Genomic DNA, 57,671 nt, shown 5'->3' with positions numbered 1-57,671 from the left:
CCATTGGCCTGATTAGGACCGTGATATGGATCCTGACCTATAATAACTACTTTGGCTTCTTCTAAGCTGCAATGGTTAAAGGCCGCAAAAATATCGCTCTCCCTAGGATAGCATTTCCCCTTGCCGTATTCCTGTTCAACAAATACCATAAGGGCTTCAAAATAAGGCTTTTTAAATTCCTCTAGCAGAAGCTTGTGCCAACTATTGTGTACGCTATAGGTCACTTATGATTTCTTTATATACTTGTTAAACATATTATAGGTGCCCTTTTGCATGGGATAACACCAAAAATAGCTAAAAAACAAAAATAATAATCTATAAAAGGTGCTAAGCTAAAAAATATGGTAGTAGTTAAACTTGTTTACCTTTGCCATTGAATACAATAAAATATGAACTATAAATAAACCTTTTTCGATTTTTATAGTCCTATAATGGAACTTAAGTCCAAAATATTGATTGCGGAAGAAACTTTAGTAATACAATTAAAGCAAAAGGACCATCAGGCCAAGGCTTTTGAGATACTGGTAAATACTTACAAGGAGCGTTTGTATTGGCATATAAGAAGAATTGTATTAAACCATGATGACGCCGATGATGTGCTGCAAAATACCTTTATAAAAGTTTTTAGGAATATCGACAGCTTTAAGGGTGATAGTAAGCTATACTCCTGGATGTACAGGATAGCTACCAATGAATCCTTGTCGTTCTTAAAATCCAAATCGCACAAACTTAAGATCAATAACGAAAAGTTAATGACCAAGGCTGTGGAAGATTTGAGGGCCGATGTCTATTTTGAAGGGGATGAGATTCAACATAAATTGCAAATGGCCATTGCAACGCTTCCTGAAAAACAAAAATTGATCTTTAATATGAAATATTTTCAGGAAATGAAGTATGAGGAAATTTCTGAAATTTTAGATACCACTGTGGGCGGATTGAAAGCTTCCTATCATTTGGCATCAAAAAAGATCGAAGCTTTTTTAAAAGAGAATTAAACCTTTTATATTGTTCAAGGTCAAACTATTGAAATGGATAAATTAAATAAAAATAACAGCTTTAAGGTTCCGGAGGGGTATTTCGATACCCTGTCCAACGATCTCATGAAAAAGATAGCCAAGGAGGATATTTCTACGCCCCTAAATGAAGGATTCAAAGTTCCGGAGGGATATTTTGAGAATATAAACAGCAAGATTCTGGGGCAATTGGAAAACACCCCGGTAGAGCCTAAGGTAATTCCATTAAAATCCTATAAAAAACACTATTATACTGCCGCTTCCATAGCTGCGGTTATACTTTTGTTCCTTAGCGTTAGATTTAATAGCGTTAAAACGCCGTCCTATTCGGATTTGGCCAACTCGGACATAGAACATTATTTTGAATTTAACGATTTGGAACTTTCTTCCTATGATTTGGCGGAAATACTTCCTATCCATGATCTGGACTTAAACGATATTCTGGAAAGTAGACTGGATAATAACAATATCATAGATTATCTGGATTCCCATATTGACGATTTTGAAGAATTAAACATGCACAATGATGATTAGAAATATAAAAATACTCGCCCCGCTTTTTTTCCTTGTGGCTACATTATCCCTAAGCTCACAGGAAAGAAAGGATTGGGATAAAATAAAATCCCTAAAAGTAGCTTTCATTACGGAAAGATTGGACCTCACCTCCAAAGAAGCCCAAAGTTTTTGGCCTATTTACAACGAGCATCAAGCCAAGAGGGAAGGTTTGTTTAAAGAGGAGCGCATAGAAATAGGTTCCGAGATAAAAAATCTGGATGCCCTATCGGACGCTCGGGCCAATGAACTTTTGGTACATATGCAAAGATTGGAGGAAGAAAAATATAAGTTGGAAAAATCCTATATCGAAAAAATATCCAAGACAATTTCAGCCAAGAAGACCATTTTATTGATGCGTTCGGAAGAGGATTTTAAACGTCAACTAATCAAACAATATCGACAAAAAAAGGGAGGTCGGTAATAGTTGCCCAGAATCCAAGCCAAAGGGCATTGATCGAAGCTCTGCAACCGATAGCTTCCAGGACACTCAGCGAAAAATAAGTTTCGCTATCCTGCCCTTTCCTGCAGCATACGCAGTAGTGTCGTTCATAAACCTAAGGGTGTAAAAAGATTCATCGGAAAGTTGTTTCCAACTTTTACCAGTATCATGGGAATAAGCAATACCCTCAAAGCCAACGGCGATTAAGGACTTCCCCATGGCCCCCGGAACAAATTGCACACAGCTTCTAAAATTCGGAAGTTTACCATCGGCGATCAATTTCCAGGTTTTACCACCGTCGGTAGTCAATGCTTTATTGCCTTTATTTATTACAGGGTCTGTATAATCACCTCCAAAAACAACGCCCAAGTCTTCATCGTAAAAATCAATGGAAAAAATACCTTGGGTCGGTTCTTCACTTATTATTGGCGTTTTTATAACTTCCCATGTAAATCCCTTATCCCTAGTGCAATAAACGTTTCCGCTAGTAGTTGCTATCCAAGCCTTGGAACCCAGCACTTTTATGTTGGTATTACTGGCTGCAAAGGCCCCTTCCCCGGGTTCTGACTTTGGCAAGGAAGTGCATGGCAATTTTTTCCAGGTATTGCCGCCATCCCTAGTAATGATTATGGACAGACAGCCATCCATACTATCCCCTACGGCAATTCCCTCCTGATCGTTCCAAAAGGTCATGGCATCATAGAATACCTTTTCTCCCACTTCCGTGTAAACCAATTCCATATTGCCCTTGTCCCCCGTTTTGTACAACAAGGCCGGATTAGCTATCGAAAGCATAAAGAAATCGGTGGAGTTTTGGGCTACAGCCCTAAATTCAGGAAGTATACTATCAAATTTCTGTGTATTTAACCTCACTTTGTTGGACTTAAGGTCTACCAGACCAAAAGCGCCCTTGTTGGCAGCAAAAGCCATATTGCCCCCATCCATAATCTCGATTGCCCTAAAACTCAACGAATCGGTATAGATCGTCTCTATTTTTACAGAGTTGAACGTTCTCCTTTCGTCCGTTTCGGAACACGAGGCCAAAATAAAAAGAATGAGAAACACCAAATAATTGCGCATGCTTATAATTTTCCCCAAAAATAAGAGGAATAGCTTCTAATACAATACCTTTGCAATCTTAATTTTTAAAAATGCGATTACATAGAAATCTAGTGTTTGCGGTTGTTGATGCGTTGAATTTTATATTTAATGAAGGGGAATATGCAGATAAGGTAGTAGAAAAAGTACTAAAATATGACAAACGCTGGGGTTCCAGGGACAGGGGTTTTATTGCAGAAACCACCTACGAAATGGTCCGTTGGAAGCGATTGTATGCGGAAATAGCCGATGTAAAGGCTCCCTATAGCAGACAAAACCTATTTAGGATGTTCGCTGTTTGGGCCGTTCTTAAAGGCATTAAATTACCAGACTGGAAGCAAATTGAACCTACACCGGAAAGAAGGATCAAAGGAAAATTTGATGAACTGTCCAAAATAAGGAAATATAGGGAATCTGTACCGGATTGGATGGACGAACTTTGTGCAAAAGCCTTGGGCGAAGCCTTGTGGACCAAAGAATTACACGCACTGAATGAGCAGGCTGAAGTAATTTTAAGGGTAAATACCTTAAAAACTACCAAGGATAATTTAAGCAGTGTCCTCCACGAAGCCGGGGTTGAAACCGAATCCATAAAAGGCTATCCTGACGCCTTAAGGCTAAAGGAGCGTTCCAATGTGTTTATTACCGAGGCCTTTAAAAATGGCTGGTTCGAAGTACAAGATGCCTCTTCCCAATTGGTGGCTCCTTTTTTGGATGTTAAACCGGGTCAACGCGTAGTCGATACCTGTGCAGGAGCTGGGGGTAAAACACTTCATTTGGCGGCACTGATGGAAAACAAAGGACAACTGATCGCATTGGATATTTATGGCAACAAACTAAAGGAATTAAAAAGAAGGGCCAAGCGCGATGGAGCCCATAATGTGGAGACCAGAGCCATAGATACCACCAAGGTAATTAAAAAACTGTACGATACGGCAGATAGGGTCTTAATTGATGCTCCCTGTACAGGATTAGGGGTACTAAAAAGAAATCCCGACGCCAAGTGGAAATTACAACCCGAATTCTTGGAAAAAATAATGGTTACACAGCAACAGATCCTTCAGGATTACAGCAGGATCGTTAAACCCGGAGGTAAATTGGTCTATGCTACCTGTTCCATACTACCACAGGAGAATATACAGCAAGTAAAAAAATTCCTAGGTTCCGAAGCCGGTAAGGACTTTAGCCTAATCAAGGATAGCAATATATATGCCTGCAAAACCGGATTTGACGGATTCTATATGGCCTTATTGGAAAAAAAACCTGCTTAAAAGAAGAAATCGATTAAAAAAAAGAGGCTGCCCATGTTTATGAACAGCCTCTTTTTAGTTGCTGTTTCCTAAAGTCCTATCCTAACACTAGGTGTGCTTATCCCTACTCCCGTGCGGATAGTTGTCCCTTTGGAATGGGATCCATAGCGATAAGGTTCGTTGTGGTAATAATAGAAACTGGCATGTGTATGGTAATGGTCACTGTGATGACAATGGTCGTCACAATGATTGCGATGTACCGCATAAGCGTCCCTCTTAGCTTTCATATATGCCTTATAAGCCTTTTTATCCCTCTTCTTCAATCGGCCCTCATACTCCTTTTGTGATTCCCAGAATTCTTCCTCCTCCCTTTCTGTCAATTCTTGGGATTGCTCAAATTGGGCATCTTCCCTGGCCCTCTGCTCATAGTAAGTAAGCTTTTCCTGTTCGGTGGTTACTACTTCCTGGGCTATTGATCCCTCAATAGAAAAAAGTAGAATCGCTAAAATTAAAAATTGTAATCCCTTCATAGCTACATTGTTTTATATAAACTGTGATTTTATTTCTCTCACTGTTTGTATATAAAACAACCTACTGGAAAATTACCCTACTTGGTTTCATAAAAAATGATTGTCAAAAAACCTCCTTTTTGGTATTTATGGTAAGTTCATCCGGGTGTATCAACGATTCCGCCAAACTACTGGTCTTTGGCAACTCATACTTAAAATAGAATTTCATTGTATGGATTTTACTGAGGTAGAACTCCTTGGAGTGGCTTTGGTCCCCGTCCTGGATATTTCGCTCCGCATTTACCGCAATATCCAACCATAGCCAGCCTATAACGACATGACTTAAGAATTCCATAAACAAGTTGGCATCGGACAAATAACGTTCGTAATTGCCCTTTTTGGCAAAAGGCATTAAAAAATCCAAAACCTCCCTTGCCAATTTAATCTTGTCTGCCAGGCTTTTGGCCGATGAACGCAACCCATTGAACTCCATGGCAGCGGTTATGGTATGCAATATTTCATTTAACAATAATTCCAAGGCCTTGCCATTTTCCATGGGGACCTTACGTCCCAATAAATCTTGGGATTGTATCCCAGTGGTTCCTTCATAAATACTGAATATACGTATGTCCCTATAGTATTGTTGAAGAATAAAATCCGAACAGAATCCATATCCGCCCAATACCTGCATCCCATTGCTCACAGACAAGGTACCGGCCTCGGTTGGATACGTTTTTACAATGGGAATGATCATTTCCAATAATAGACGGTACTTTTCCTTGATGTCCTGGTTTTTGGTGGATTGAATGATATCGTAATATTTGGCCGCCAATAGAACCAAACTCAAAGAACCTTCGGCAATCGATTTTTGTAACAATAACATGCGCCTTACATCTGGATGTTCAATTATCAGGCACGGTTTTTCATTGGGATCTTTTTTTCCATCGCTGGCAAGTTTTCGCCCTTGGGGCCGTTCATTGGCATACTCCAATGACGCTTGATACGCTGCCATACTAATGGCTGCACCCCCTCGCCCAACACTTATCCTGGCACTATTCATCATCAGGAACATATACTTAAGGCCTTTATGTGCCTCACCTACCAGCCAGCCATGGCAATCGCCCTTGTCACCAAAACCTAAATGGGTCGTAGCATATCCCCGTTGGCCCATTTTCTGAAAATCGGCCACTGTCATCACATCGTTACTTATTAAAAGTCCATCCTTATCCATCCTAAGCTTAGGTACCACAAATAAGGATATACCCTTGGTTCCGGACGGGGCACCTTCCAATCTTGCCAACAATAGATGTACTACATTTTCTGCGTATTGATGATCGCCACCTGAAATAAAAATTTTTTGTCCGGATATCTTATAATAATCTTGCCCGGTAGGGGTTGCCTTGGTAGTTATATCGGACAAGGAACTTCCTGCCTGGGGTTCTGTAAGGCACATGGTACCGCCCCAATCGCCGGAAAGCATTTTGGGAACATAGGTTTTCTTAAGGTTTTCATTGGCAAAATGAACAATCAGCTCCGCAGCGCCTTGGGTCAATCCTATATATCCCGGCAGATGATTGTTTGCTGCCTCCTGAATATAGGCCGAAGCGGTATGGATTGTAAATGGCAACTGCAATCCCCCATCCCCATAATCAAAAGGCCCCGAAATAATCCCCATTTCGCCCCCCTTCTTCATCATTACATCAACCTGCTTATGCACCATTATGGTTCCATTTTTATACGTAGCCGGCGTTTCATCCATTTCCTTGAAGTACGGAAATAATTCACGATCGGAAAATTCCTTGATCGCATTTAAAAACAGATCCAAGGAGTCCTTGTCATAATCTTGGAACCTTTCTGCCGATAACAAATCCTCCACCCCATGTACATGGTATAACAAATATTTTAATGTTGCGATATCTACGTATTCCTTGGCCATGCTATTATTTGGTGTTTAATGTTATTACATTCCCAAGATACAATTTACTCCTCAAATAGAAGCACCTACAAAAAAAATGAAGTTATTTGGAAAGTTCAGGCACTAACAAAACAAACGGAAACCTGCCAAACTGGTATATATACATTAGAAACAGGCATAAGTTTCTTACCTTTAACCTTCCATTGGGTTTAGGAAAGGAATGAACAACGAGCACTCAGCTATAAAGACCACTTATTTCAGCATAGCTGGCAACATTGTTCTGGCCATAATTAAAGCTTTGGCCGGTTTTTTCGGCAATTCCTACGCTTTAATCGCCGATGCCATTGAATCCACCACCGATATTTTTTCCTCACTCTTGGTATTGTTTGGACTTAAATATGCTAAAAGACCAGCGGACAAGAATCACCCTTACGGCCATGGTAGGATAGAGCCCCTAATTACCTTTTTGGTAGTAGGTTTTTTAATCACCTCGGCTACCATTATTGCCTATGAAAGCATCATGAACATTTTAACCCCGCACAAAACGCCTAAATCCTGGACCTTATTGGTTTTGGGGGTCATTATTTTGTGGAAGGAGATTTCATATAGGGTGGTCTTAAAAAAAAGTATCATGACCAACAGTTCTTCCTTAAAGGCCGATGCCTGGCACCATAGAAGCGATGCCATCACCTCTATTATGGCTTTTATTGGAATAACCATTGCTTTAATATTTGGAAAAGGTTATGAAACAGCTGATGATTGGGCAGCCTTGGCCGCCTCATTTTTTATTTTTTACAATGGTTATCTGATTTTTAGACCTGCCCTTGGGGAAATAATGGACGAGCATTTATATGATGACCTTATCGCTGAAATTCGACAAGTTTCATTAACCGTTGATGGCATATTGGGAACTGAAAAATGTTTTATCCGAAAAGCAGGTACAAAATATCATATAGACCTGCATGCCCAGGTAAACGGGAGTATTAGCGTAAAAGAAGGGCACAGCTTATCGCATAAACTCAAGGACAGACTACGGAAGGATATCCCCAATATTGGGCATGTCCTAATACATATTGAACCCAATTAAAATATATTGCGGACTGTGTTTTATATTAGACCCCATACAGAAATTAACAATTGTTGTCCAAAACTGTTAACTATTCTAATGAAAAATTACACATTAAAACCGTAAATTTGCAGCTTTCTCAACCATACAATTTACATATTAGATGATTCATTTCTTCGGAGACCTTAGCACTAAGATATTTGCGGTACAAACCAAAAACGACCTGACCCAAGAAGATAGCGTAAAACTCACATGGTTGTTCGGCAACCAACCCAAGATAAACGCGGCGTCATTGGACGCCTTTTTTGTTGGTCCAAGGGCAGCCATGATAACCCCATGGAGCACTAATGCTACAGAGATAACACAAAATATGGGGGTTACAGGTATTATTAGAATTGAGGAGTTTATTGTGGTAGACCAGGATGAAAATGGGTTCGACCCCATGCTTTCCCAAAAATACCATGGCCTTACGCAAGATATTTTTAAGGTCGATGTAATGCCCGCCCCTATTCAGGAAATAGTGGATATTGCCCAATATAATGAGCAGGAGGGATTGGCTTTGAGCGAAGAAGAAGTTACTTATTTAAAGCAGGTCTCCGAGAAAATTGGCCGCAGTCTTACGGATTCAGAAGTTTTTGGCTTTAGTCAAGTGAATTCAGAACATTGTAGGCATAAAATTTTTAATGGAACTTTTGTTATCGACGGAGTAGAAAAGCCATCTTCGCTTTTTAAACTCATCAAAAAAACATCACAGGAACATCCTGGGGATATAGTCTCGGCATATAAGGACAATGTGGCCTTTCTAAAAGGGCCTAAAGTGGTGCAATTTGCCCCCAAATCTGCTGACAAGCCAGATTTTTACCAAGAAAAACCCTTTGAATCGGTTATTTCCTTAAAGGCCGAAACCCATAACTTCCCAACCACCGTAGAGCCTTTTAATGGTGCTGCTACTGGAGCCGGTGGAGAAATCAGGGACCGTTTGGCCGGAGGAAAAGGCTCCTTGCCCTTGGCAGGAACCGCGGTGTACATGACGGCCTATTCCCGTTTGGAAGAAAACAGGCCTTGGGAAAAGGGAATGACGGAAAGGAATTGGCTTTACCAAACCCCTATGGATATTTTAATTAAAGCATCCAATGGAGCTTCTGATTTTGGAAATAAATTTGGACAACCGTTAATTGCCGGGTCCGTACTTACTTTTGAACATGATGAAGCCGTTGAACCAACGGCAGGCGAACAAGCTAGAAAATTGGGTTATGACAAGGTGATTATGCAGGCCGGGGGAATTGGTTATGGCAAGGCGGAGCAAGCGTTAAAAGACATACCCAAAACAGGGGATAAAATTGTAATCCTTGGAGGTGACAACTATCGCATTGGGATGGGGGGCGCCGCAGTATCCAGTGCCGATACGGGAGAATTTGGGGCTACCATAGAACTCAATGCCATCCAGAGATCCAATCCCGAGATGCAAAAAAGGGCCGCAAACGCCATTCGGGGAATGGTAGAGAGCGACCATAACCCCATTGTTTCCATTCACGATCACGGTGCCGGAGGTCATTTAAATTGTTTGTCCGAATTAGTGGAAGAAACAGGTGGCAAAATAGATATGGACAAACTGCCCATTGGAGACCCTACCCTATCGGCCAAAGAAACCATTGGGAACGAATCCCAAGAACGTATGGGCTTGGTAATTGGAAAAAAAGATGTAGACATACTGCACCGAATCGCCGATCGGGAACGATCACCCATGTATGAAGTTGGTGATGTTACGGGAGACAAGAGGTTTACCTTCAAATCTGCAACCACGGGAGAAAGTCCAATGGATCTGGATCTATCGGATATGTTCGGGAGCTCCCCCAAAACAGTCATGAACGATTCCGCAATAACAAGAAAATATTCCGCCCCGACCTATTCCCTGGAACACTTTCACGATTATTTGGATCAAGTATTGCAATTGGAAGCTGTTGCCTCCAAAGACTGGCTCACGAATAAAGTGGACCGTTGTGTAGGGGGAAAGGTAGCCAAGCAACAATGTGCAGGACCTTTGCAGTTGCCCTTGAACAATTGCGGTGTAATGGCACTGGATTATAAAGGGAAGGAAGGAATAGCCACTTCTATAGGCCACTCCCCTATTTCTGGATTGATAGACCCTTCAGCAGGTAGTAAGAACAGTATAGCAGAAGCTTTGACCAATATTGTCTGGGCCCCCTTAAAAGACGGCTTGGACTCGGTTTCGCTCTCCGCCAACTGGATGTGGCCCTGCAAAAATCCTGGAGAAGACGCACGATTGTACGAGGCGGTACAGGCCATTTCGGATTTTGCCATAGAACTGGGAATAAATGTCCCCACCGGAAAAGACTCCTTGTCCATGAAGCAACGCTACAAGGACCAAGAAGTTATAGCCCCGGGAACGGTTATCATTTCGGCCGCAGGTAACTGTAACGATATTACCAAGGTGGTAGAACCGGTCTTACAAAAAAATGGTGGAGACATATATTACATCAACCTATCCAATGATGCGTTTAAATTGGGAGGATCATCCTTTGCCCAAATTTTAAATGCCATTGGTGATGCAGCACCTACCATTAATGATGCCGTTAATTTTAAGACCGTATTCAACACACTCCAAGGTCTGATCCTTGACGGAAAGATACTGGCCGGGCATGATGTAGCTTCAGGGGGACTGATTACCACTCTTTTGGAACTCTGCTTTGCCGACCTGGATTTGGGTGCCAGCTTGGATTTGACGCCTATAGGTGAGGCCGATTCCATTAAATTATTGTTTTCGGAAAATGCGGGAATCGTTTTTCAGGCCAAGGACAGCTCAATTGAAAATGAGTTGGCCGATGCAGGCATTGAGTATTTCAATATTGGATCGGTCAGCACAAAAGCTACCCTCACCATAAAAAATCAAGGAATGGAAATGGGATTGAATATCAATTCCCTTCGTGATACATGGTTCAAGACATCCTATCTCTTAGACAGAAGGCAAACCGCCAACAACTTGGCCAAAGAGCGTTATACCAATTACAAAAACCAGCCATTAGAATATATCTTCCCGGCCCAATTTAGTGGCAAGTTGCCCAATGATGCCAAAGAAAGACCCAAAGCGGCCATCTTACGGGAAAAAGGCAGTAACTCGGAGCGAGAAATGGCCAATGCCATGTACCTGGCCGGTTTTGATGTGAAGGATGTTCATATGACCGATCTGATATCCGGAAGGGAAACCCTGGAAGATATCCAATTTATAGGTGCCGTGGGAGGATTCTCAAACTCGGATGTGTTGGGAAGTGCCAAAGGTTGGGCAGGAGCCTTTAAGTACAACGAAAAGGCCAATACAGCACTAAAGAATTTCTTCGCCAGACCCGATACACTTTCCATAGGTATTTGTAATGGTTGCCAGTTATTTATGGAATTGGAATTGATTAATCCAGAACATAGGGAACACGGTAAAATGACCTATAATGATTCCCATAAACACGAAAGCGGATTTACCTCCGTAATGATCCAAAAAAATAATTCCATAATGCTTTCCAGCTTGGAAGGAGCCAAATTAGGAGTTTGGATATCCCATGGTGAAGGGAAGTTTAAACTACCTCTGGCCAAAGAAAATTATAATATAGTGGCCAATTATGGTTACGAGGCTTATCCGGCAAATCCCAATGGCAGTGATTTCAATACCGCAATGTTATGTGATACCACGGGCCGACACCTAGTGACAATGCCACACATAGAACGGTCTATTTTTCAATGGAACTGGGCAAATTATCCCGCAGGAAGAAAAGATGAGGTTACACCCTGGCTGGAAGCATTTGTAAATGCCAGAAAATGGCTGGAAGCCAACAATGGTTAATTCCCATGGTCTTTAGGAAAGCTACCAAGGAAGACTTGCCGGCAATTATAGAAATGATTGCCAATGACACCTTGGGCCGATTGCGGGAGAGGTATGGGGATCCGCTTCCTAAAGAGTACTATAATGCCTTTGAAAGAATTGATGGGGATGAAAATCAAGAACTAATCGTTATGGAGAATTCCAAAAAAGAAGTCGTGGCCTCTTTTCAATTGAGTTTTCTCCAATATTTAACCTATGTAGGAGGTATTCGCTGTCTTGTAGAAAATGTACATGTAAGGGAAGATTTAACAGGCAAGGGAATAGGCAGGCAAATGTTTCAATGGATTATTGAAAGGGCAGAAGAAAAAGGAGTCCATATGGTACAGTTGACCTCCAACAAACTACGCCCCAATGCTATTCGATTTTACGAAGCCATCGGATTCACGGCTACCCACGAAGGATTTAAACTGCATCTATAATCCCACAAATTAAAATCCCTTGTATAGAAGTTGGAAAAATATGCCTGTTCAGCACAAAAGTCCATCTTCTATTCAAGGGATATTTGCTAACTAATTACAATCTCCTTAAAGGAAGCCCATTATACTTTTACTTCTTGGAGTAATCGGCATGGATTGCCTTATCAAAGGCCTCCCAATGCTCTGGCTTCATTCTTTCGGGGGTAAAAAGACATATTCCTGTAGCTCCATTCTCCATGGAAGTTCTAATGGCCGTCTCAATTTCAGATGGTAATAGCCCATGATTTTCGGGGTCGTTTTCCTTTGTTTTGTTTTCCGGGTTTGGACATATGAAAAGCCCACTGAAGATAGGCTTTTCCCCGTTGACGGATGCCACTTCTTCCTTGGTTATTTCTCCAACCCATTCCGGACTCTTTAAATAGAAATCGTTATAATTCATTGGATAAAAAGCATCCAAATCCCATTTGTTCCATTCCTGTCTCACCATTTTCATAGCATTGCTAGGGCCTGGAAAAACTGCGGCATTTATTTTTTTGCCTTTTTCATGTACTACCTTGGCCAGGCGATTTACAATGTTCGTGATTAAATCGTATCTAAACTGTTTCCACTCCTGAACTTTGGACGGATCTTCAACCTCTTTTATATCTATGCCCGATTTTTCTTTAAAATCGGATACACATTTATCACAATAACAATAATCGGCTATGGGATATTCCTCGTTCATCACCAGTCCGTATTTATCCCAAAGGCCTTCTGCCAATATTACATCGGGAAAACGGATATAATCCAAATGTATCCCATCCACTTCCTCCACAGCTGCTATATTCCCGTATAATTCGGACAAAAAAGTAAAAGAGCCCTCCTTGTTGGGGCAAAGAAATTTATAATATGATACATAGGCAGGTTTATCATATGCCGATTCGCCATTGCGATTTATTGCATAAAGATCCTGGGGTAATTTAGGGTTGTCACCCTGCACCATTGTAGGTACCCAAGTATGGAATTCCATACCAGCGTCCTTTACCAATTTACCTACCCTCTTATAGGTTTCAGGGTCTTGACCGCCATTGTACATCAGTCCATCGATCCCCTTTTCCTTATAGTCCTTAAAAGTTGCCATCAACTCTTGATCGGTAGCCTCCCCAGGACCACCCGTCCATGCATATACAGGAATTTTAGATTTTTCTGTGCAGGAAATCAAGGTAAAAATAGCTGCTGCCGTTACAAAAAGCTTTTTCATTGGTTTAGTTTATTTATTAATAAAAGTTACTTACACGCTTCAAATGCCATCAAAAAAAAAATGCGGAAACGCTTATTTTGGAATATGGCCCATTAATGACTGAACTTAATAATTTTGTAGCTTCCAAGTTCTAAATCTTAGCTAAGTAACCTCGGAAATAATACAAACAACACTATTATGACATAGTATTGGTACTTCCTGCGGAAATAAAAACAAGGGCACATATATTCCTTTATTTATGTAATCCGGTGCAAAAATGGGCAAAAATCCTATTTAAACCGAAACCATTCAAACATTAAACAACTAATTTAAACCATCCGTTTACAACTCTCCAGACCATAAAAACCAAGCTAAAGATGTACAAATTTTAATAGACAAAATGAAGACTCCATAATTATTTTACATTATTTATACGAATGTGATTTTAAAATACCGTTCCCTTTTCTTAATTTGCGATTACGAATAGCAAATTAAATATGCAAGAGATCACCCGACTTTTTGATTTTCCCTATTATCAATTAGAGAAATTCAACTTAAAACAATCACTGGTTACCAAGTACAATGGAGAATGGGTTGCAACATCTACCCAAGAGTATATAGACAAAGCAAATGCGATAAGCAGGGCTTTGTTGAGACTGGGAGTAAAACCCAATGATAAAATTGCCCTAATTTCCATGACCAACAGAACGGAATGGAATATAATGGACATTGGAATACTGCAGTTAGGTGCACAAAATGTACCTATTTACCCTACCATATCACAAGAAGACTACGAATATGTCCTAAACCATTCAGAGGCCAAATATGTTTTTGTATCCTGTACGGAAGTTTATGACAAGGTTAATGCCGTAAAAAAGAATACCCCACATTTAAAGGATATTTACTCTTTTGATGTGCTTGATAACTGCAAAAATTGGAGCGAAATTTTAGAACTGGGTGCGGATACCTCCAATCAAAATGAGGTTGAAAAGCTCAAAGACAAGGTTAAACCAGATGATTTGGCCACCTTGATCTATACATCAGGGACCACAGGCCGACCTAAAGGTGTGATGCTTACCCATAAAAATGTAGTGTGCAATGCCATAGAAAGTTCCAAACGGCTGCCTATAGATTATGGCAATACCAAATGTTTAAGCTTTTTGCCAGTCTGCCATATCTATGAAAGAATGATGGTGTATCTATATCAATACGCGGGAGTCACCATTTATTTTGCCGAGTCCATGGACAAAATAAGTGAAAATTTAAAAGAATGCGCTCCCCATGTTATGACCGCTGTTCCAAGATTATTGGAAAAAGTATACGATAAAATCATCGCTAAGGGAACGGCACTTACAGGTATTAAAAGAAAATTATTTTTCTGGGCCGTTGAAGTCGGACTAAAATATGAACCATACGGTCAAAACGGTTGGTGGTACGAACAAAAACTTGCGCTAGCCAGAAAATTAATTTTTAGTAAATGGAAGGAGGGCTTGGGAGGTAATCTTTCCCTAATATCCTCAGGTAGCGCCGCATTGCAACCAAGGTTGGCACGTATTTTCAATGCTGCAGAGTTTGGGGTCATGGAGGGTTACGGACTTACTGAAACCTCACCAGTAGTTTCGGTGAACGATATGAGGAATAGTGGATTTAAAATTGGAACCGTAGGGAAATTATTGGATAATACCGAGGTGAAAATTGCCGAAGACGGGGAAATATGTGTTAAAGGTCCCCAAGTAATGTTAGGTTATTACAAGGATCCCGAAAAAACGGCTGAAGTTATTAAGGATGGGTATTTCCATACCGGGGACATTGGTGAAATCGATGCCGATGGATTTCTTAAGATCACGGACCGAAAGAAAGAGATGTTCAAAACCTCGGGCGGTAAATATGTGGCTCCACAACTATTGGAGAACCGCTTTAAACAATCCAGGTTTATAGAACAAATAATGGTTATCGGTGAAGGTGAAAAAATGCCCGCAGCCCTGATACAACCAGATTTTGAATTTTTACGGAATTGGGCCAAAATACACAACGTAGAGGTTGGCGACAATAATAAAATGGTCCTCAATGAAAAGGTAATCGCCAGGTACCAAGAGGAAGTGGATGCTGCGAATGAAAGTTTTGCCAAATGGGAAAAAGTGAAACAATTTAGACTCACACCTGATATATGGAGTATAGAGGAAGGGCATCTTACCCCTACAATGAAATTAAAACGAAAAATAGTTAAGGAGAAATACCTGGATCTCTACAATGACATTTACGAGCATTAGTGGATAGACCAACGTTTAAATTTATAACAGCTTCCGTAACAGGAAGCTTTTATATTTTATAGGTCCTCTAATTTTTTTTAAAATATATTATGCATGCATAATATATTTTCATATATTTGGAGTAACCAACAAAACAGCATGCAAGACATAACAATAGATTACGCGCTCCGAGCTACTTGGCAAGCGGTAACAAAGATGTATAACGAAGAGGCAAGGAAATTTAATAGTACCATGGCCGTAGGTTTTACATTATTGAGCATAGACCCCAAAACGGGCACCCCTTCAACAGCCCTTGGGCCAAAGATGGGTATGGAGGCTACAAGTCTCTCGCGAATATTGAAAAGTATGGAGGAAAAGGGCCTTATAGAACGTAGGCCCAACCCCAATGATGGTAGGGGTGTTCTAATACACCTCACAGCTTTTGGTCTGGAAAAGAGGAAGGATTCAAAAGATGTTGTACTTCGTTTCAACGATGTGGTGAAGGCACATGTACCTGCAGAAAGTCTAAATGCTTTTTTTGAGGTAACGGAGATCATTAACAAATTAATTGCGGAAAAGAAAATTTATTAATAACGTTAAAAAACTAGTTAACACCTTTTTATTGATGAACAAACACATTAAAAAAGTAGCAGTTATTGGTTCGGGTATTATGGGGAGCGGCATAGCTTGTCATTTTGCCAATATAGGCGTGGAGGTATTGCTTTTGGATATTATACCACGGGAACTTAATGATAAAGAAAAAGCCAAGGGCCTTACCTTAGAGGATAAGGTAGTTAGAAATAGATTGGTGAACGATTCCTTGGCCGCAGCATTAAAATCCAAGCCCTCCCCTATTTATCATCAAAAATTTGCCCAGAGAATTTCAACTGGAAATCTCGAGGATGACATTTCCAAGGTTGGCCAGGTAGATTGGATCATTGAAGTGGTGGTAGAACGTCTGGATATTAAAAAAATAGTTTTTGAAAAACTGGACAAACACAGGAAACCAGGTACTTTAATAACTTCCAACACTTCTGGCATACCTATAAAATATATGAGTGAGGGAAGAAGTGAGGATTTTCAAAAACATTTCTGTGGAACCCACTTTTTTAATCCAGCCCGATATTTAAAACTTTTTGAAATAATCCCTGGACCAAAGACTTCTCCCGAAGTTTTAGATTTCCTAAATGGCTATGGGGAGCAGTTTTTGGGCAAGACCTCGGTGATTGCCAAAGACACTCCTGCATTTATTGGCAATAGAATAGGGACCTTCAGTATAATGAGCTTGTTCCATGCCGTAAAGGAAATGGACCTTACCGTAGAAGAAATTGACAAACTTTCAGGACCGGTAATAGGCAGGCCAAAATCGGCCACCTTCCGAACAGTGGATGTGGTGGGCTTGGACACTTTGGTGCATGTGGCCAATGGCGTTGCCGAAAACTGTAAGGAAGATGAGAGACGGGAGCAATTTATACTTCCTGATTTCATCGGTAAAATGATGGAAAATAAATGGTTCGGAAGTAAAACAGGGCAAGGTTTTTATAAAAAGGAAGGTCGGGAAATTTTGGCCCTGGACCTAAATACCATGGAGTACAGGCCCAGTAAAAAGGCTAGTTTTGCCACTCTTGAACTCACCAAATCCATAGAGAATGTAATAGACCGATTTAAGGTATTGGTGACGGGTAAGGATAAGGCAGGTGCCTTTTACAGAAAAAGTTTTTCTTCATTATTTGAATACGCTTCCAATAGGATTCCAGAAATAACCGGGGAATTATATAAGATAGATGACGCCATGAAAGCAGGTTTCGCCTGGGGACATGGCCCCTTTCAAATTTGGGATGCCATAGGTGTTGAAAAAGGGATCGAAATGATGAAGGCAGAAGGCTTTCAACCGGCCGCCTGGGTTACCGAAATGATATCCACAGGAAATAAATCCTTCTATACCATAAATGACGGGGCCAGTTATTATTACGACATTCCTAAAAAGGCAATGGAAAAAATTCCAGGGCAGGATTCCTTTATCATTTTGGACAATATTAGAAAATCCAATGAGGTATGGAAAAACTCAGGTGTTGTAGTAGAGGATTTGGGGGATGGTATATTAAATGTGGAATTCCAATCCAAAATGAACACTATAGGAGGTGATGTTTTGGCCGGCTTAAATAAGGCCATCGATTTGGCAGAAAAGGATTTCCAAGGGCTGGTTGTGGGCAATCAGGCCCCCAACTTCTCCGTTGGTGCCAATATTGGGATGATATTTATGATGGCCGTAGAACAGGAATATGATGAATTGAACATGGCCATTAAGATGTTCCAGGACACGATGATGCGTATGCGCTATTCATCCATACCTACAATTTCCGCCCCACATGGAATGACCTTGGGCGGTGGTTGCGAATTGTCCCTACATGCCGATAAGGTAGTTGCTGCAGCTGAAACCTATATGGGATTGGTAGAATTTGGTGTTGGGGTAATACCTGGGGGCGGTGGCTCCAAAGAAATGACCTTAAGGGCATCGGATACTTTTAGAAAGAATGATGTTGAACTCAATGTCCTTCAAGAATACTTCCTCACTATTGGAATGGCCAAAGTTTCTACATCCGCCTATGAAGCCTTTGATATGGGGGTACTTGAAAAAGGGAAGGATATAGTGGTCGTAAACAAGGATAGACAAATTGCCACAGCAAAAGGCTATGCCAAGCTAATGGCAGAACAAGGCTACACACAACCTCCAAAAAGAAAAGACGTGAAGGTTCTTGGGAAACAGGCCCTAGGAATGTTTTTGGTTGGAACGGATGCCATGGAAGATAGTAATTATATAAGCGAACACGATCATAAAATAGCCAACAAATTAGCCTATGTAATGGCCGGGGGGGACCTATCCGAGCCGACCTTGGTCACTGAGCAATATCTTTTGGATCTGGAACGGGAAGCCTTCCTTTCCCTATGCACGGAAAGAAAAACCTTGGAACGTATACAGCATATGTTAAAGACAGGGAAGCCGTTACGAAATTAATGCCACTATTATTGAGATTTGAGTATCTAGCAGTTAGAGACCAATGCATATTATTGAGGATTTGAAAATTTGGAAGAAGTCTATGGAAATGACAAAATCTGTTTATCAACTTGTCTCTGAATTGCCGTTAGAAGAGAAATTTGGACTTATTTCCCAAATTAAAAAGGAGTTCAATCCCAATTCCTTCAAACATTGCTGAAGGTACTGGAAGAAATTCAAATAAAGAATTTAAACATTTTTTGAGCATTGCAAATGGTTCGTTATATGAACTGCAAACACAATTAATTTTATTAATAGACTTAAATATAGTTACAAAAGAAAAAGTACAACCAGTAATTGAAACACGTATTGAAATCCAAAAAATGAACTATTCATTTCAAAGAAAATAATGATTCACAATACTAAAATCTCAATACTCAATACTAAAATAAAATAAAATGAAACAAGCCTTTATAGTAAAAGCATATAGGACCGCAGTAGGTAAAGCCCCCAAAGGCGTATTCCGATTTAAAAGAACGGATGAGTTGGCGGCCGAAACTATAGCGTATATGATGAATGAGTTGCCCCAATTGGACAAAAAGCGAATAGATGATGTAATCGTCGGCAATGCTATGCCAGAAGGTTCCCAAGGCCTTAATATGGCCCGTTTAATTTCCTTAATGGGACTTAATATTGTGGATGTCCCCGGGGTTACGGTCAATAGGTTTTGTTCCTCTGGAATAGAGACTATCGGTATAGCTACCGCAAAGATCCAGGCCGGTATGGCCGATTGTATTATTGCAGGTGGTGCAGAGAGCATGAGTGCGGTTCCAATGACCGGATATAAAACGGAACTCAACTATGACCTGGCCAAGGCAGGACACGAAGATTATTACTGGGGTATGGGAAATACTGCGGAAGCCGTAGCCAAACAATTCAATGTTTCCCGCGAAGACCAAGACGAGTTTGCCTATAATTCGCATATGAAAGCACTTAAGGCACAGGCAGAGGACCGTTTTCAAAGTCAGATCGTACCCATTGATGTTGAACAGATCTACGTGGATGATAATGGAAAAAAGGCCACAAAAAAATATACGGTGACCAAGGATGAGGGGCCACGAAAAGGTACCAGCAAGGAAGCTTTGGCTGGACTTCGACCAGTTTTTGCCGCGGGGGGTAGTGTTACGGCCGGTAATTCTTCGCAGATGAGCGATGGGGCTGCCTTTGTACTGGTAATGAGTGAGGATATGGTAAAGGAATTAAAATTGGAACCTATTGCAAGATTGGTCAACTATGCCGCTGCCGGTGTTGAGCCCAGAATCATGGGTATTGGCCCTGTAAAGGCCATTCCAAAGGCGCTGAAACAAGCCGGTCTTAAGCAAGATGATATTGAATTGATAGAATTGAACGAAGCTTTCGCCTCCCAGTCTTTGGCAGTAATACGCGAACTTGGTTTAAACAATGATATTGTGAATGTAAATGGGGGAGCCATTGCTCTTGGCCACCCATTGGGCTGTACCGGAGCCAAGTTGTCCGTTCAACTTTTTGATGAGATGAGAAAGAGAAATATGAAAGGTAAGTACGGTATGGTAACTATGTGCGTAGGGACTGGCCAGGGGGCAGCAGGGATATATGAATTTTTAAATTAAACAACGTACAGTGTACTGATTGTAGGAATAATTTTTCCAAAACATCTTCCCGATCACAACTGTAAAACTTAACAAGACTAACAATGAGCACAGAAACAACAACAAAAGAAATATTAAGGGGTGGACAGTTCCTTGTAAAGGAAACCAATTGCGAGGATATTTTTACACCGGAGGATTTTTCCGAAGAGCAAAAGATGATGAGGGACTCCGTTATCGAATTCAACGATAGGGAGATTGTGGCCAATAGAAACCGTTTCGAGGCCAAGGATTACGCCCTAACACAGGAGGTAATGACCAAGGCCGGAGAAATGGGCTTTTTGGGAGTTGCGGTTCCTGAGGCCTATGGGGGATTGGGAATGGGCTTTATCTCTACCATGATCGTATGCGAATATATTTCTAGCGGAAGTGGTTCTTTTAGTACCGCCTTTGGTGCACATACCGGTATAGGTACCATGCCCATTACATTGTATGGTACCGAAGCCCAAAAGCAAAAATATGTTCCTAAATTGGCTACTGGTGAATGGTTTGGAGCCTACTGTTTAACAGAACCCGGCGCAGGTAGTGATGCCAATTCGGGTAAGACCACCGCTACCCTTTCCGCAGATGGTAAGAGCTACAAGATCAATGGTCAGAAAATGTGGATATCCAATGCCGGATTCTGCAAATTGTTTATTGTTTTTGCAAGAATAGAAAACGACAAAAACATCACTGGGTTTATAGTGGAAAATGACCCAAGTAATGGTATTACCTTAGGGGAAGAGGAACATAAATTGGGCATTCGGGCCTCCTCTACCAGGCAGGTTTTCTTTAACGATACTGTTGTTCCCGCTGAAAACATGCTTTCTGAAAGGGGAAATGGATTTAAAATTGCCATGAACGCCTTAAATATTGGACGTATCAAATTAGCAGCCGCCTGTTTGGATTCCCAAAGGAGAATTACTACCAACGCCCTAAGATATGCTACTGAACGCAAGCAGTTCAAGACGGCCATCGTAGATTTCGGAGCTATAAAATCCAAGTTGGCGGAAATGGCGACCAGTTTGTATGCCGGGGAAGCTGCCTCATACAGAGCGGCCAAAAATATAGAAGATCGGATTGCCATGCGTATTGCGGCTGGTAATAGCCACCAAGAAGCTGAACTTAAAGGTGTGGAAGAATATGCCATTGAATGTTCCATTTTAAAAGTTGCTGTATCCGAAGATGTGCAGAACTGCTCGGACGAGGGTATACAAATCTTTGGAGGTATGGGCTTTTCGGAAGAAACTCCAATGGAAGCCGCTTGGAGAGATGCGCGTATAGCCAGGATATATGAAGGTACCAATGAAATAAACAGAATGTTATCGGTTGGCCTGTTGGTCAAGAAAGCAATGAAAGGGCATGTAGACCTTTTGGGTCCGGCTACTGCCGTAGGAAATGAACTAATGGGCATTCCCTCTTTTGACACCCCTGACTATTCAGAATTGTTGTCCGAAGAAAAGGAAATGGTTGCAAAACTTAAGAAAGTATTCTTAATGGTGGCCGGTTCTGCAGTCCAAAAATATGGACCTGCCCTAGATGAACATCAAATGCTACTGTTGGCCGCATCCAATATTTTAATCGAGATTTATTTGGCCGAATCTGCAATCCTAAGAACGGAGAAAAATGCAAAACGATTTGGGGAAGCAGCTCAAAAAGAACAAATTGCCATGTCCAAACTGTACTTGTACAATGCAGTGGACACAGTAATAAAAAATGGCAAGGAAGCCATTGTTTCAATGGCTGAAGGCGATGAGCAACGTATGATGCTTATGGGACTCAAGCGTTTTACAAAATATACCAACCAACCCAACGTGGTTGAACTTCGGAATATCATTGCCGATAAGCTTAAGGCTGAAAACAAGTATTGTTTTTAGTGAAGATAGACTAACTCAAGCTCATGCTTCATAATGAAGCAAAAACGAAGAACCGCTCCCAAAAGAGCGGTTCTTCTGTTTGTTGTTTGCTACCCCACATTCTTTTATGCTTCTCCCCCATCCCTTCCTACAGAAAATTATCGAAAGGATTTACCAATACCTTCCCCGGCATTCTTCCCTATTTTGATAGTTTTATCAAATTAAAAACCCTATACCTATTGGGTTAAATTATTACTCAAATAAATCAACCTATTACTATAGAACCCAATACCTTGAGGGTTATGAAAAATATGGATGTTTTTGTAATAGGTAGTGGCAGTGCCGGCCAAAAAGTTGCACTAACCTGTGCCAAGGGTGGTTTAAAAGTTGCCATTGCCGATAATCGCGAATATGGCGGTACTTGTGGTAACAGGGGCTGTATTCCTAAAAAAATACTTTTAGCCCCCTCCGAAACCTATGAACTGGCCCGTAACTTAATGGGAAAAGGTATTTCCGCCAAGCCGAAATTGGATTGGAGGACACTGCAGAAATTTAAACGCGAATTTACCCAACCAGTTCCAAAATCCACCGAAAAGGAATTGGAAAAGCTGGGAATTGAAATGTACCATCAATCACCCAAATTTTTAGGAGAACAGACCTTATCCGTCGAAGGAAAAATCCTAAAAGCCAATAAAATAGTTATAGCAACAGGACAAATACCAAGAAACCTTACCTTCAAAGGAGCGGAATTCCTTAAAAACAGTGACGATTTTCTACGGCTGGAGAAACTGCCAAAGTCTATGGTCTTTATTGGTGGAGGCTATATAGCCATGGAGTTTGCCCATATGGCCGCAAGGGCAGGAAGTAAAATAACCATCATTGAGCATGGAGGAAACATACTAAAAATCTTTGACAGGGACATGGTACGCCATCTTAGGAAAGTTTCCGAAGACCTGGGGATAGAAATTATATATAATGGGGAAATACTACAGCTGGAGAAACTGAAAAAAAATCTTCGCATCCAATATACCCAGGACGGAGAAAAAAAGTCGCTCAAAACAGGTGTCGTATTCAATACTGCCGGAAGGGTTCCTGCCATAAACTCCTTGGACCTGGAAAAAGGCAAGGTATCCTATTCCGATAAGGGCATACTTGTAAATGGATACCTACAAAACACTGAGAATCCAAATGTATACGCCTGCGGTGACGTATCGGACCATGGTCTGCCCCTTACCCCCTTATCGGGCTTGGAGGGTGCCATTGTAGCAGAAAATATACTTTATGGCAATTCAAAAAAGATAAAAACATCAGTAATCCCATCGGCGGTCTTCACCTTGCCAAATTTGGCATCGGTGGGCGTATCGGAAGAAGAGGCCAAAAGTAGATATAAGTCGGTAACGATCAATTATAAATCTGTTCCGGAATGGTATAACGCCAAAAGAATAAATACGTCGGCATACGCCTATAAAATTATAATCAACGACCGAACCAAACAAGTCGTTGGGGCACACCTTTTATCACCACACGCTGCGGAAACGATCAACTTATTCGCCCTGGCCATAAACCAGCAAATGACAACGGAAGACTTAAAAAGCATGATTTTCACCTTCCCATCCTGGGCCAGCGATATAAAAAGCATGATATAATATATGGCCAAAGAGACAAATAGTGATAAATTCAAGTTGCAACATCTACCCTCCTTAATAGTAGATACCTTTAAAGCTTGGAATGCAGATGACCCTTTTCGGCTGAGTGCCGTAGTGGCCTATTATGCCATACTTTCCTTACCAGGGCTGTTGGTCATTATCATTAATCTGGTAGGTTCCATATGGGGCATTGAGATTGTGCAGGGTGAACTCACAAATGAGATTTCCAAGGCCTTGGGCAGGGATGCTGCCGAATCCATACAAACCATGATGTTGGAAACCCAAAACGGGAACAAAAGTACCATTGCGAATATTTTAGGCTTTGCTACCATAATTTTTGGTGCCACTGGTGTTTTTTACCATTTACAACTTTCACTGAATCAGATTTGGCAAATTAAACCAGACCCCGATTCAAACTTTATGAAGATGCTCATTGACAGGGCCAGAAGTTTCGCCTTTATATTGGTAATCGGTTTTTTATTATTGGTCAGTTTTTTGGTGACTGCAGCAATTTCGGCTCTTAACGGTTACATCCGAAGCGTGCTGCCCGATTTTATACTATATATAGCCTTTATCCTGGATTTTTTAGTTTCAATAGGCATCGTGACAATTCTTTTTGCTCTAATTTTTAGATTTTTACCCGACACAAAAATACGGTGGAAGACCGTTTGGATCGGGGCACTTATTACCGCTGTACTTTTTGTTTTTGGCAAATTTTTATTGGGACTTTATTTTGGAGAGGCAGATCCAGGTTCTACTTATGGTGCGGCCGGCACTGTAGTACTAATGCTACTATGGGTTTCATATTCCTGTTTAATTCTGTTTTTTGGGGCAGAATTTACATGGGTCTATGCCAATCGTTATGGCCTGGGTATTAAGTCCAGTTCCAAAAAAAATAACAATAAACAAGAAATAGGGAGTGCGTAAGGCACTCAGGAGAACATTTTTGTCTCATCGCCTACATTGGGCAGAAAGGATGCTTTTTTTTTGAAACTTCTATTTTGTAGTGGATTGGTAGTCTTATCCAGAAAGAATGATAGTACCGGTTATAACTATAAAGAATGTGGAAAATTTATGGGTCCATTCTCCATACACTTTTTCCCGATAGATGTATCCAAAGTTTTATTGGGTTAATTTTCCAATCAATAGGCCACTTCTTTCTTTATAAATTCATCTAAATTTAAGTGGTTTTAGTATTTATTAGAAAAATCAGGATCAAGGTTATGACAGCACTTTAAAAAATATTCCTTGATCGGTAAACAATCAATTAAAATTGAAGTTATGAATCCAATACGTATTTTTTTGGCAGATGATGATCAAGATGATCGCGAAATTTTCTTGGACGCTTTGGCAGAATTACCTATTAAAACTTCGATAAAACAGTTTGAAAACGGTGTGGATTTGATGGCAGAACTGTATTCCGAAAGTCCCTTGCCCAATATCATTTTTTTAGACCTTCGGATGCCGCTTATGGATGGATTTGAATGTCTGGCGGATATCCGGAACATCCCCGAATATTCAAAAATAAAAGTAATCATTTATTCTACATCCTATAACCAAAACGAGGTAGACCAATTGAAGGAAGCCGGTGCCAATCAATATTTAAAGAAACCCAATTCATTCAATCAACTGAAGACCTTATTATATAAATCTATCAGACCCCTAAAAAATGAAAACACCAGGCTTGATGACGTCTTTCAATTTACCATGCTAGTTTAACACAAAAGATCAACTAGCCTTAATTTTAAGTATATGCATGCAAAAATAGTGTTGGAAAATTTCCATTTTAATATTGTAAAGCCCTATTACTCGGCAGGTAGATATATATCAAAAGTGGCACCCTTGCCCACTTGGCTTTTGGCCGTAATTATTCCATTGTGATTTTCTACAATTCGCTTTATTATAGCTAGACCAATACCGGTCCCAGGATATTCTGTACGTCCGTGGAGACGCTGGAACAATTCAAAAATCTTTTCGCTGTATTCCTGATCAAAACCTATCCCATTATCGGTAAATATAATGTGGCAGTAGTTTTTGTCCTTCCGAATATTTTCACCATCCAGTACTTGGCCATTAACGAACTCATTTTTTATTGTTATCCTTACAGCCTTCCCTGGACTTGAAAACTTTAAGGAATTACTTATAAGATTATAAAAGAGTTGCTTAAATTGAAATGGAATTATTTTCACCTCACAGGTCTTATCCGTGTCAATTACGGCATTTTTTTGTAAGAGTTCCTCACTAAGTTCTTGTTTCACTTCCTCAATAATAAGATTCAGATTGGTCTTTTCAAAATCGCCTTCCAAATTGTGGGTGCGGGAATAGGCCAACAAATCTTCGATAAGCGATTGCATCCGCTCTGCGGACAACTGCATCCTTTTAAATAGATATTTTCCATTTTCGGAAAGGGTATCCTTATCCTTTTCGATGATTCTGGAAGCAAAGGTCTGTATTTTCCTTAAAGGCTCTTGTAAGTCATGGCTCGATATATACGCAAAGGATTGGAGTTCCTTGTTCATTTTCTGTAGTTCAATGTTCTTTTCCTCCAGCTCGGCTCGCTTTTCCTTAAGCGCGTCATCCGATTCTTTCTTAACGGTAAGGTCATGGGTTACTTTGGAATATCCTATTAATTCATTGAATTCATTATGTACTGCAGTAATTACCACACTGGCCCAGAATAATTTTTTATCCTTCCTTACGCGCCATCCTTCCTGTACTGCCTTGCCGTTTCTGGCAGCCATTCCCAACAACCTTTTGGGAAGTCCGCTTTTTTTATCTTCCTCTGTGTAAAAATTGGAAAAATCCTTACCTATAATCTCTTCGGCCTTATACCCCTTAATTTTTTCTGCTCCCGTATTCCAGTTCTCCACAATTCCTTCCGGGTTCAAGTAAAGAATGGCGTAGTCCTGTACCTCTTCCACCATGAGGTGATAGCGCTGTTCACTTTTCTTGAGCGACTCGTTTAATTCTACCAGCTCTGCTGTACGCTCCTGAACCTTTTTTTCCAATTCGTCAAGGAAAATTTTCTGTTCCTGTATATCGGTACTACTCCCCACCCACATTTGTATTATTCCGCCATCATTGCGCTGTGGTTTTGCACGGCTCAACTGCCATCGATATTCACCATCATGTCTTCGAAAGCGATGCTCCAATAAAAAATCCTTTCCTGTTGCGATAGAATCCTCCCAGGTCTTAAAATTCTTTATCCTGTCATCCGGATGCACCATCTGCAACCATCCCCTATTGATCAATTGATCCTGTGACAATCCGGAAAACTCAAAAACTGATTGGTTAAAGTAATTCAAATTGCCATCTGGATCTGCAGTCCATACGAATTGGGGAAGTGAGTCCGCCAGTAGTCGGAATTTTTTTTCACTTTCCTCTAATCTCTTGCGGGCAATTACTTGGTCTGTAACTTCAATGCCCAAAGCCATTATTCCTTCTATTTTCCCTGTAGTATCCAAAAGTGGTTCGTAACCAAAATTTAGATATGCCATATGCAATTTCCCTTTCCTCATGATTTGCACAGGAAATTCCAAGGTAGAAAAAGATTTGCCTGTACTATAAACCCCGTCCAACAACTCTTTAATACCTTGCGACTTTAATTCTGGCATTACTTCCAAAATTGGTTGTCCCAATACTTCGCTTTCTTTTCTTCCCCACATTTCCAAGGCAAGGGAATTGGCCAATTCAGTTAGATGATCCTTGCCTTGGAATATAGCTATCGATACAGGTGCTTGGGCTATCATGGTGCGAAGCCTTTGTTCACTTTCTTCCAATTCTTTTTTCGCAATTACGGTTTCGGTAGTCTCTGTGCAGGTAACGACCACACCACTTACATTGCCAAAATCATCAAATGCGGCACTATAGCAGAAAGTCCAATATATCTCCTCCATGCTTCCATTTCGATAAAATGGCACCAATTGGTCACTAAAGGAAATAGGTTTAGCGGTAGTGACTACTTTATGGATCAAGGGGCCAATGAACTCCCAAATCTCCGGCCAAACTTCCTTGCCCTTTTTTCCAATAGCCGGATGCTTTCCTTCATTTCCTAAACTTGGCCTGTACGCATCATTATAAAAGCAGATAAGGTCATCGCCCCAAAAGAGAAACATAGGATAGGATGAATGCAAAATAATGGCTAAGGTAGTACGTAAACTAACAGGCCAATTGCCTATATGTCCCAGGCTCGTATTGCCCCAGTCCATTTCCCTGATAAGATCTCCCATTTGGCCCCCATTCTCAAGGAACTTGAGATCATTTGCTTTATAGGTTGAATTCAGTTTCATTTACTTGACGCTTGTATCACAAATTCTTCTCTGGAAGATTGCATATCCTTTGTTTGTTGGATCAATTCAATTGTCCTGTTGATTACTGATTTAAGATCAGAAAAATCCGCTGGTTTGCGAATATAGTATTGTGCTCCCTTGGCATACAATTGGTCCATGACATCAATATTGGAAGAAGTGGAATAAATTATTACAGGCAAATGTCTAAATTTTGCACTTCGTTTTATTTCGGTTAAACACTCCGCTCCCGATTTCATGGGCATATTCAAATCTAGAAATAATACTTGTGGCAGATTGCTCAAATTATTTTCAAGAAAATCCATTAGCGCTACCCCATTGTTAACCGTTTTCAAAGTTGCGCACAAAGCTAGCTCGTCCAAAGCTTCCTTAAAAAACATGCAATCGTCTTCATCATCGTCTGCAAGAAGTATTTGAAAATCCCTATGGTCCACGTCTTATTGATTTAGAAATTGAAATTAACATTTACCTCTTTTAATCCAATTAGGTAAAAATAAACAAAAATAATCGCCAATTGAATTTCCACTGAAATTGTTTATAAAAGGGCCTATTCCCAGGATTATTCCGGACAGGGTTTATAGGCATCCCATTATTTTTGGCTTATCTTCCTTGCATATATACGGAAAGGCTTATACCTTTAAAAACAAATGGGCGGTTAACACAAGTTTCAATTAGTTATGGCATTGCCAAGCACCACTCACTGTACTTTAGAATGCCATATGAACAATTACAAAGTCAAAAACCTATCTCCCCATAGCTTTATTGTTATACTTTCCATCTTACATGCCCTTTTGACTTTTGGCACATTGTTTTTTGCTAGTGTCGTCTTTATCAAGTCCGATAGTATTTTTCTGGAATTTAGTACCGACAAACGTATTTTTATTTACATAGTGCCCATGGTGTCCATGGTCAGTTATTTTGGAAGCAATCTGTTCTATAATACACAACTGGCCAACATATCCAAAAACAAGTCACTAAATGAAAAATTGATGCTTTATCTACAGGCATGCGGGCTAAGATATGCGTTTGTAGTGGCCGCAGTAATAATGGGCACTATAGCTTTTGGGGCATACAACCATATTTTTTATCTGGTCATCTCCTTACTTTTACTTCTATATCTTTTTAAGCTAAGACCTACCAAATACAGGGTTATGGCCGATTTGGAATTAAACTTGGAGGACCAACAATACTTTCAAAAAGTGAAGGAGGAAATAAAATAAAATTGGTCGTTACCAATATCTTGGTATATTCAACACGTATAAAATGGACTCCAAAGACAAAAATTACAAGGATATAGATACTATAATCATCGGTTCTGGTGCCGGCGGACTGTCTGCCGCCATTTGTCTGTCCAAAGCGGGTCAACGGGTGATGGTCTTGGAACAGCACGATGTCCCCGGCGGTTGGTGCCATAGCTTCTATTTAAACGGCCACCGTTTTTCTCCAGGAGTACATTATATTGGCCTGCTAGGGGAAGGAGAGTCAACAAGGATCCTATATGAAGGGTTGGGGATTGCCAATGACCTGGTTTTTTTTAGAATGAATCCCAAGGGATATGAACACTGCTTTATTGGAGAGGAAAGAATTGATCTGCCAGGCAATATAAATGAATTGAGTACTACACTAGGGCTAAGGTTCCCTAAGGAAAAAAAACGCATCGATCATTATTTGAAGTTGGTCAGGAATGTTTCCCGACAAATACAACTGATTCCCAAGATCAGTGGCTTTTGGGATAATATTACCATCCCTTTTAGAACCAAGCACATGGGCAAATATGCACTTTTCAGCCTGAAGCGTGTTATCAACTGGCATATTAAAGACCCCCTACTGCAAAAAGTTCTCAATATACAATGGGGAGACCACGGATTGGCTCCTTCGCGGGCAAGCTTTCCCTTGCACTGCGCTGTTATGGACCATTATTTTAACGGGGGATACTACCCTATGGGTGGCGGAGCCGCCATAGTAAAGGCCATGACCAAGACGCTTCAAAAAAATGGTGGTACCATACGTACTGGAACAGCGGTAAAAAGCATTATTTTGGAAGGGGATAAAAAGAGGAAAGCCATAGGGGTGGAATTGGAAAATGGGGAGAAACTATATGCATCCAGAATTATTTCCAATGCTGATCCTGGAATTACCTATTTAAAATTGGTAAAAGAACAAAACCTAAGTAAAAAACTTCTTAAAAAACTAAAGAAAACAAAGTATTCCTGTAGCTCGTTAATGCTTTTTCTTACCGTGGATATGGATGTTCGCAAATTAGGAATGGATTCAGGCAATATATGGTTGATGGACAACAGGGATATGGACTTAATTTACGAAGAGATGACCGCAGTGGATATCAGTGGTGGAAACGTATTTCCAGGTTTGTTCATTAGCTGCACTACCCTAAAAGACCCTACAAGTTTCGATGGAAAACACCATTCCCTCGAAGTCATTACCTATATCAATCCAGATGCTTTCTCAAAATTCAACAATGAGCACAAACAACGATCCAAAGAATATTTGGAATTTAAGGAAATCCTGACCTCCAAAATGATAAATACCCTAGAAAGTGCCCTACCCGGCATTAAAGAGCATATTGTTCATAAGGAACTGGGAACCCCAGTCACCAATAAGCACTATTTAAATGCAACCAGGGGCAGTGTATACGGTACAGAAAAAAGTTTTGGACAGATAGGTCCCTTTGCTTTTAAAGCCAAGAGTGAAATTAAAAATTTGTATATGTGCGGAGCAAGTATTCAATCCCACGGAGTGGCAGGCTCTAGTTACTCCGGGGTCCAAACAGCGGCCACCATACTAAATTGCAGGCAAGATGACTTAATAAAACCAGATGATTTCCAAAATATTAGAATCTTTGAAGCGGAAGACAATTCCAATTATCCAATAGATATCCAACAAAAAATAAATTTGAGAAAAGCTCGATTGCTATCAAAGGAAAGAAAATCAGTAAAAAATCAACTCTAATCCAATTATTAATCTTTTTATTAATAACTTTTATCCATATGAAAACCCTAAAATTATCCATTGCCCTTTTGGTACTGACCATAGTTACCGTTAATAGTAGTTTTTCCCAGGATTGGCCCAATCTGGAACATTTCTCCAAAGACAATAAAGCAATAGGCCAAGCCACTGCTGAAGAAAATCGCGTAGTATTTATGGGCAATTCCATTACCATTGGATGGATAAAGACCAGACCGGATTTCTTTAAGGGCAAACCCTATATCAATAGAGGTATTAGCGGACAGACAACCCCCCAAATGCTCCTACGCTTTAGACAGGATGTAATCGATTTAAAGCCTAAAGTTGTCGTGATTTTGGCCGGTACCAACGACATAGCAGGAAATACAGGACCTTCTAGCCTGAAAATGATTGTGGACAATATTAAATCGATGGCCGAACTGGCCCGATCCAATGGAATTAAAGTTATTGTCTCCTCCGTCCTCCCAGCTTTCGATTACCCTTGGAGACCAGGATTAAAACCCAATGAAAAAATCCCTGCATTAAACTCCCTGTTAAAGGAATATACCGAAGCAAATGGCCATATCTATCTGGACTATTTTACTGCCATGGCCGATAGCAGAAACGGGCTTCCCAAAAAATATGCAGAAGATGGGGTACATCCTACTGCAGCGGGTTATGCCGTAATGGAATCAATGGTGGAAGCAGCAATCAAGAAGGCGTTGCAATAGCCATGGACTATGCGCCCTATACCTCCTAAATAATTAGTGTACTGTAGTATTTTTCACCTAAGTTGTATTCAACAATGGGGAAGCTACTCTTCATAATCCTTTCTGTAAGTGGTTTTGGGGTCACGCACAAGATATTTTTGAGGTAAAGGGGCTGGGTATAGCCGCATCCAATCACAATGGTGTTGCCGAATGGGCACGGTTTGTTGACAAAGAGTTGGGTCCAAACGGGATTAACACGCTAATACATCGGGTAGAATTTAATCATACCTACAAACCAAGACCGAAATTAAAGGGCAACCACCCATTGTCCAACCAACATATAAAGGAATCGGAGGGCAGAAACCAAATTAAATTTTGGTATATAAAATTATTCGCCAAAAGGGATATACATTCAATATGGTGAACAATGTCACCCATTAAAATGCCCTATTTGGGAGATATATTTCTAATTTTGAAGGATGAAGAAGAGAACTATCAGTATCCTTATTCCATTTAAGAATACCGCAGAATTCCTACCGGACTGCATACAATCCATCATCAACCAAACTTATGACAACTGGGAAATCCTAGCTGTTAATGACCATTCTACAGACAACAGTTTGGATGTCATGCATTCGTATGCGCAAAAAGAAACCAGGATCAACGTATTGAAAAATGAGGGTAAGGGAATTATAGAAGCCCTAAGAACTGCCTATTCCCATGCCCAGGGCACTTATATAACCAGAATGGATTCCGATGACATTATGTCGCCGAATAAATTGGAAAATATGGTCCGTTCCCTTGAAAAGCTAGGACAAGGACATATAGCCTTGGGAAAGGTGAAATACTTTTCCAAGGAAGGAGTTGGAGATGGTTATAAAAGTTATGAAAAATGGTTGAACCACTTAACGGAAAAAGGGCTGAACTATTCGGAAATATATAAGGAATGTGTAATACCTTCCCCCTGTTGGATGGTACATAGGACAGATCTGGAGAGGGCTGGGTCATTTACTTCAAATCGGTATCCGGAAGATTACGACCTGGCCTTCCGGTTTTATGAACAGGATCTAAAATGTATCCCAACCAATGAACTCCTTCATTATTGGCGAGATTATGGCCATAGAACTTCCAGAACTAGTGAACACTATGCCCAGAATTATTTCTTGGACATAAAACTACACTATTTCCTAAAGCTGGACCGAGATAATGAAAGCCCCTTAGTGCTGTGGGGTGCAGGCAATAAAGGAAAAGCCTTGGCCAAAAATCTTCTAAAAAAAAACATAGCATTTATATGGGTATGCAACAACTCCAATAAAATTGGATTGGATATATATGATAAGAGGATGAATCATTATCTGGAATTAAGTAAACTCCAAAAAGCCCAGGTCATAATTACGGTTGCCAACAAAGAAGCTCAGGAATTTATAAAGGACTATTTGCAGGATCAGGGAAAAAATAGGGTTCAAGATTATTTCTTTTTTTGCTAAACTGCAATTGAGGCACTATTTTAAGGAATATTTTCACTTTTCCCAGTAACTTATTTAGTTCATAGATGTGCAATAAATTTAAGACCGGCTCGAAATTCTTTTCTTATATTTGAAAAATTAAATTTAGGAATGCTGTTTAAACATCCGGAACTCCTTTGGGCCCTTTTACTTCTCCTCATTCCTATTTTTATTCACCTTTTCCAACTCCGTAGATTCAAAAAGACCCCATTTACCAATGTAAGGATCTTAAAAAAGGTAGTAGCGGAGTCCAGAAAGAGCAACTCCATAAAGAAGTGGCTACTGTTGTTTACCCGGCTATTGCTCCTAACGTCACTTATTGTTGCGTTTGCCCAACCCTTTATTCCTGGTAAATCGGCGCTTAAAAGCAATGAAATAGTTATTTACCTCGATAATTCCCTAAGTATGCAGGCTAAGATGGGAACCGGTACCTTACTGGAAAACATGGTACAGGAAATATTAAAATTTGTTCCCAAAGAAAATGTTTTCACCCTTTTCTCCAATGATAAGATATATAGGGAAGTCCGTATAGGGGATATTAAAAACGATTTGCTTGCCCTACCCTATTCCAACAATCAATTACAGTTGAAAGAAATTTATTTAAAGGCCAAGACTTTGTTCTCCAAGACAGAAGGGACGCGTAAAGATCTAGTCTTGATTTCCGATTTTCAAAAAAGTATTAATTCTACCATTTTAGACTCGCTCCCCGACATACATAGACATTTCATAAAATCGACTCCGAAAAACCTTGGTAATATTTCCATCGACACTGTATTTGTAAACGCTAGATCCTCGGAGAATTTGGATTTAAAAAGCATACTCACTACCAACACGGAAGTGGACAACACTCCGATTTCCCTATATAATGGAGATCAATTGATTGCAAAAACCTCGGTTACATTCAATAAAAATAAAAAAGGCGAGGTTATTTTCACCGTTCCGGCAAACGAGATTATAAATGGCAAAATTTCAATCTCAGATGCAGGTCTCAATTATGACAACCAACTTTACTTCAATTTGGCCAAGCCTGATAAAATCAAGGTATTATCCATAGGGGACGCCGATAATGATTACTTGAGGCGTATATTTGATGAGGAGGTATTCCAGTATTCCAATCTAAGTTTAAAGTCATTGGATTACAGCCTGTTGGAATCGCAAAATCTGATTATACTCAATGAACTTAACTCGGTCCCCACAGCCTTGCAAAACGCTTTGCAAGCCTTTAAAAATACCGGAGGCAGTTTCGTGGTTGTTCCAAGTGGCCAAGCCAATCTGGAAAACTACAATTCCTTTTTAACCGGGCTTTTAAATACTGTGATAATTTCTTCGGTTAAGGAAGATCGAAAAATTAGTCAGATTGCCTTTGCCCATCCCCTGTACAGGAATGTGTTCGAAAAGGAAGTAACCAATTTCCAATATCCCTCCGTCAATTCCTTCTATGGTATAAAATCGGCTCTGCCAAAAATCCTTTCTTATCAAAGTGGCGATCCATTTTTAGTAGGCGATAACGGCACTTATTTATTTACAGCGTCCATAGCCAAGGAAAATTCGAATTTTTTAAATTCCCCCTTAATTGTCCCGACCCTCTACAACATGGGTATGGCAAGTCTAAAGATTCCCAAAATCTATGAAATGATAGGTAACAAAACCACTGTTGACATTCCAGTTAACCTAACAAAAGATCGGATTTTGAAAGTATCCCAAAAAGATTTCGAATTTATTCCCTATCAACAGTCTTTTGCCAACAAAACTACCCTGACTTTTGACGACTATCCAGGGTTTGCAGGAATCTACCATATAACAGACGAAGGAAAGGCCATTAAAAACATAAGTTTCAACTTTCCCAGAGCGGAAAGCCAACTGCACTATATGGACTTAAATGAGCTTGATGCAGGCAGTAGAAATGATAATGTTGCCAGCTTGTTCCAAAATTTAGAAAAAGACAATAGCATCAACGAGCTTTGGAAATGGTTTGTTATTTTAGCATTAGCATTTATATTTATTGAGGTTCTTATCCAAAAATTTCTCAAATGAACATACTTTTAAAATCTGCCAAAATAGTTTCTCCCTCCAACAAGGAACTTCATTTAAAAAAGCGCGATATATTTATAAAAAATGGGGTAATTGAAGCTATTGCCGCCAATTTGGATATTCAAGAAAAAACAAAGGTCGTCCAGTTGAAGAATCTTCATGTTTCCCTTGGGTGGTTCGATTCGAGTGTAAGTTTTGGAGAACCGGGCTACGAAGAACGGGAGACCGTTGAAAATGGCCTTTACACAGCCGCAAGGAGTGGTTTTACCAACATTGTCCTAAACCCCAATACCAATCCCTTGCCCGACAGTAGCTCCGATATTGTATTTTTAAAAAATGCCTCGAAAAATGCAGCTACTTCACTTCATGCTTTGGGAACATTGACCGTTAAATCTGACGGAGAAAGTTTGGCCGAACTATATGATATGAAAACTGCCGGCGCCGTAGGATTTTATGATTACAAATTACCTATAAGGAACTCAAATCTCTTGAAAATTGCCCTGCAATATGCCCATAATTTTAATGGACTCGTACATTCCTTTCCTATGGATATGCAGATTGCCGGAAAAGGAGTTGTAAACGAAGGGGAAGTATCTACCAAACTAGGGTTAAAAGGAATTCCCAATTTAGCCGAGGAGCTTAATATTGTGAGGGATCTGTTCATATTGGAATATACGGGAGGAAAACTACACATCCCTACTATTTCAACCGCCAATTCCGTAAAACTCATTGCAGAGGCCAAGAAAAAGGGACTGGATGTGAGCTGCAGTGTGGCCATACACAACCTCTGCTTCACCGACGGGACTTTGACCGAGTTCGACTCCCACTATAAATTGATGCCGCCGCTTAGAACCCAATCAGATCGCAAAGCCCTGATTAAGGGATTAAAGGATGGAACCATCGATTTTGTTACTACAGACCACAGGCCTATGGATATTGAACACAAACGAGTGGAATTCGATAATGCCTCTTACGGTACCATAGGTCTGGAAAGCGCTTTTGGAATGTTGAATGGAATTTTTGATCTGGACACCACCATTTCCCTCTTGACCAAAGGTCGCGAAAGATATGGCATTGAAGCACCACGCTTAACAATTGGTGAAAACGCAGTGCTAACTTTGTTTGATCCTGATCAGGAATACACCTTTGAAGAGCAGCACATTTTATCCAATTCCAAGAATAGCTGCTTTTTGGGAAGTAAACTTAGAGGAAAGGTCTACGGAGTTGTGACAAACAACCAAATAATTAACTAAATTTATAGAAATTAAAATCTTAAAGATGGACCAGAATACAATAGATGAAGGAAAAACTATGGCTATGATCAGTTATTTTACGGTTATTGGCCTGCTCATTGCCTTTTTAGTAAACAGTGATAAAAAGAACGAATTTGTCAAATTCCATATTGGCCAATCATTACGGGTATGGATATTGGCCATTGCCCTCTCCATTGTCCTTGGACTTATAGCTGTTACAATGGGGATGGGTTTCCTTAGAATATTGCAGTGGGCCCCGTGGGTTTTGGCCGTATTGGGCGCCATTAATGCCTACAACGGAAAGTTGGAAAAATTACCTATTATCGGATCTATTGGAGAATAATAGGAAAGATCAATAAATTTAAGGAGGTCTTATAGGGGCCTCTTTTTTTGTTCAAATTTTTAACTTCACTAACTTTGCCTCTATGGATAATGTTATTAAGGAAGGAAAGACAACGGCAATTGTGGCATACCTCACAATGGTTGGAGCATTGATTGCCATTTCGATGAATTCGGATCCAAAGAACGCATTTGCACGGTTTCATACCCGCCAGGCATTTGGTTTACATCTTGTTTTTCTTGGCTTTGCAATTTTTTTAAGTAATTGGTACAACGAATATGCTTGGTACGGCCTCTATGTCTTTTATATAGTACTATGGTTCTATGGCTTTCTTGGAGCTTTGAACAACAAGAAACAGGAGGTACCTGTACTTGGTCCCTATTTTCAGAAATGGTTCACTTTTATATCTTAGAATGACTACAGCTCCCCTTTCATTGGAACATCTTATTAGACCTTCAAATATTACTGAAGGCAAACCTCCTGTACTTTTCATGTTCCACGGCTATGGAAGTAATGAGGAAGATTTGTTTTCCTTTGCCTCCGAACTCCCTAAAGAACTTTGTATCATATCCGTTAGGGCCCCTTACCCTATGCAACCCTATGGCAATGCTTGGTACGCCATTAACTTTGAAGCTGAAAAAGGCAAATGGAACAATGAGGAAGAAGCGGTTCTCTCCAGGGATAAAATTAAAACATTTATAGAGGAAGCTTGCAAAACCTATGGGCTGGACGAAAAAAATGTGACCTTGCTAGGGTTTAGCCAGGGCACCATCCTGAGTTATGCAGTAGCCCTTTCCTACCCCGAATTGGTGAAAAATGTAATTGCCCTAAGTGGTTATATCAATGAAAACCTACTTTTGAAGGGGTATAAGGAAAATGACTTCAAGGATTTAAGGGTCTACGTCTCCCACGGTAGTGTAGACCAAGTAATTCCGGTTGCCTGGGCGCAGCAAGCCCCTAAATTTTTGAAGAATCTAAAGATAGACCATGTATATGAAGAATTCCCTGTTGGCCATGGGGTGGCCCCTCAGAATTTCTACTCCTTCAAATCATGGCTACAGGATAAAATTTAATTGCTGCGGGTGTACAACAAATGGTCCATCAAAGAAAAGTCCACCCCCAGATCGTCCTTAAGTTCATATTTGATCAATATTTCTCCCCAATATTTCCCATCGGAGAAATCGGCCAAAATCCATTTATGGTTTAAAATTTTGATCTTGTTAATTTTAAAATCGTTTTCCATACCCTCATATGGGATCAACGGATTATCGCCCTTACTCTCATTGGTCTCCAATAACTTGTCCGATATATAGAGACTGGGATCCTTTAAATTTAAATGATCGTAATAGGCCAAGGCGTCATCATTGTTTTCCAAAGAAAAATATTGGTTGTCCAAAACCTTGATATGTAGCTTCTGAATGGAATCCTCCAACTGTGAGAGCATCTCCTCTTGGGCTTCTATTTTGGTATTTTTTGCCTTTACCATATTATTGGTACTTACAAATTGATAGAGTGCTATTAGGGCAACGAATATGAACAAATACAAGTAAATCTTATGTTTCATTCCTTTATTTTCTATTTTATTGGATTAATAATATTTATTTTCAGATGAAATATTTTTTATGAACCATGTCCAGTAGGTTTGTTTAAACCTCTATTACCAGATTGTCATAGGCCAAATGAACATTTTCCGGAAGCTGTTGCTCAACCTCATCATGAAAGCCCAATAAATGGCTTATATGGGTCAAATAGGCTATTTTAGGCTTTACGACATCAATGAACGCCAAAGCTTCCTCCAAATTGAAATGGGAATGGTGGGGCTCCAATCGCAAGGCATTGACCACCAAAGTGTTTACTCCCTTAATTTTTTCCATTTCTTCCCTTTCCATACTTTTCACATCGGTTAGGTACACAAAGTCCCGTATTCTAAACCCAAAAACCTGCAATCTATTGTGCTGGGCCTCTATGGGTATGGCCATTAGGTTTCCGATCCTAAAAGGCTTATTGTTCTTAATCGTATTGATCTCTACGGCAGGGGCTCCCGGATATCGATTTTCATCGGCAAATATATAATGGAACCGCTCCTTGATCGAGGTAACGACCCGTTCATGGGCATAAATGGGAATATCGCCCTGCCTGAAAAAAAATGGCCTGATATCGTCTATTCCCGCAGTATGGTCGGAATGTTCATGGGTAAATAAAATCCCATCAATTTTTACCACATTATTGGTAAGCATTTGCTGTCTAAAATCGGGGCCGCAATCTATTATATAATTAAAGGAATCCCAAGAAACCATAACCGATACCCGTAGCCGTTTATCCTTGGAATTATTGCTTAGACAGACAGGGTGTTTACTCCCAATTACAGGGATTCCCTGTGATGTTCCCGTACCTAAAAAAGTTATTTTCAATCCTATATCCATTTAATCCAAATTTATAACTATTTTATTAAATAGATAGCTCAAACTTTTTAACTTTGCCACAAGTAAATAAGACACTATGTCCAATATTTTTAAGAAAGAAATCGCTTTTACCAATGTTCCGTCCATTAAGGCAAAAACTTTAAGGATAAATTTGAACCCAGATATTTATGGTACGTTTTCTGAAATAGGTGCAGGACAAGAGACTTCTGGTCATTTTTTTAAATCGGGTGGTGCTTCAGGTACTATTGCAAAAGCAATGAGTGCGTACGACAAGGATTTTAGTGATGCTATTTATGGTATTGAGGAAGACGGAAGGTACGTAACCCAGTCCAGGTTAAAAAAAATGTTGGCCCATGAGATGGAAAACATGGAAAATAGGATAAGTCGGGAAAAACATCCCGACAGATTGTTTTTTTCCTATGCCAATACAGTTGCCACTATTGATTTCTCCAAGAGATACAAAGGCCATGGTTGGATCGGAATCCGGTATCAGTTGGATCCCAAACAAAAAGAATTAAACGAAATCATCCTTCATATCCGCTTTAAACAGAATGAAGCAAGGTTACAACAGGAAACTTTGGGTATTGTAGGGGTTAATCTTATCTATGGTGCTTTTTACAAATACGACAAGCCAAGAAAATTACTAAAATACCTGTACGACCATATTGACAAGGATACGGTTGAATTGGATATGGTGAATTTTTCCGGTCCCAATTTTACCGAAGTAGACAATAGGTTAATGAGTTTGCAGCTTGTTAAAAATGATATGACCGATGCTGTAATGTTCGGACCCGATGGCAATAACCTTTTGCCGGCGACCATTCTTTACAAAAAAAATATTCTGGCCCTACGTGGAAGTTTTAGACCAGTTACCTTGGTCAACATGGATATGTTTAAAAAATCCTATGAAATATTTATCAGGGAACCCAGTGTTGAAGAGGAAAATACCGTTGTTATTTTTGAAATTACCCTTTCCAATCTACGTGCATCCGGAGAAATAGACGAACAGGATTTTATGGACCGAGCCGAACTTTTATGTTCTTTGGGCCATACGGTAATGATTTCGAAATTTCAGGAGTACTTTAAACTCGTTGAGTATTTTAGCAATTATACCAAATCCAAGATTGGACTTACCATGGGGGTAAACAATTTGGTGGATATTTTCGATGAAAAATACTACCGCCATTTGAGTGGGGGCATCCTAGAGGCTTTTGGCAAATTATTCTTTAAAGATCTTAAAGTTTACCTATACCCAATGCGCAACGAGGAAACTGGACAAATTATGACAAGTAACACCATAAAGGTCCACCCTAGAATGAAGGAATTGTACAAATTCTTCAAATACAATGGAAAGGTGATGGACATCATAGATTACGACCCGGAAATATTACATGTTTTCTCCAGGGATGTCCTCAAAAAAATAATCAATGGTGAAGAAGGCTGGGAATCCGTGCTACCTGAGGGAATAGCGGAAATAATAAAAAAGAAGAAACTCTTTATCCGTAAACCCATAGAGGAAAATCAGGAAAAGGTTTAATTATTCATAGTAAAAGGGGCTGTCCAAATCTACAGGATTAGACAGCCCCTTATTCATCTACCGTCTTTTATAGCAGTTGTGCGGCATGGTCCTTGGTCTTCACCTTATCAATTACCCTCTCAACAACTCCGTCCCCATCAATTACAAAAGTCTTTCTGTGAATACCGTCATATTTTTTTCCCATAAACTGTTTTGGCCCCCAAACACCAAAAATATTAAGGACGGTATGATCTTCATCCGCCAACAATGGAAAGGGAAATTGATATTTATTTTTAAAATTCAATTGACGTTTCTGCGAGTCGGCACTAACCCCCAAGAGCTCATAACCTTGCAATTTTAGCTCTGTATAGTTATCCCGCAAATTACAGGCTTCGGCCGTACATCCGGGCGTACTTGCCTTTGGATAGAAAAAGACGATTAATTTTTTTCCCTTATAATCAGATAGTTTAATGGTATTGCCGTTTTCATCCTTAGCCGAAAATGCAGGCACCTTATCCCCTACTTTTAAAGTATCCATAGTTAAATTTTAAGTAAATTTATAATTAAAAACACGCCCATATGAATGGGCGCTGCTATATTTATTTTTCATAAAATTACGCAATAAATGACGAAAGCCGAAAAAGTAAACTTTGCCATTGAGACCTTACAGGGAATATACCCCACCATTCCAGTCCCCCTAGACCACAAAGACCCCTATACACTGCTCATTGCAGTATTATTGTCTGCACAAAGTACCGATGTTAGGGTCAATCAGATTACCCCTAAACTTTTTGCCAAGGCCAACAATCCATATGACATGGTAAAAATGACGGCTGAAGAAATACGGGAAATTATTAAACCGGTTGGACTATCACCAATGAAATCGAAAGGGATTTACGGACTTTCTAAAATTTTGATTGAAAAATATGGCGGACAAGTTCCACAAGAAATGGAACTTTTGGAACAATTGCCGGCCGTGGGCCATAAAACCGCCAGTGTGGTTGTCTCCCAAGCCTTTGGTATACCGGCCTTTCCAGTGGACACCCACATACATAGACTAATGTACCGATGGGGATTTTCCAATGGTAAAAATGTTGTGCAAACCGAAAGGGACGCAAAAAGATTATTCCCAAAAGAATTATGGAACGATCTTCATTTACAGATAATATGGTACGGGAGGGAATATTCCCCTGCAAGAGGATGGAATTTGCAAAAAGACATCATAACCAAAACAATAGGAAGAAAAAAAGTTTTGGACGCCTACTACAAAACAAAAAATCCCAACTAGGAGTTGGGATTTTTTAGTCTAGTTTAAATTATTTTCGAATTGAATATTACTATATTCAACTATTTGCAAAGATTTGGAATAGCCAATCAAAAACTTAATAGTATCCGGACTAGCTTTGGCAAGTTTACACTTGTATTGATTCTCAGAGTAAATTTTTTCCATAGGATTATAGTATTGTTATGTTTAGATAACGCTACTAAAATGGAAATATTGTCCGATTCGTCCTATGACCTATTAATTCGTTAAAACGATATTATGCTTTTCAATTATTTTTCTAAGGTTAATAAGTGCATATCTCATCCTTCCCAAGGCCGTATTGATACTAACCCCCGTGTTTTCCGAGATTTCCTTAAAGCTCATATCCCTATAAATACGCATTAAAAGCACCTCTTTTTGATCGTCCGGCAATTCCTCGATCAATAAACTAAGATCAGTATCTATCTGATCCTTGATAAGTTGTTTTTCTACGTTTAGTTTATCATCACCAATTACGGAAAAGATATTAAAATCATCATTCCCCTCAAACATTGGCATTCTTTTGTTTCTTCTAAAGTGATCAATTACCAAGTTATGGGCTATTCTCATAACCCAAGGCAAAAACTTGCCTTCCTCGCTATAATTTCCTTTTTTCAAGGTTTTGATTACTTTGATAAAGGTATCCTGAAAAATATCCTCTGAAACATCCCGGTCCAATACCTTGGAATAAATGAAGCTACTTATACGTTGGTTATGTCTGTTGATCAAAACCTCCAAAGCTTTTTCATTACCGTTAATGTAATCCTTTACTAATACTGAGTCATCTATTTGCAATTCCATACAAAATATTGTTTTTGGTTAAACTAGGGGGCCTCCCCTTTCGGTTCGGACTTTTTTTATTGCTTCTACTTTTTATGAAGACTATAAATCTTCATTATTAATTAGTAACAGGATAAAAGTATATAAATGGTAAGGTGTGCAAAAAACTATGTTGTAAAACCCCCGTTAATTGATGTCAAATGCCAATTTTCTTATTTTACGCATAATAATTGGCCAAAATTGAAGTTGAAACGGCCTTATGGAATTAAGGTAGGACTCTTTATTATCGTAATCCGCCAGAAATAAAGATTTACCTATATATTAACGATTATGGAAAATCCTTCACATCCAATTGTTATATGGCTACCAAAAGCAGCCTTGCCATACAATGGAGGGACAGGGGAATACAATCGCAAAAGAATAATTGGGAGTTTAACCTACAGCGTATTGCCTATTAAAAGGTAGTCCATGACTTAGGTGACCAATAACCTAATGTACTGTCAGGCACAAGCTACTGAAGAAATGGTGGGAGCCGCTAGTTTAAGCAATGCTCATCCAATTCATCATTACACTTATTACTTTTGATAATATAAAGTGATTTAGAGTAATTCAACAAAAAATCTATCTTGGACCTACGTGTAGACATTAATTTACAATTGTTCTTAGTAGTAACGTTGAATTTCCCCATAATAATATATTGTTATTGTCAAATAACGCAAGAGTTATGAAGAAATTAACCAAAAGCGGTTGTAAGGCTTATTAATTCGTTAAAATAATGTTGTTCTTTTCTACAATCTTTCTAAGATTGATAAGTGCATAGCGCATTCTGCCCAAAGCTGTGTTAATACTAACCCCTGTATTTTCAGATATTTCCTTAAAGCTCATATCCTTATATAGGCGCATTTCCAAAACTTCCATCTGATCTTTTGGCAATTCCTTGATAAGCAGGGTCAGATCCTGGTCTATCTGATCCTTAATAAGGCGCTTTTCAGCATTTAACTGATCATCGCTCATTATAGAGAAAATATTGAAATCATTGCTACCTTCAAATCTGGGCATTCTTTTGCTCTTCCTAAAATAATCTATTATTAGGTTATGGGAAATGCGCATTACCCAGGGCAGGAATTTTCCCTCCTCATTGTAATTACCCTTCTTTAGGGTTTTTATAACCTTTATAAAGGTATCTTGGAATATATCTTCTGTAATTTCCCGATCCTGAACTTTGGAATAAATAAAACTGCTGAGTCGCTGGTTGTGGCGGTCAATAAGTTTTGCCAGGGCTCTTTCATCCCCGTTCATGTAGTCTTTTACTAGTACTGAATCTTCTATTAATAGTTCCATACAAATTACTTTTTTGAGGCCAAAATGCCATACCTGTATTTATATTACAAGTGCATTTGAGCAAAATTTTAAAAAAGTAATTTTGTTACGTATAGGCTATTTAGGGTTTATTATGCATCAAATATAAAAAAAATTATACCGAATCAAACTACTTTCCGCCAAGGAATAATATTTAGTTTAGGTCAAGGGCCACTAGCGAATAAAACGCACATATCGTATCTTTGCCAACTTAAATACGAGCATGACCACTATAACAGACGTTAATCCCAAGCATAATATTATAATTAAAGGAGCAAAGCTCCATAATTTAAAAAATATAGACGTTGTAATACCACGGAATAAACTGGTGGTCATCACAGGATTGTCCGGTTCGGGAAAATCCAGTTTGGCCTTTGACACCCTTTATGCCGAGGGACAAAGAAGGTACGTTGAAAGTCTTTCCTCCTATGCTAGGCAGTTTTTAGGAAAATTGGACAAACCCAAAGTGGATTATATTAAAGGTATAGCCCCGGCCATAGCCATTGAACAAAAAGTTAATTCCACCAATCCCAGATCTACCGTAGGAACCACTACCGAAATCTATGACTATTTAAAATTGATGTTCGCTCGTATTGGCCGTACTTTTTCCCCAATTTCGGGCAATGAGGTTAGAAAGCACACCGTTTCCGATGTGGTTGAACATATCAAGACCTATGAGGAAGGTACAAAATTACTTTTGCTGGCCCCTATTAAAATTAGTGCCGATAGGGACCCCTATAAATCGTTACAGTTGTTTTCCAAACAGGGATTTGCCAGAATACTGTACAATGGGGAGGTTACCAGGATAGATGAAGATCTAAAGGATGTAGGTCGCGAATTTGATCTTGTGGTAGACCGAATCATTTATAAAAACGAGGAGGATTTTTTCAATAGATTGGGCAATGCCATTGATACTGCCTTTTTTGAAGGAAAGGGCGAATGTATTGTTCAGGAACTGGCTACTGGCCAAACTACCCGTTTCAGCAACAAGTTCGAACTGGACGGAATGCAATTTCTTGAACCCAATGTACACTTGTTCAGTTTCAACAATCCTTATGGAGCTTGTCCTAAATGTGAGGGTTATGGGGATGTAATAGGCATAGATGAGGATTTGGTAATTCCCAACACTTCGCTCTCGATTTTTGAAAATGCCATTTTTCCATGGCGCGGTGAAAGTATGGGATGGTACAGGGATGAATTGGTGAATGTGGCCTATAAATTCGATTTCCCCATCCACAAACCCTGGTATCAACTATCCGACCAGCAAAAGCAACTCGTTTGGGAAGGGAACAGTTACTTTACAGGTATCCATAAATTCTTTGAAGGCCTGGAAGAAAAGAGCTATAAAATACAGAACCGGGTAATGCTATCCCGATATCGCGGCAAGACCAAATGCAGCACCTGCAAAGGAAGACGTTTACGGAAGGAAACCGACTATGTAAAAATATCGGGGAAATCCATTTCCGATCTAGTGGAACTGCCCATAGAAGATCTTATTGGCTTCTTTAAGGAGATAGAACTCAGTTTTAACGAAGAGAAAATTGCCAATAGATTACTTAGGGAAATAGAGAGCAGATTGGGGTTTCTATACAATGTTGGACTTAGCTATTTAACATTGAACAGAAAATCCAATTCCTTGTCGGGTGGGGAAAGTCAACGCATAAATTTGGCAACCTCCCTGGGAAGCAGTTTGGTGGGCTCCATGTATATTCTGGACGAACCCAGTATTGGCCTTCATCCAAAGGATACCGAGAACCTAATAACAGTTCTAAAATCGTTACGCGACCTGGGCAATACCGTAATTGTAGTGGAACATGATGAGGACATTATGAAGGCGGCAGACCAAGTAATCGATATTGGCCCTGAAGCCGGGACGCATGGTGGAGAGGTGGTTGCCCATGGAACCCTGAACGAAGTTCTCAAATCCAGCTCCCTTACGGCGGCTTACCTAAATGGTACTATGGAAATTGCCGTACCCAAATCAAGAAGGCCTTACAAAAATTTCATAGAAATAAAAGGAGCACGGGAGAACAACCTTAAAAATATTGATGTTATCTTTCCCTTAAACGTTTTAACAGTAATTACAGGTGTATCGGGCAGTGGTAAGAGTACTTTGGTAAAAAAACTCCTATATCCTATAATTCTAAAGGAACTTGGTGGCTACGGAGAGAAAGCAGGGCAGTACAGTTCCATGGAAGGAAAATTTCAATCCCTAAAACACGTGGAATACGTAGACCAAAACCCAATTGGTCGGTCCTCCAGATCCAACCCCGTAACCTACATCAAGGCCTATGACGATATCCGTAATCTTTTTGCCAACCAAAAATTAAGCAAATTAAGAGGGTATCAGCCAAAGCATTTTTCATTTAATGTTGATGGTGGTAGGTGCGAAAAATGCAAAGGAGAAGGTGAGATTACGGTGGAAATGCAGTTTATGGCCGATGTGCATTTGGAATGCGAAACCTGCCACGGAAAAAGGTTTAAAAAAGAGGTATTGGAAGTGAAATTCGAAGATGCCAATATAGATGATGTTCTTAATATGACCATTGATGATGCCATAGGTTTCTTTGACCAAAACAATCAATCCAAAATCGTAACCAAACTAAAGCCACTTCAAGATGTAGGGTTAGGCTATGTAACCTTGGGACAGTCCTCCTCTACCCTTTCGGGAGGTGAAGCACAGCGTATCAAGCTAGCTTCATTTTTAGTAAAGGGGAGCACCAAGGACAAAGCCCTATTTATTTTTGACGAACCTACTACAGGCCTCCATTTCCACGATATTAAAAAATTGCTCAAATCGTTTGATGCATTAATTGACAAAGGACATTCCATAATTGTCATTGAGCACAATATAGACCTTATTAAATGTGCCGATTACATCATAGACCTAGGCCCGGACGGCGGAAATAAGGGGGGGCAACTATTGGTGCAGGGAACCCCGGAAATTGTTGCAAAGAACAAAACTTCCTACACGGCCAAGTATTTAAAGGAAAAATTACCCCATTAGTTAGGGGGAATAATTACGACAGTATCCTATGATTTTAATTTTGATAGGTTTCTATCCCATAAAATAAGCCGACCAGGCCCTGCCCTATCTTACCATATACTGTTCGCTAATTGCCTGTTTACTATGTCCTTTACCAAAAACCGGCCACCCTGCGCTGCCCACTGTTTACTGATCACTGATCACTGATCCCTGCCCATAGCTACAACCCACCCAATACTCAGTTCTTGTTACCATTGCCCCCTTAGCCACTGTTTACGGAACTACATCATAGCTGTTTATAAATGATAAACACATGATAATCAATTGTTTAAAATATTTGTTGATTTTTTGGCATGCTGTTTGGTATATATAAATTGAATGTAAATAGTTGCATTCAAAATTAAAACCTTATATCATGAGAAATTTAATACTCCTTTTTACAGCGCTTATATTGGGTACTACTGGTTCCAAGGCAGCTTCAATGGAAGATAAGGTTGCCACAAGCAATACTTATAGAAACAATAACTCATTTATATTCGTTGAAAATGGCATCACATTTTCGGTATACCCAGATGGGGAGTTCGATTTCTATATTGACAATAGAGATGGCGTGAATGCCAACGTAAATTTTGGCCATACCAATATTACTTTTAATTCGGGTTACGATTACAACCCATATGTACAGTATGACGATTACGGTGCGGTTATTCAAGTGGAAAATGTCCCCATCTACTACGATTACTATGGTAGGGTAACCCAAATTGGGGATGTGGACATCAACTACAATAGTGGTAGGGTATCCAGAGTTGGTGGTCTGTACGTATACTATAACAACCGTGGACTTTACAGCCATCACAGGGGTTACGTTAATATTTACAACAGACATTATGTGTATAGCCCTTTCCATAGTTATTTCGTAAGACCCGCCATAGGTTTTGGTTTAGTATTTGGTAGCCCTTATAGAAGATATTACAAACCCGTTAGGTATACCTATTACAGACCATACCACCACAACTATAGAAAAGCTTATGCCAAAGTTGGGCACCATTACAAGTACAACAAAGGACATCATGCCAAGAGAAGTACTATTTACAGAAACGACAAAAGAGTGGCTGTTAGAAACAATGGGTATAGAAATAGCAACAACCTACGGTCCAACAGATCGGTTGCAAGTAGAAGTAATGGGGTAAGAAAGAACAATACTGTTTCCAGAGGTACTACTTCCAGAAATAACAACACTATTTCAAGGACTACCACCCAACGCAGCAGCACCAATGGCAATAGAACTATCAAAAGAAGTACCACGGTAAGTAGCAATTCTCCTAGTGCCAAAAATAATAAATCGGTTTCCAGGAGCTCCTCGATTCGCCCAAACAATAAGGGCAATGTTCAAAGAACAGTAAGTAGAACAACAACCACTAGGAGTACTAACGGAAGAGGGAGTTCTGTTACCAAGAGCAAGGCGGTCGTATCCAGACCTTCCGGGAATACCAGAACAGTGGTAAAAAAGGTAGCTAACAGTAGCCCTAGAAATACTTCGGTTAGAAGCAGTTCTACCAGTAGAAGTAACAGGAGTTCCACTGTAAGAAATACCACCACAAAACGACCAAATGTGCAGTCGAAAAGTACTGCAAAAAGGTCGGTAGCCAGATCATCCGGTGGTAGTGCAAGAAAAATTTCAACGGCTTCCACAAGAGGAAGAAGTTCCAGAAGTAATTAAAAATAGTTTTTAGGTTGGTTAGTTGTTTAGCCCCGCAGTGAATTCGTTCCTGCGGGGTTTTACTTTCCAGGAAAGATTGGTATGCCACAGCTGGATACCCCAAATATTAAAAGTAGTCGTCTTTTAAGAAATGTAAGGTCTATCCCGGATGTATTAACTCTGATCTATTTTTTAATCCCCAACTTTTGCAGATAAAAGGAGATGGCCCCAAATACGTCTTCGGAAATTCTGAAGCGATACAACAGGTAAAGATAACAAACGAGTATTGCCATACTCTTTAGTACTATGTTCACTACCGGGTGAAAAGTAAATGTTACAAAATAAAAAATAATCGATATTGTAAACAGCAACAATACTACCTTAAAGGTCTCTTTAGTGAAGGGCTGAATGTCAAATTTCCATTTAACAAAACCCAATTTTATAGTATTATAGATAAAGAAAGCCATAAAACTGGCAATGGCCGCACCATCCAAGCCATATTTTGGAATCAGCCAAAGATTTAATAAAATGGTCAGTATGGCCAAAGCAACCCCCATTAGGAGCAATGCCCTATAAAAGTCCGAATTGTACATGATAGCATTGTTATTTCCCAAAAGGGCATCATATACTCTCGCAAATCCAATTATAAAAACAATTACATACCCCCCGCGATAGGATTCGGGCAACAAATTGTACAGATCATTTAAATTGAGCACAATCAAAATAAATATGAGTCCAGACACTATAAACAAGGTAAGCGAGCTCTTTTGATATAATGTTTTAAGAGCCTTGATATCCTTTTTATGAAGTATATCCGCAGTTAAAGGGTAGGTGATGTTGTGCATAGACCTTGACGGAACGGCAATGACGGTCGCAATATACCCGGCAACACTGTAATAGGCCACATTTTTAATCTCTATAAACTGATTGATCATTACTTTGTCTACCTCCAATAATACAATGGCGGCCGATCCACCCAAAATAATCAGGGTGGCATAACCAATAATTTCACGGCTGTTGGCAGGAAAACCAAAATCCAGTTTCAATGGAAGCGTTCTTAAGGCATAGGCCTGCATTATAATGGTTCTAAGGATATACATTCCAACCATCGCATTGAGAAAGGTAAGCACGGAAATCTGGTCCCAATAGACCAACAAAAGCAGAAACGTTACTACTATTCTGCTGAATACCTCTTTCATGAAATTCCCAAAAACCGATTTCATTTGAACCTTGGCCCAGGCATAAAACACCTCAAAATAGGCCATTGCCACACCAATAATGAAAATGTGCCATACATACCCTTTTACTATTGGGTTCTCCTTGGACAAAAAATCACCAATGGCCTCATTGGCCAAATATGAAATGGCCCCAATAGGAACAATAAGTATTAGAGGCAAGAAAACCATTAGGGTCAAAAAACTATTCTTAGTATTAAGTTCCTGGAAACCAGAATAGTATTTAACCATAGCATTTGGAATCCCAAATGCCAATAGGGGCATTAAAACAGAAGAGGCGGACAGTATTACATTGACCAAGCCAAAATATTCGTCCGATAAAAACCGTGTATAAAGAAAAAGAAGGTTCAATGCCCCTATGGCAAAGCCACCATAGGTAATCAAAGTATTGTTCAATGATTGTTTTAAGACTATTCCCATGCCAAATACCTTGATAACTCTGCCGTTAATTCCTTTCTGTGATATTGTTCTACCGCTGCCCTAGGTAAATTCAATTGTTCCTTTTTATATTCTTGAAACCATTGTAACAGCGTACTTTTCAATTCACTTAATTGATCATATGTATAAGTCCGCCCAGTATTGGATCGTGCTATAAGATCCCCAACCTCCCAGTGGGCAGGTCCCACACCCAAGATAGGCCTTTTTGACGCCATATACTCAAATACCTTTCCTGGAATAATCCCCTGGGTCTCTTCGGAATCAATTTCTATCAACAGCAGTACTTGGGACTTGCCCTGATATTTCAATGCTTCGTCATGCGAAATATAGCCCAATAATTTGGTATAGGATTGGAGGCCGTAAAAATAGATGCTTTCCAAAACATCCGAACTGATAACGCCGGCCAATTGCAATTTGAAACATTTTTTAAAATCGGGGTATTCCTGAATTAATTCTGATAAAGCTTTCCAAAGATTCGAGGGGTTCCTCCCTGTAAGCAGTGACCCTATATGGGAAATGGTAAAATCGACATCCAAAGCCACGGAACCGCCCAGGGTTGTATCATACCCATTGGTGATAACAGTAATAGGTTGTTGGGTTATATTGGAAAACTCCCGTCTTGTTGTATTACTGGTCACAATTATTTTATCTGCCTTATTAAGCACTAAGTGCTCCAGCTGTTTATGCTTCGCCCGTGAAGCCTTGGTCAGTTTCATTTTTTTATGATAGCCTATCGAAGTCCACGGATCCCTAAAATCGGCTATCCATCTAATGTCGGTACTCTTTTTTAGTTCAAGGCCAATAAGATGCAGGCTATGTGGGGGGCCGGTAGTAATAACGGTTGCAATATTTTCTTTTTCAAGGACTTCCACCAAAAAACGAACTGATGGTTTTATCCAAAATTTTCTGGCATCAGGAATAAATAGATTTCCCCGTATCCATAACAACACTTTTTCTATAACCGATTGATTTTTGGAATTGATTATTCCGGCGCTGATCTTCTTGGTCTTTTTTTTGGAAAACAGCTTGGCAAAACCATAGGGTTCAAAAATAGGGCTCTTATATACTTTTATCCCTGCTGGTATTTCTTCCACCAAAGATGCATCCATTATGGGATAATTGGGATTTTCCGGAATGTAGACAATGGGTTCTATTTCATAATCCCTTAGGTATTTCACAAATTTCAACCATCGCTGTACTCCAGGCCCCCCTGCCGGAGGCCAATAATATGTGATGATGAGCACCTTCTGCATTAAGCCAATGGTTTTTTCCTAGAGGCCCAAAAAGCATGACCAATTCCAAAAAGGAAGACTATGATCAGGATAATGGAACTTGCCATGGTAATGTTACCACCAACCTTAATAAGGCTGGGTTCAAACTTAAACTCAATTTTATGTGTACCGGCAGGGATTTCAAGTGCCCTTAGCACATAATTCACTTCAAAATGCTCTTTCAATGTACCATCTATATAGGCATTCCAACCATGAGGATAGTACATTTCGGAAAACACGGCAATTCCGGGATAGGCATTTTTGGAACTGTAAGTTAAATGATTGGGCTTATATTGGATAAGTTCTATGGTAGATAAAGAATCTGTCTTGTAGTTAAGGTCATTCAAATCAGTAAATTTCGATTTATCAAAAACTGCCTTATGCTTCACATCCAAGGTATTCAATGCCATTATTTCATCATTGGCATTATAAACTGGCACCAATTCGTCAATAAACCATGCATTGCCATTGGCATCGGGATTTAAGGCTGGATAATTTCTACCCTCCTCATCTTGCTGCACCACATATTTCACATTGAGCATGCTCAACACCCGAACATTGTTCTTGGAAATATGAAAGTCGAACAGTTCCTGAATTCCTGCCGGTTTGGCAGCGTGGTAACCCCAAATGGACTGGTGAAAATAGGCTGTACGGCCTCCTCCACCGATTTCGGAAGGGTCGTACACCCTAAAAATAGAGGTATCCTTGGCAATCTGCTTGTCCATTTCAGTTTCCTGAAAAGGTTCCAGCATTCTGCGCTGTGCTACAAAATCGTCTTCATTGACATAGCGCTTTGCAACCCCTACCAAATCGAACAATACAAGCCCCCCCAATAGAAGAATGACCAAATTTTGCTTTAACTTATTTTTCAAATAAAACCAAATCACCAAGGCAGCCAAGGCTACATAGATCAACGACCTAAAAATATCGGCGTTATAAACGGCCTTGCGGTCCGCTATTATCAAGGAAACAATGTCGTCCCCATAATACTGTCGATAGGTTTCATCACTCTGTCCGGTAAAACTGAACATTCCCTTCAGCAGGAAAAGAAGCACTCCGATTCCCAAGCTAATGAAAAGTGTTAACTTTAAGTCTTTTAGTTTCTTAGGGGTACCCTCTTTGGGGTCAAAAAGTTGTGCCAGGGCAAGGATGGCCAAAACGGGAACGCAAAGTTCCAGGATAACCTGAATGGATGACACCGCCCTAAATTTATTGTACAACGGAAAATAATCGATCATTACATCTGTAAGCAGACCAAAATTTTTGCCCCATGACAACAGTAAGGCCATAATAGTACCCCCCAAAAGCCACCATTTTACCTTACCTTTTACCAAAAATAGCCCTAGAACAAAGAGAAAGAACACCACGGCCCCAATATAGGCAGGAGCGGCAACAATAGGCTGGTCTCCCCAATACAATGGCAAAGCACTGGTGAAGTCCAATGCCTTGGTCCTGGAAATTCCATTCTCGGTCAAAAAGGCATAGGTTTTGGAATCGGCTCCCAGGTCCTCTCCACCAGACCCTCCGAACAGTCTTGGAACAAACAAATTCAGGGATTCCACGATACCATAACTAAATTGCGTAATGTATTCCCTATCCAGACCGGAACCGCTTTCTTTGGGCTCTCCATCGGGAGTTATGGTAAGGTCCGATTTTCCTCTGGTACTCCAATCGGCATATTCCTTCGTAGCCATTAGACTTGTAGCATTGGCCGCTATTCCCAGCAACACGGCCAAGACGAGGATTCCGACCGAGATACCAAAATGTTTCAATTTCTTTTTCTTAATGGCATCCACTAGATACACCCCTCCAAGAATAAGCACCAACAACATAAAGTAATAGGTCATCTGGTAATGGTTGGCCCCTACTTCCAGTGCCATGGCAATGGCCGTAAGAAGGAAGCCCCAAAGATATTTCTTCCTAAAGACCAAGATAATCCCCCCCAAGAGCATGGGCATATATCCAATGGCATGTGCCTTGGCATTGTGCCCTACCCCCAAAATAATGATCAAATAGGTAGAGAAACCAAAGGCCAGTGCCCCCAATACCGCCAATTTATAATCTACCTTGAGGCAGCATAGCAAAATATAGAAACCGATAAGATATATAAAAAGATAATCCGCAGGCCTAGGTAAAAACCGGATAACCCGATCCAGCTTCTTTACATAATCGTGAGGATAATAAGCCCCCAACTGATAAGTGGGCATTCCGCCGAAGGCGCTATTGGTCCAATAAGGCTCTTCCCCCGTTTTCTTTCGAAAATCATTTTGCTCCTTGGCCATTCCCGTAAACTGTACTATATCGGATTGCTCAATTACCTTACCCTGAAGAACGGGATAGAAATATGCCAGGGCTACAATTACAAAAAATACGGTTACAAAAAAATGGATAAAAAAGGCTCTTAGACCGTTTCTCATGGTTGGTTATGGTAAAAGGTTATTCAATTTCCTCAAAATCTATATATTCTCCAACATTTTTTGAGCTATTCTTTTTGTTGGCCGTTTTCCGATCAATGATCACGTCACCAATTTGCTCTTCGTCTTTGGTTTGCTGCCCGGCAAAACCTTCAAATTTTTCCTTAAAATGTTCCTCGGTCTTCCTTGCTGCGTATCTGAACAATTTGGGAGCAAACCATTTGGCTAGTATTTTAAGCAAATAGTATACTAAGAGTACAATTAGTATCGTTTTTAAAAAACCCATAATTAGTTGACAAATTTTATATCAAAAGTACAATTCTAACGTTGTATTAATAGTGCAAAAGTCTTAAAATAATAATAAAATAGTACCTATGGACTATAATGTTTCCAAGAAACGTCTAATGAAAATACTAATATTTGGAATATTCACCATTCCATTCGTTGCATTTTCACAATACACCGATGTCATCAATTCTAACCGACCAGGTTTGTCCGTAAGTGCATATGCCATAGGTACCAACGTTTTACAGGCCGAATTTGGCGTTGCTTACGAACAACAGGACCATTCCAAATTAGAGACCGAATCCAATATTTTTGGAGCCGATCTTTCTTTGCGTTATGGCCTACTTTTCGAAACCTTGGAACTGAATTATGAAGGCACCTTCGACAATCAAAATAAAACCTACACCAACACAGGAGTAGAAATTAAGAACACCGATTTTTCAAGAAACAGAATCGGTTTAAAATATTTAATTTACGATCCTTTCAAGAATCCGGAAAATAACAAGCCCAATCTGTACAGCTGGAAGGCCAACTATGGGTTTAAACTTAAAAACCTTATCCCGGCCATATCGGTCTATGCAGGTGCCAATTTTGTTTTGGGCGACAATCCTTTTTACAGAGGTGAGCCAACAGTTTCCCCTAGGGTAATGGTAGCAACACAGAGTAGGCTCACGCCAAGGTTTGTACTTATTTCCAATATTGCCTATGACAGATTGGGAACGGATTTTCCGGAATGGAACTATACGGTTTCCCTATCCCATGCTTTTAGGGATCCCAAATGGAGTGTCTTTGTAGAAAACCAGGGCATAAAAAGTGATCGCTACTCGGACGTACTATTAAGAGGTGGTGTAGCCCATTTGTTAGGTGAGAATATGCAAGTGGACATGAACCTAGGGGCAAGTTTTAAAAATACGCCCAGTAGGATCTTTGCCACCATGGGGTTCTCCTATAGGATAGATATGCACAGGGACAAGGTGAAGGCCATAGAGGATCAAAAGGCTGGGGAAAATGGTGGTCCCATTAGCAAGAACGCCATGAAGAAAAAGAAAAAAAGCAAAAACAAAGGCCGTGGCGCTGAAGATATAGATTTGGGGCCTTCCAAAAAACAACTGCGAAAACTAAAGAAAAAGGAAAAGAATAGGGACGATTCTGAAATTGATTTCTAACAAAATAACTTTTGTACTTTTTCCTATAGATTAATATTGCTAATATTGAACCATACAAGAAATACGGTATGGTTACTCTAAAAGAAGCAAAAACAAAATCGGAACTCAAAGAGTTCGTACAATTTCCATTTTCACTTTATAAGGATTCCCCTTATTGGGTCCCCCCTATTATCAAAGATGAACTGGCATCTTTTGACAAAAGCAAAAATCCTGTTTTTAAGGATGCCGATGCCTGGTTTTATCTGGCCTATAAGAACGATAAAATTGTAGGCAGGGTCGTAGCCATTATCAATAGATTGGAAGTAAACCAACAACAGCTAAAAAAAATGCGTTTTGGTTGGTTCGATTTTGTGGATGACTATGAAGTTACCGAGGCGCTGTTCAATAAGGTGGCAGAAATAGGAAAGGCCCATAAAATGACCTATATGGAAGGGCCTGTAGGGTTTTCCAATCTGGACAAAGTGGGGGTGTTGACCGAAGGTTTTGATGAGATAGGCACCATAATTACCTGGTACAACCATCCGTACTATGTAAACCATTTTGAACGCTTTGGGTTCGTTAAGGAAAAGGAATACATGGAAAACAAATTCCCTTTTAGCAATGCGGAGCCCAAATTTTTTAAAAAGGCGAACGAACTGGTCCGAAAACGATATGGCGTAAAAGAATTAAACTTTACCAGAACCAAGGATGTAATGCCCTGGGCAGATAAGATGTTCGATCTTTTTAACGAAACCTATTCCTCACTATCTTCCTTTGTGCGCATTACCGATATCCAAAAAGAATACTTTAAGAAAAAATATATCAGTTTTATAAATCCCGAATATATCAAATTCATATTGGATAAAGATGATAAATTAATAGCGTTCGGGATTGTAATGCCATCCTTTTCCAAGGCCCTTCAGAAAGCCAAGGGAAAGTTGTTTCCCTTTGGCATTTTCCATTTGCTAAATGCGAAAAAAAACAGCAAAGAAGTTATATTTTATTTGATCGGGGTACTCCCTGAATACCAGAATAAAGGAGTTACTGCCGTTATGTTCAATGAATATTACAAGACCTTTAAGGCCAAGGGCATTGAAAAATGTGTTAGGACACCGGAATTGGAAGAAAATGTCGCCATTCGCCAGTTATGGAAACATTTCGACCCAAAAATATACAAGAGGAGAAGAACCTACAAAAAAGAGTTGTAAGTTGGGATCAATCCTAAAAGTTGTGTGTGAATTACAAAAACATTTAATTTACTATCTAAAGTTTGTGTCCTGTTCATTTTTTGCATCGCCCAAATGCGTAGCATTCATGAATACCATTAAAAATCAATAGACCAGCCCATGAATAAAAAACGACCAGGGCCGAATAACCAAGGTGCGGGGTACCTTGGTTAGGAGGAGCCAGCTGTAGCCTAGGCAGGCTGATTTTAAATTTCTTTAAATCTACGCACTTTCCACGGCCCGGCGTCCAGGCCGCTTTCACTTGGGTGAAATGCTCTATGGACACCTTCCACCTTCCAATGTGAAAACCACTTGATTTAATACGAAATCGAAGATTCACGAAAACCTATAAAAAACAATAATAACCACTTAAGTAAATTGAAAATAGGCCGGTTCTTTATTATGTCCACTCTAACATAGTGTCGATAAATCATTACCCATTGAGGGCCCAGTTCAGAGGAGTCAAAAACACGGAATTCTTCCTAATTAGGCTACCAACAATATTTGTATAAACACAACAATTGGTCAAGACCCGTAAGTTGTCCTCAAGGGCCAAGTTTAAAACCATTACAATGCAAAACAAAAAAGAGGCTGTCTAAAAAGGCAGTCTCTTTTTTTTGTTTATGATTTTAAAAAAAGTATCGATTTTCTTATCTTAATGGTATGAAAAGCAATGTCGTTTGGAAGACCAATAATCAGACGCAA

The 57,671-nt window shown here is 39.8% G+C and carries 48 protein-coding genes (1 of these 48 running past the window's edge); 32 read left to right on the top strand and 16 right to left on the bottom strand.

The features are described from left to right. Positions 1-224, bottom strand: the start of a protein-coding gene (locus QSE00_RS13330) for a uracil-DNA glycosylase (RefSeq protein ID WP_286106320.1). The gene continues 442 nt to the left of window position 1, outside the view; 224 of the gene's 666 nt are visible here — the first part of the coding sequence; it begins with the start codon at positions 222-224; its stop codon lies beyond the left edge, outside the window. Positions 225-452: 228 nt separating this feature from the next. On the opposite strand from QSE00_RS13330, the gene QSE00_RS13325 reads away from it, so the two are divergent. The 3 genes from QSE00_RS13325 to QSE00_RS13315 are packed head-to-tail and all read left to right on the top strand — an operon-like array spanning position 453 to position 1,989. Continuing rightward, entirely contained in the window at positions 453-995 is a 543-nt protein-coding gene (locus tag QSE00_RS13325; protein ID WP_110357649.1) for an RNA polymerase sigma factor, read from the top strand. A 33-nt stretch (positions 996-1,028) separates the two neighbouring features. After that, complete coding sequence (locus QSE00_RS13320; protein WP_286106319.1) at positions 1,029-1,547, top strand: hypothetical protein; 519 nt, start codon at positions 1,029-1,031, stop codon at positions 1,545-1,547. After that, positions 1,537-1,989 carry a hypothetical protein gene (locus QSE00_RS13315; protein WP_286106318.1) on the top strand — a complete coding sequence of 151 codons (453 nt, stop codon included), beginning with the start codon at positions 1,537-1,539 and terminating at the stop codon, positions 1,987-1,989. The genes QSE00_RS13320 and QSE00_RS13315 overlap by 11 nt, the downstream gene beginning before the upstream one ends. 66 nt (positions 1,990-2,055) lie before the next feature. On the opposite strand, the gene QSE00_RS13310 is transcribed toward QSE00_RS13315, so the two are convergent. Beyond that, a complete protein-coding gene (locus tag QSE00_RS13310) occupies positions 2,056-3,087 on the bottom strand; it encodes a WD40/YVTN/BNR-like repeat-containing protein (protein WP_110357554.1) in 1,032 nt (343 codons plus the stop codon). Positions 3,088-3,158: 71 nt separating this feature from the next. On the opposite strand from QSE00_RS13310, the gene QSE00_RS13305 reads away from it, so the two are divergent. Then, positions 3,159-4,376 carry an RsmB/NOP family class I SAM-dependent RNA methyltransferase gene (locus QSE00_RS13305; protein WP_110357555.1) on the top strand — a complete coding sequence of 406 codons (1,218 nt, stop codon included), beginning with the start codon at positions 3,159-3,161 and terminating at the stop codon, positions 4,374-4,376. A gap of 68 nt (positions 4,377-4,444) precedes the next feature. On the opposite strand, the gene QSE00_RS13300 is transcribed toward QSE00_RS13305, so the two are convergent. Further along, the gene (locus tag QSE00_RS13300) at positions 4,445-4,885 is read right to left on the bottom strand and encodes a hypothetical protein (protein ID WP_286106317.1); all 441 of its coding nucleotides are present in this window, start codon (positions 4,883-4,885) and stop codon (positions 4,445-4,447) included. A 103-nt stretch (positions 4,886-4,988) separates the two neighbouring features. Beyond that, positions 4,989-6,800 carry an acyl-CoA dehydrogenase gene (locus QSE00_RS13295; protein ID WP_286106316.1) on the bottom strand — a complete coding sequence of 604 codons (1,812 nt, stop codon included), beginning with the start codon at positions 6,798-6,800 and terminating at the stop codon, positions 4,989-4,991. A gap of 199 nt (positions 6,801-6,999) precedes the next feature. On the opposite strand from QSE00_RS13295, the gene QSE00_RS13290 reads away from it, so the two are divergent. The 3 genes from QSE00_RS13290 to QSE00_RS13280 all read left to right on the top strand — a co-directional run bounded on the left by QSE00_RS13290 (position 7,000) and on the right by QSE00_RS13280 (position 12,153). Beyond that, on the top strand, positions 7,000-7,866 hold the full coding sequence (locus tag QSE00_RS13290) for a cation diffusion facilitator family transporter (RefSeq protein ID WP_110357558.1): 867 nt from the start codon (positions 7,000-7,002) through the stop codon (positions 7,864-7,866). 142 nt (positions 7,867-8,008) lie between these two features. After that, a complete protein-coding gene (gene purL / locus QSE00_RS13285) occupies positions 8,009-11,695 on the top strand; it encodes a phosphoribosylformylglycinamidine synthase (protein ID WP_286106315.1) in 3,687 nt (1,228 codons plus the stop codon). Then, on the top strand, positions 11,671-12,153 hold the full coding sequence (locus QSE00_RS13280) for a GNAT family N-acetyltransferase (RefSeq protein WP_258364891.1): 483 nt from the start codon (positions 11,671-11,673) through the stop codon (positions 12,151-12,153). The genes purL and QSE00_RS13280 overlap by 25 nt, the downstream gene beginning before the upstream one ends. Positions 12,154-12,280: 127 nt before the next feature. On the opposite strand, the gene QSE00_RS13275 is transcribed toward QSE00_RS13280, so the two are convergent. Next, positions 12,281-13,390 carry a glycoside hydrolase family 10 protein gene (locus tag QSE00_RS13275; protein ID WP_110357560.1) on the bottom strand — a complete coding sequence of 370 codons (1,110 nt, stop codon included), beginning with the start codon at positions 13,388-13,390 and terminating at the stop codon, positions 12,281-12,283. Between the two features lie 476 nt (positions 13,391-13,866). On the opposite strand from QSE00_RS13275, the gene QSE00_RS13270 reads away from it, so the two are divergent. From QSE00_RS13270 to QSE00_RS13230, 10 genes are all read left to right on the top strand, one after another. Then, positions 13,867-15,639: an AMP-dependent synthetase/ligase gene (locus QSE00_RS13270; protein WP_286106314.1), complete on the top strand. Its 1,773-nt coding sequence runs from the start codon at positions 13,867-13,869 to the stop codon at positions 15,637-15,639. Positions 15,640-15,777: 138 nt separating this feature from the next. Beyond that, positions 15,778-16,209: a MarR family winged helix-turn-helix transcriptional regulator gene (locus QSE00_RS13265; RefSeq protein WP_110357651.1), complete on the top strand. Its 432-nt coding sequence runs from the start codon at positions 15,778-15,780 to the stop codon at positions 16,207-16,209. Between the two features lie 34 nt (positions 16,210-16,243). Next, entirely contained in the window at positions 16,244-18,634 is a 2,391-nt protein-coding gene (locus QSE00_RS13260) for a 3-hydroxyacyl-CoA dehydrogenase/enoyl-CoA hydratase family protein (protein WP_286106313.1), read from the top strand. A 43-nt stretch (positions 18,635-18,677) separates the two neighbouring features. Beyond that, a complete protein-coding gene (locus QSE00_RS25210; protein ID WP_353477470.1) occupies positions 18,678-18,833 on the top strand; it encodes a four helix bundle protein in 156 nt (51 codons plus the stop codon). Further along, positions 18,775-19,023 (top strand): four helix bundle protein, encoded by a 249-nt coding sequence (locus QSE00_RS13255; protein ID WP_353477469.1) that lies wholly within the window; start codon positions 18,775-18,777, stop codon positions 19,021-19,023. Before QSE00_RS25210 ends, QSE00_RS13255 begins: the two co-directional genes overlap by 59 nt. 48 nt (positions 19,024-19,071) lie before the next feature. Beyond that, positions 19,072-20,262: an acetyl-CoA C-acyltransferase gene (locus tag QSE00_RS13250; RefSeq protein ID WP_110357563.1), complete on the top strand. Its 1,191-nt coding sequence runs from the start codon at positions 19,072-19,074 to the stop codon at positions 20,260-20,262. 83 nt (positions 20,263-20,345) lie between these two features. Beyond that, positions 20,346-22,154 (top strand): acyl-CoA dehydrogenase family protein, encoded by a 1,809-nt coding sequence (locus tag QSE00_RS13245; RefSeq protein WP_110357564.1) that lies wholly within the window; start codon positions 20,346-20,348, stop codon positions 22,152-22,154. A gap of 281 nt (positions 22,155-22,435) precedes the next feature. After that, complete coding sequence (locus QSE00_RS13240; protein ID WP_286106312.1) at positions 22,436-23,779, top strand: dihydrolipoyl dehydrogenase family protein; 1,344 nt, start codon at positions 22,436-22,438, stop codon at positions 23,777-23,779. A gap of 3 nt (positions 23,780-23,782) precedes the next feature. Further along, entirely contained in the window at positions 23,783-24,706 is a 924-nt protein-coding gene (locus tag QSE00_RS13235; protein ID WP_110357566.1) for a YihY/virulence factor BrkB family protein, read from the top strand. A 354-nt stretch (positions 24,707-25,060) separates the two neighbouring features. Beyond that, positions 25,061-25,498: a response regulator gene (locus QSE00_RS13230; RefSeq protein ID WP_110357567.1), complete on the top strand. Its 438-nt coding sequence runs from the start codon at positions 25,061-25,063 to the stop codon at positions 25,496-25,498. Positions 25,499-25,584: 86 nt separating this feature from the next. Here the strand turns inward: QSE00_RS13230 and QSE00_RS13225 are convergent, their stop codons facing one another. Both QSE00_RS13225 and QSE00_RS13220 read right to left on the bottom strand, forming a co-directional pair. Then, positions 25,585-28,068, bottom strand: a complete 2,484-nt coding sequence (locus QSE00_RS13225; RefSeq protein WP_286106311.1) for a PAS domain-containing sensor histidine kinase — start codon at positions 28,066-28,068, stop codon at positions 25,585-25,587. Continuing rightward, a complete protein-coding gene (locus tag QSE00_RS13220) occupies positions 28,065-28,520 on the bottom strand; it encodes a response regulator (RefSeq protein WP_286106310.1) in 456 nt (151 codons plus the stop codon). The genes QSE00_RS13225 and QSE00_RS13220 overlap by 4 nt, the downstream gene beginning before the upstream one ends. A gap of 285 nt (positions 28,521-28,805) precedes the next feature. Between QSE00_RS13220 and QSE00_RS13215 the strand changes: the two genes are divergently transcribed. From QSE00_RS13215 to QSE00_RS13175, 9 genes are all read left to right on the top strand, one after another. After that, the gene (locus QSE00_RS13215; RefSeq protein ID WP_286106309.1) at positions 28,806-29,306 is read left to right on the top strand and encodes a hypothetical protein; all 501 of its coding nucleotides are present in this window, start codon (positions 28,806-28,808) and stop codon (positions 29,304-29,306) included. A 43-nt stretch (positions 29,307-29,349) separates the two neighbouring features. After that, positions 29,350-31,053 (top strand): phytoene desaturase family protein, encoded by a 1,704-nt coding sequence (locus QSE00_RS13210; protein ID WP_286106308.1) that lies wholly within the window; start codon positions 29,350-29,352, stop codon positions 31,051-31,053. Between the two features lie 38 nt (positions 31,054-31,091). Beyond that, positions 31,092-31,778, top strand: coding sequence for an SGNH/GDSL hydrolase family protein (locus QSE00_RS13205; protein WP_110357571.1), 687 nt, complete (start codon positions 31,092-31,094; stop codon positions 31,776-31,778). 458 nt (positions 31,779-32,236) lie between these two features. Then, complete coding sequence (locus QSE00_RS13200; RefSeq protein ID WP_286106307.1) at positions 32,237-33,244, top strand: glycosyltransferase; 1,008 nt, start codon at positions 32,237-32,239, stop codon at positions 33,242-33,244. A 129-nt stretch (positions 33,245-33,373) separates the two neighbouring features. Beyond that, a complete protein-coding gene (locus QSE00_RS13195) occupies positions 33,374-35,296 on the top strand; it encodes a BatA domain-containing protein (protein ID WP_286106306.1) in 1,923 nt (640 codons plus the stop codon). Next, positions 35,293-36,546 carry a dihydroorotase gene (locus QSE00_RS13190; RefSeq protein ID WP_286106305.1) on the top strand — a complete coding sequence of 418 codons (1,254 nt, stop codon included), beginning with the start codon at positions 35,293-35,295 and terminating at the stop codon, positions 36,544-36,546. The genes QSE00_RS13195 and QSE00_RS13190 overlap by 4 nt, the downstream gene beginning before the upstream one ends. Before the next feature lie 25 nt (positions 36,547-36,571). After that, positions 36,572-36,889: a DUF4870 domain-containing protein gene (locus tag QSE00_RS13185; RefSeq protein ID WP_110357575.1), complete on the top strand. Its 318-nt coding sequence runs from the start codon at positions 36,572-36,574 to the stop codon at positions 36,887-36,889. Positions 36,890-36,971: 82 nt separating this feature from the next. After that, a complete protein-coding gene (locus QSE00_RS13180; RefSeq protein WP_286106304.1) occupies positions 36,972-37,298 on the top strand; it encodes a hypothetical protein in 327 nt (108 codons plus the stop codon). 1 nt (position 37,299) lies between these two features. Beyond that, positions 37,300-37,959, top strand: a complete 660-nt coding sequence (locus QSE00_RS13175; RefSeq protein ID WP_110357577.1) for an alpha/beta hydrolase — start codon at positions 37,300-37,302, stop codon at positions 37,957-37,959. On the opposite strand, the gene QSE00_RS13170 is transcribed toward QSE00_RS13175, so the two are convergent. Continuing rightward, entirely contained in the window at positions 37,956-38,450 is a 495-nt protein-coding gene (locus QSE00_RS13170) for a hydrolase (protein ID WP_286106303.1), read from the bottom strand. The two genes, QSE00_RS13175 and QSE00_RS13170, sit on opposite strands and share 4 nt — an antisense overlap. An 82-nt stretch (positions 38,451-38,532) precedes the next feature. Next, the gene (locus QSE00_RS13165) at positions 38,533-39,309 is read right to left on the bottom strand and encodes an MBL fold metallo-hydrolase (RefSeq protein ID WP_375334792.1); all 777 of its coding nucleotides are present in this window, start codon (positions 39,307-39,309) and stop codon (positions 38,533-38,535) included. A gap of 76 nt (positions 39,310-39,385) precedes the next feature. On the opposite strand from QSE00_RS13165, the gene QSE00_RS13160 reads away from it, so the two are divergent. Next, positions 39,386-40,846, top strand: a complete 1,461-nt coding sequence (locus QSE00_RS13160; protein WP_110357579.1) for a TonB-dependent receptor — start codon at positions 39,386-39,388, stop codon at positions 40,844-40,846. A gap of 67 nt (positions 40,847-40,913) precedes the next feature. On the opposite strand, the gene bcp is transcribed toward QSE00_RS13160, so the two are convergent. After that, a complete protein-coding gene (bcp, locus tag QSE00_RS13155; protein WP_286106302.1) occupies positions 40,914-41,363 on the bottom strand; it encodes a thioredoxin-dependent thiol peroxidase in 450 nt (149 codons plus the stop codon). An 87-nt stretch (positions 41,364-41,450) separates the two neighbouring features. Between bcp and QSE00_RS13150 the strand changes: the two genes are divergently transcribed. After that, positions 41,451-42,113: an endonuclease III domain-containing protein gene (locus tag QSE00_RS13150; protein ID WP_286106301.1), complete on the top strand. Its 663-nt coding sequence runs from the start codon at positions 41,451-41,453 to the stop codon at positions 42,111-42,113. A gap of 234 nt (positions 42,114-42,347) precedes the next feature. Here the strand turns inward: QSE00_RS13150 and QSE00_RS13145 are convergent, their stop codons facing one another. Continuing rightward, positions 42,348-42,929, bottom strand: a complete 582-nt coding sequence (locus QSE00_RS13145) for an RNA polymerase sigma factor (RefSeq protein ID WP_110357582.1) — start codon at positions 42,927-42,929, stop codon at positions 42,348-42,350. 738 nt (positions 42,930-43,667) lie between these two features. Continuing rightward, entirely contained in the window at positions 43,668-44,249 is a 582-nt protein-coding gene (locus QSE00_RS13140) for an RNA polymerase sigma factor (protein WP_110357583.1), read from the bottom strand. Positions 44,250-44,490: 241 nt separating this feature from the next. On the opposite strand from QSE00_RS13140, the gene uvrA reads away from it, so the two are divergent. Together uvrA and QSE00_RS13130 are read left to right on the top strand one after the other, a co-directional pair. Next, positions 44,491-47,274, top strand: coding sequence for an excinuclease ABC subunit UvrA (gene uvrA, locus QSE00_RS13135; RefSeq protein WP_286106300.1), 2,784 nt, complete (start codon positions 44,491-44,493; stop codon positions 47,272-47,274). A gap of 394 nt (positions 47,275-47,668) precedes the next feature. Continuing rightward, positions 47,669-48,973, top strand: a complete 1,305-nt coding sequence (locus QSE00_RS13130) for a hypothetical protein (RefSeq protein ID WP_286106299.1) — start codon at positions 47,669-47,671, stop codon at positions 48,971-48,973. A gap of 164 nt (positions 48,974-49,137) precedes the next feature. Here QSE00_RS13130 and QSE00_RS13125 read toward each other — a convergent pair whose 3' ends face one another. Genes QSE00_RS13125 through QSE00_RS13110 form a run of 4 tightly spaced genes read right to left on the bottom strand, consistent with a single transcriptional unit; the run spans position 49,138 to position 54,596 of the window. Continuing rightward, positions 49,138-50,607 (bottom strand): oligosaccharide flippase family protein, encoded by a 1,470-nt coding sequence (locus tag QSE00_RS13125; RefSeq protein WP_110357586.1) that lies wholly within the window; start codon positions 50,605-50,607, stop codon positions 49,138-49,140. Next, positions 50,598-51,878, bottom strand: a complete 1,281-nt coding sequence (locus QSE00_RS13120; protein WP_286106298.1) for a glycosyltransferase family 4 protein — start codon at positions 51,876-51,878, stop codon at positions 50,598-50,600. The genes QSE00_RS13125 and QSE00_RS13120 overlap by 10 nt, the downstream gene beginning before the upstream one ends. Next, a complete protein-coding gene (locus QSE00_RS13115; protein ID WP_286106297.1) occupies positions 51,878-54,313 on the bottom strand; it encodes a hypothetical protein in 2,436 nt (811 codons plus the stop codon). Before QSE00_RS13115 ends, QSE00_RS13120 begins: the two co-directional genes overlap by 1 nt. 19 nt (positions 54,314-54,332) lie before the next feature. Further along, positions 54,333-54,596 (bottom strand): DUF4834 family protein, encoded by a 264-nt coding sequence (locus tag QSE00_RS13110; protein ID WP_286106296.1) that lies wholly within the window; start codon positions 54,594-54,596, stop codon positions 54,333-54,335. A 118-nt stretch (positions 54,597-54,714) separates the two neighbouring features. Between QSE00_RS13110 and QSE00_RS13105 the strand changes: the two genes are divergently transcribed. Beyond that, positions 54,715-55,761 carry a transporter gene (locus QSE00_RS13105; RefSeq protein ID WP_258364892.1) on the top strand — a complete coding sequence of 349 codons (1,047 nt, stop codon included), beginning with the start codon at positions 54,715-54,717 and terminating at the stop codon, positions 55,759-55,761. Positions 55,762-55,829: 68 nt separating this feature from the next. Further along, positions 55,830-56,948: a GNAT family N-acetyltransferase gene (locus tag QSE00_RS13100; RefSeq protein ID WP_286106295.1), complete on the top strand. Its 1,119-nt coding sequence runs from the start codon at positions 55,830-55,832 to the stop codon at positions 56,946-56,948. Positions 56,949-57,671 lie beyond the last annotated feature (723 nt).

It is taken from the genome of Arenibacter flavimaris (assembly GCF_030291335.1).
In the GTDB taxonomy this organism is placed as follows: domain Bacteria; phylum Bacteroidota; class Bacteroidia; order Flavobacteriales; family Flavobacteriaceae; genus Arenibacter.
The sequence above is the reverse complement of the archived record's forward strand: the minus strand, read 5'-3'. Positions and strand labels throughout refer to the sequence as shown.

Bases quoted from the DNA above. Each gene is read 5' to 3' on its own strand.
- QSE00_RS13195 (WP_286106306.1), top strand. From the start codon at position 33,374: ATGCTGTTTAAACATCCGGAACTCCTTTGGGCCCTTTTACTTCTCCTC.
- QSE00_RS13240 (WP_286106312.1), top strand. From the start codon at position 22,436: ATGAAAAATATGGATGTTTTTGTAATAGGTAGTGGCAGTGCCGGCCAA.
- QSE00_RS13210 (WP_286106308.1), top strand. From the start codon at position 29,350: ATGGACTCCAAAGACAAAAATTACAAGGATATAGATACTATAATCATC.
- QSE00_RS13200 (WP_286106307.1), top strand. From the start codon at position 32,237: ATGAAGAAGAGAACTATCAGTATCCTTATTCCATTTAAGAATACCGCA.
- QSE00_RS13315 (WP_286106318.1), top strand. From the start codon at position 1,537: ATGATGATTAGAAATATAAAAATACTCGCCCCGCTTTTTTTCCTTGTG.
- QSE00_RS13165 (WP_375334792.1), bottom strand. From the start codon at position 39,309: ATGGATATAGGATTGAAAATAACTTTTTTAGGTACGGGAACATCACAG.
- QSE00_RS13130 (WP_286106299.1), top strand. From the start codon at position 47,669: ATGAGAAATTTAATACTCCTTTTTACAGCGCTTATATTGGGTACTACT.
- QSE00_RS13115 (WP_286106297.1), bottom strand. From the start codon at position 54,313: ATGAGAAACGGTCTAAGAGCCTTTTTTATCCATTTTTTTGTAACCGTA.
- QSE00_RS13120 (WP_286106298.1), bottom strand. From the start codon at position 51,878: ATGCAGAAGGTGCTCATCATCACATATTATTGGCCTCCGGCAGGGGGG.
- QSE00_RS13160 (WP_110357579.1), top strand. From the start codon at position 39,386: ATGTCCAATATTTTTAAGAAAGAAATCGCTTTTACCAATGTTCCGTCC.
- QSE00_RS13260 (WP_286106313.1), top strand. From the start codon at position 16,244: ATGAACAAACACATTAAAAAAGTAGCAGTTATTGGTTCGGGTATTATG.
- QSE00_RS13145 (WP_110357582.1), bottom strand. From the start codon at position 42,929: ATGGAATTGCAAATAGATGACTCAGTATTAGTAAAGGATTACATTAAC.
- bcp (WP_286106302.1), bottom strand. From the start codon at position 41,363: ATGGATACTTTAAAAGTAGGGGATAAGGTGCCTGCATTTTCGGCTAAG.
- QSE00_RS13105 (WP_258364892.1), top strand. From the start codon at position 54,715: ATGAAAATACTAATATTTGGAATATTCACCATTCCATTCGTTGCATTT.
- QSE00_RS13190 (WP_286106305.1), top strand. From the start codon at position 35,293: ATGAACATACTTTTAAAATCTGCCAAAATAGTTTCTCCCTCCAACAAG.
- QSE00_RS13170 (WP_286106303.1), bottom strand. From the start codon at position 38,450: ATGAAACATAAGATTTACTTGTATTTGTTCATATTCGTTGCCCTAATA.
- QSE00_RS13230 (WP_110357567.1), top strand. From the start codon at position 25,061: ATGAATCCAATACGTATTTTTTTGGCAGATGATGATCAAGATGATCGC.
- QSE00_RS13275 (WP_110357560.1), bottom strand. From the start codon at position 13,390: ATGAAAAAGCTTTTTGTAACGGCAGCAGCTATTTTTACCTTGATTTCC.
- QSE00_RS13150 (WP_286106301.1), top strand. From the start codon at position 41,451: ATGACGAAAGCCGAAAAAGTAAACTTTGCCATTGAGACCTTACAGGGA.
- QSE00_RS13300 (WP_286106317.1), bottom strand. From the start codon at position 4,885: ATGAAGGGATTACAATTTTTAATTTTAGCGATTCTACTTTTTTCTATT.
- QSE00_RS13245 (WP_110357564.1), top strand. From the start codon at position 20,346: ATGAGCACAGAAACAACAACAAAAGAAATATTAAGGGGTGGACAGTTC.
- QSE00_RS25210 (WP_353477470.1), top strand. From the start codon at position 18,678: ATGCATATTATTGAGGATTTGAAAATTTGGAAGAAGTCTATGGAAATG.
- QSE00_RS13125 (WP_110357586.1), bottom strand. From the start codon at position 50,607: ATGGGAATAGTCTTAAAACAATCATTGAACAATACTTTGATTACCTAT.
- uvrA (WP_286106300.1), top strand. From the start codon at position 44,491: ATGACCACTATAACAGACGTTAATCCCAAGCATAATATTATAATTAAA.
- QSE00_RS13265 (WP_110357651.1), top strand. From the start codon at position 15,778: ATGCAAGACATAACAATAGATTACGCGCTCCGAGCTACTTGGCAAGCG.
- QSE00_RS13320 (WP_286106319.1), top strand. From the start codon at position 1,029: ATGGATAAATTAAATAAAAATAACAGCTTTAAGGTTCCGGAGGGGTAT.
- QSE00_RS13225 (WP_286106311.1), bottom strand. From the start codon at position 28,068: ATGAAACTGAATTCAACCTATAAAGCAAATGATCTCAAGTTCCTTGAG.
- QSE00_RS13180 (WP_286106304.1), top strand. From the start codon at position 36,972: ATGGATAATGTTATTAAGGAAGGAAAGACAACGGCAATTGTGGCATAC.
- QSE00_RS13280 (WP_258364891.1), top strand. From the start codon at position 11,671: ATGGCTGGAAGCCAACAATGGTTAATTCCCATGGTCTTTAGGAAAGCT.
- QSE00_RS13305 (WP_110357555.1), top strand. From the start codon at position 3,159: ATGCGATTACATAGAAATCTAGTGTTTGCGGTTGTTGATGCGTTGAAT.
- QSE00_RS13295 (WP_286106316.1), bottom strand. From the start codon at position 6,800: ATGGCCAAGGAATACGTAGATATCGCAACATTAAAATATTTGTTATAC.
- QSE00_RS13175 (WP_110357577.1), top strand. From the start codon at position 37,300: ATGACTACAGCTCCCCTTTCATTGGAACATCTTATTAGACCTTCAAAT.
- QSE00_RS13235 (WP_110357566.1), top strand. From the start codon at position 23,783: ATGGCCAAAGAGACAAATAGTGATAAATTCAAGTTGCAACATCTACCC.
- QSE00_RS13140 (WP_110357583.1), bottom strand. From the start codon at position 44,249: ATGGAACTATTAATAGAAGATTCAGTACTAGTAAAAGACTACATGAAC.
- QSE00_RS13270 (WP_286106314.1), top strand. From the start codon at position 13,867: ATGCAAGAGATCACCCGACTTTTTGATTTTCCCTATTATCAATTAGAG.
- QSE00_RS13310 (WP_110357554.1), bottom strand. From the start codon at position 3,087: ATGCGCAATTATTTGGTGTTTCTCATTCTTTTTATTTTGGCCTCGTGT.
- purL (WP_286106315.1), top strand. From the start codon at position 8,009: ATGATTCATTTCTTCGGAGACCTTAGCACTAAGATATTTGCGGTACAA.
- QSE00_RS13100 (WP_286106295.1), top strand. From the start codon at position 55,830: ATGGTTACTCTAAAAGAAGCAAAAACAAAATCGGAACTCAAAGAGTTC.
- QSE00_RS13290 (WP_110357558.1), top strand. From the start codon at position 7,000: ATGAACAACGAGCACTCAGCTATAAAGACCACTTATTTCAGCATAGCT.
- QSE00_RS13205 (WP_110357571.1), top strand. From the start codon at position 31,092: ATGAAAACCCTAAAATTATCCATTGCCCTTTTGGTACTGACCATAGTT.
- QSE00_RS13185 (WP_110357575.1), top strand. From the start codon at position 36,572: ATGGACCAGAATACAATAGATGAAGGAAAAACTATGGCTATGATCAGT.
- QSE00_RS13110 (WP_286106296.1), bottom strand. From the start codon at position 54,596: ATGGGTTTTTTAAAAACGATACTAATTGTACTCTTAGTATACTATTTG.
- QSE00_RS13250 (WP_110357563.1), top strand. From the start codon at position 19,072: ATGAAACAAGCCTTTATAGTAAAAGCATATAGGACCGCAGTAGGTAAA.
- QSE00_RS13215 (WP_286106309.1), top strand. From the start codon at position 28,806: ATGAACAATTACAAAGTCAAAAACCTATCTCCCCATAGCTTTATTGTT.